The following is a 56878-nucleotide window of genomic DNA, read 5'->3' as shown; positions in this document are numbered from 1 at the left end:
CATATTGCAAGAAATATTTAAGGTAGAACATGATAATTGAGAAGAAGCTGGAAAACGGTTATTCATTCATGTTTAGAGTATGATAGAATAACCGTTTTTATTTCTTTAAATCAATTCGGAATAGGTTAATTTAATACAAATACATCGTTATGACCAGCAAAAATTAGGAGGAAATTGTACGGATAAGAATTCGAAATATAATGTAAGTTTGGAAGAAACATATAAGCAATTTTAAAAAGCATTTCCTATTTCGGGAAATGCTTTTTCTATGTTATAGTATAATAGTGTTTCGGAATGATGTTATTTTAATATACTTCAAATTTTGTTGTGTATTATTTTTATATTAAATTAGTTGTGCAAGTATTTTTTTATATAAGGAGTAACAATTAGAGAAATGAAAAATATAGACTTTATACTAGAAAGTGATGAGGCATTAAAACCGTCGGAACGATTAGTACTATTATTATTAGAGAAGCATAGAATGTTATATACGAACGATCTATTAGCGTTATCTAATTTATCATATAAAACATTAACAGATTCATTAACAGCGCTTGTTTTAAAATCATATGTGTTAAAGGAAACAGGTAAGGGAAGAAGACAGAATTGTTATAGATTAGTATGATAAGACTGCTTATTTTAGAGAATTTATATTGATATTTTTCGAATGTAAGGAGAAATAGAATTTTAATTTTCAAATGAAAAACGAACCGCAATACGTACTTGAATATTTGAATTTCATTTTTGTTAATGATAATTTTATAATTATCGAAAATAGAAAAATAAAATAAACTGCATAAAAAAGAAATAAAAAAACAATCCGTTTTTAAAATGGATTGTTTTTTATTGGAATAATATTATTTGATGAATGGAAAACAGGAATGATTATTCTACTTCACTTGTGTACTTTTCAGGTAATAATTCCATTACGTTACATTTTACAAGTTCACCATTATAAGAAAGTATAACGTTCGTATTTTTTCCGTAATCACTTATTAATTCTCGACACATACCACATGGAGCAACAACCCAACATTTTTCTATATCTTCATGAGGGTGTGGGTGAGCAACTGCGACAATGGTATCAAATTCATGATCATCTTCTGAAGTAGATTTTCCGATCGCCATAGCTTCACCGCATACTGTTATTCTTCCAACATTCGCTTCAACATGCACTGCTGCATAAATATTACCTGCTTTAGTTCTTACAGCTGAACCGATATGATGACGACCATATTTATAGTTTTTTTTTGATTACTTTTTCAGCAGCTGTAATTAAATCATAGTCTTCATTATTTAAAGGCATTACTTGTAACATAATCTCTCCTCCATATTAAACATGATTAGTGTTATTTTAACGGAAAAATTTGATATTTAAAATAACAGATAATTATCGGAGAGATAATATTATTATGTAAACTGTAGTTTTAACAGGAAAATATCATAATCAATAGAACATATAGAAGAAGGGGAAACTTAAATATTTTGAAAGATGGGAGAACAGCATATTATATTGCATTAGAAAAAGGACATGATCACCTTTTACATCATTTAAAACAGGAAGTGAACGTATGATAAATAAATGGAGTGTGGGCATATTTTTATTTAACGAGGTAGAAGTGTTAGACTTTGCTGGGCCATTTGAAGTTTTTTCTGTAACCGAAGCGGATGAAGAAAAACCATTTACTGTGTATACAGTTAGCCAAAATGGAGAAATGATTACAGCAAGAAACGGATTAAAGGTAAAACCGGATTATAGTATTGAAGATTTCCCACCAGTTGATATTTTAATCATTCCCGGTGGTAAAGGCGTTCGGGAAAATGAAGTGCAAAATGATATTATAATAAATTGGGTTCGTCAGCAAATGAAAGAAGTAAAGCTAATGACTTCAGTTTGTACGGGTGCACTATTACTTGCGAAAGCCGGTTTACTGGAAGGCTTAAAAGCAACAACGCATTGGGCTAGTATTCAAACCTTCAAAAAAGATTTTCCGAATGTAGAAGTAATGGAGAATGTGAAATTTGTAGATGAAGGACACATTATTACATCTGCAGGTATTTCAGCTGGTATTAACATGTCATTTCATATTGTAAAAAATTTGTTAGGTGTGGAGATTGCTGAGGAAACAGCAAGAAGCATGGAATATGATATTGACTTACAAAATTAAAAAGCCCAGGCCGGGCTTTTTTATATTGATTGAATATAGCTAATCTCCTCATCACTCAAAATAGGGCGAACAGACGCATTTGCATTTTCTTGTGCTTGTTTTTCTGTTTTTGCACCTGGGATTACAACACTCACTGCTGGATGAGTGAGTATATAGCGAAGTGCAAGTTGCCCTAAGGTCTGATTTTTATTTGAGAGCAACCGAAGTTTCTCTACCTTTTGTAAGTCTTCTTGAAACCAATTTTCATTTGGCCAATCTTTGCGTAAATCTCCATTTGGAAAAGTTGTTTTATTTGTGAATTTTCCAGTTAAAATACCCATTTTTAACGGCCCACGAATAACAGCACCTAGATTTTTTTCTTGTAAGAATGGCAAAATATCATTTTCTGGTTTTCGATTCAATATATTGTAATCAAGTTGTACGATGTCAATTTCATTGTTTTTATTGAAATGACGAATGTATTGTAAATCATGTGTCGAAACACCGACTGCTCTTACTTTTCCATCACGTTTTAATACTTCAAATGCACGTAAAAATGCTTCTGTTTCTCTACGGTTATGCCACCAAATATGACAAAAATAAAGATCAATGTAATCTGTTTGAAGACGTTGTAAACTTGTTTCAAATACGGCGATGATTTTTTCGGGAGTATCATATACAGGTTCTCCATTCGGATCGTAGTGATGTCCGATTAAACCGCCTTTCGTTGATAGGATAATATCATTACGATATCCTTTAATTGCGGTAGACACTAACTTTTCACTATGTCCTAAACCATACACATCTGCAGTATCAATAAAATTCACACCACACTCAATTGCTTTTTTTATAGCGGTTATAGATTGTTTATCGTTAACAGGTCCCCATTCATCACCACCGATTGCCCATGCCCCAAAACCTATTTCAGAGACAGTTATTCCAGTTTTACCTAATGTACGGTAATGCATATTTTTCCTCCTTGTAAGCATGTTATAACATCGATATGTAGGGAAGGTATTTTGTGTGTAAAAAAACTCTTCTACAATAGTAGAAAAAGAATAACAGAAACTACTATTTTATGGCAGCATACATAAAAAAATGCAATGTAAATATGGAAATGTCGTCGAATGCTATCTTTAATTGGTTGATTTGTAAGATATTTTTGTGAAGGAGCTTATTTTATAAGAATAGAATTATAGTTAGTAAGGGATTATGCCGAGGGTAGTGAAAATATATGTGTTAGGGGGATTTCATAATGAGGAAACTCAAGCGAATAAATGTTCCTAATATAGAAGAGCAACTATCACAGCCTAATGAGAAGCGAGCAATTAATAAGAAAAAACTAAGACGATTTATATTCATGTTTATATTTATTGCGGCGGCTACTTTGTACCTTCAATTTATTTTAACGAAACAACAAGAAATAATCGTAGAAAAAAAAGATATAATAACGAATCAAAAAAAACAATTGGTCTCTTTAAAGAAAGACCAGAATTCTTTAAAGACTAACATAGAAAATTTAACAGACGATGAGGAAGAAATTTTGAAGTTTGCGAGAAAAGAATATCAATTTTCTAAGTCAAATGAAACTATATTTGTGTTGCCGAAGTAGTGTAATAGAACAGTTAGCGATTGCTAGCTGTTTTTTTATGTATGAATGGCATGGTACAAGTAACAATCACATATTGTAAAAATGAAGAGTTTGAGCTGTTTTTATACTTATGGAATATACACTGAAATAAATGTTGTTAAAATTCTGTCAATTGTATTATAATACAAGGTAAGCGGATACATTTCTTAATCAACGTTGAGTTTATCACTCATACGACTATTAAGAAAACCGTTATCCCGTATTAGAAAGGAAGATAGCTGTGTACGCTTCAAATACAATTTATATCGTAGGGGATGCGAAAGCACCTCAAAATAATCCTATTACCGAAAAGTTCAAAAGTTATTTTGTAGCGTTTGTACTTGTTAAGGAGACAGGGGAAATTGTAGATGCAGATTGCTCAGCGACAATTGCATTAACATCACAATTCGTTAAATATTTGTTTCTACATAAAAATATTAATGATCCACTATTGGTAACAGAAATAAAAAATAGATACTTTGGTTCGTCTCAAAAAGCACTACTTGTAGCATTAAAAGATGCACAGAAAAAATATAATCAAATCGCTGCTTTGTCTACCTATTCCTAGACAAAATCCAGCCATAAGAATCTTCTTATGGCTGGATTTTTTTATTTTACATTAACCTCCTATATGAAAAGCAAGCGAAAGAGGAGATTAATTGTCCGTAAAAAACTAATCTATTTTGTGGATTAAGGTTCCACTTTGTCAGACAACGAAAGGATGAACAATATGAAAATTACCGATGTAAAAGTAAATCGTAGACGTGTAAATCTTCATACACCGTTTAAAACGGCGCTTCGTACCGTAACTGAAATAGAAAGTATAGATGTATATATTTATACAGATGCAGGAATTGTTGGGAAGGGTGCTGCAACCGCAACACCAGTTATTACGGGGGATTTCGCTAACGGAATTGAAGAAGCAATTTTAGGACCGATGCGTTCCTGTTTAATTGGTCAAGATATTATTCAATTTCAGCAGTTACTGCAGCACATTCAAATGAGTTGTATTGGAAATTCAAGTGCGAAGGCGGCGGTAGATATCGCTTTATATGATGTGTATTGTCAACATCAAAACGTTCCACTTTACGCATTATTAGGCGGGAAGAAAGACATTCATACAGATATTACGGTGAGTGTAGATGAGCCTTTTATTATGGCGAAAGAGGCAAAGCAACATGTAGAAAAAGGATTTCAAACTTTAAAAATTAAAGTGGGGAAATCTGCTCCTTTAGATTTAGAACGTATTGAAGCGATTCGAAATAGCGTACCCAAAAATACGACGTTACGATTAGATGCAAATCAAGGGTGGGATCCAAAAGAAGCGGTTACGATCATTAAAGAGATGGAAAATCGCAATTTAAATATTGAATTTATTGAACAACCTGTTTATGCGAAAGACTGGGATGGATTAAAGTACGTCAAAGATCATGTGCAAACGCCTATTATGGCTGATGAAAGCATATTTTCAGCGAGTGATGCATTGAAAATCGTTCAAGGAGGATATGCAGACTTAATTAATATTAAATTAATGAAATGTGGTGGTATACGTGAAGCGTGGCGTATTGCCGATATTGCTGAAACAGCTGGTGTAAAATGCATGGTCGGAAGTATGATGGAATCCTCACTTTCTGTTAGCGCTGTAGCCCATTTAGCTGCTGCACATCCTAATATTCATTACTTCGATTTGGATGCACCGCTTTGGTTAATGGAAGAACCGGAAGGAATGACTTATTCTGGATCAAAGGTAAACCTTCAAACGACAGTGAATAGTAAATCTTAGGAAAAGAGACTAGTAAACTATCTTTTAAGGGGGATATTTATGAAAAAAGTAGGAACTGCATTTTTAACAACTTTATTTATATTTTCATCGTTTACATCAGCAAATGCTGAAGAGAAGAAAGATAGTAAAGTGTTTATCGATGTATCTGCCGCAACACTTTGGACTGCGCCTGATTCATTACGGCCAATTGATGCACCGAGCGCTACAAACCCAGTTGATTTGTGGAAGTGGACGAAATCAATGACGCTTGATGAGAAACTTTGGTTAACAAATGCAAATAAATTAGAAACGCAAGCGTTATTAGGTCAAGAAGTAACGGTTGTTGATAAAAAAGGGGACTGGGTTAAAGTGTTAGTCCATGGTCAGCCAACACCTCGAAATGAAGAGGGCTATCCAGGGTGGATGCCCGAAAAACAGTTAACATATAATCAAGAATTTGCTGATAAAACAAATGAACCTTTCGTATTAGTAACAAAACCGACAGCCATTTTATATATAAATCCTTCTGAACAACATAAATCACTTGAAGTGAGCTATAATACGCGACTGCCACTACTTAGTGAAGATACGATTTCGTACCGCGTGTTGTTACCAAACGGACAGAAAGCTTGGCTACGAAAAAATGATGGGACAGTTTACCGTTCGCAAAATGATATTCCAACTCCGACAGCTGATGATTTAATAAACACTGGAAAAATGTTTTTAGGATTACCGTATATATGGGCAGGTACAAGTGGCTTTGGATTTGATTGCTCTGGATTTACACATACGATTTATAAATCACACGGTATTACAATTCCGCGGGATTCAGGTCCGCAATCGAGAAATGGAGTTGCAGTTGATAAAGAAAATTTACAAAAAGGAGATTTAATCTTCTTTGCACATGATCAAGGAAAAGGTAGTGTTCACCATGTTGCTATGTATATTGGTGACGGAAATATGATTCACTCACCAAGAGCTGAAAGATCAGTAGAGATTATACCGCTAAATACACCAGGATATATAGAAGAATACGCTGGTGCTCGTCGTTACTTACCTTAAAAAATAGAGGGGGTTTTCAAATGAAAAAAGTTGTTCGTTACTCATTAGTTAGTACTCTATTAGTTTCTTCATTTTTAGTAGGATGCGCAAAAGAAAAAACAACGACAAAGCCGAAAGATGAGAAGAAAGTATTGCAGTTACTAGAAACGGGTGAAATTCCGTCATTAAATTCAGGGAAAGTAACAGATGCAGTATCGTTTAACGTTTTAAATAACGTAATGGAAGGATTATTCCGTTTATCGAAAAATGATGAAGTGATTGAGGCTGGAGCACAAAAATATGAAGTAAGTAAAGATGGAAAAACATATACATTCCACTTGCGTGAAGCGAAATGGTCTAACGGAGATCCAGTAACAGCACAAGATTACGTATACGCTTGGAAGCAGCTGATTAATCCGGATACTGCTTCTCAATATGCATACATTGCTTACGATGTGAAAAATGCGGAGAAAATAAATAAGAAACAATTAGGTTTAGATGAATTAGGAGTAAAAGCGACGGATGATAAAACATTCGTTGTAGAGCTAGAACATCCAGTGCCGTATTTTACGAAATTACTTATTTTACCGTCCTTCTATCCAATTAACGAAAAATATGCGAAAGAGCAGGGCGATAAGTACGGATTAGAAGCAAATAAAGCGGTGTATAACGGGCCATTTACATTATCAGAGTGGAAGCATGAAGCGAGTTTTACACTGAAAAAAAACGATAAGTATTGGGATAAGAAAGAAGTGAAGCTAGATGAAGTAAACTATCAAATTGTTAAAGAAATTTCAACTGCGGTAAATTTATATGAAACAGATAAAGTTGATAGAGCTGTCATTTCTACAGAATTCGTCGATAAATATAAAAGTAATAAAGAGCTAAAACAATATACAGATCCGGTTATGTACTTCTTCCGATTCAATGAAAATGTACCGATTCTTAAAAATAAAAACGCAAGGCTTGCGCTAAGTACAGTGTTTGATAAGAAAGGACTTGCGACTTCATTTTTAAATGATGGTTCGGTTGCTGCTAACTATTACGTACCAAAAGGATTTTTAAAAGGTCCAGATAAAAAAGATTTTAGAAGTACAGCAGGTGAGTTTAATAAAACTGATGTAAAACAGGCGAAAGAATATTGGGAAAAGGCGAAGCAAGAGACCGGTACAAATGAAGTGACGCTTGAATTATTAAACTATGACTTAGAAAACTTCAAAAAAGTAGGAGAATACATTAAAGAAGAGCTAGAGAAAAACTTACCAGGCTTAAAGGTAAATGTAAAATTACAACCACACACGCAAAAACTAGCGTTAGAGAAGAAGAAAGAATATGAAATGTCATTATCACGCTGGTTACCGGATTATCCAGATCCAATGACTTATTTAGAAGTATTCCTTTCTGGAAGCAGTGTGAACAATACAGAATATGCAAATCCGGAATATGACGCGTTAATTAAGAAGATTAAAACAGAATTAGGTAATGATGAAAAAGCTCGTTGGAAAGCAATGCAAGATGCTGAGAAAATGTTACTGGATGATGCAGTAATTGCACCGGTATTCCAGCGCGGATTATCATACTTACAAAAGCCGCATGTGAAAGATTTATATGTACATCAATTCGGTCCAGCTACAAGTTTAAAATGGGCAGATGTGCAGAAATAAAATTATGAAGAAACAGACTTCACGTATGTGATAGTCTGTTTTTTTGTACAGTTTCAAATGTATAGACATTTTATATATTTTTTCATGTCTTAAAAATAAAATTATTAGTAAAATTCCAGTGTGAAATTTATGTAGAATCTTGTATAATTAACGTGTTTCTATGGAAACATTTTCTTGCGCTATTTGTATAGAACTTAATAGAACAAGGAAAGAAATACATACATGTATATAATAGATAAATAGAATGGAACATGTATAGAGAAAAAGGAGAGAAATGATGGCGTGTCAAAAACAAGGGTTACAATTTAATAGTGATAGAAAGAGGAAGAGACGATGAAAATGAAGCATGCTTTTGGTCCCATAATTTTAGCGTGTGTGCTTTTTTTCATTATCATATTAATCCCATCGAAAAGTTTAGTATCACTTATTAGTGATAAGAAGGTAGAAGATGCGGCAACTTCCTTACAAAAAGAAAAACTACAAAGTGTTTTCTTACAGCAAAAAATGCTAGATAATTCACATTATTTACCGATGTATGGTTCATCTGAATTTTTACGAATGGATGCATATCACCCGTCTAATTACTTTAAAGTAAATCCGGCTGGTTTTATGCCATATTTAATGGGGATTGGCGGTACGCAAAGTTTAGCTCATATATTAAATATGACGTCTACAATGGATGAACTAGAAGGTAAAAAGGTGGTCTTTGTTTTATCACCACAATGGTTTACAAAGACTGGGGTATCACAAGGGGATTTCACTAACAATTTCTCTAAGCAACAAGCATATTATTTTATTTTTAATGATAAAATAAATGTTGAAATGAAGAAGCAAATTGCGAAACGACTATTAGATTATAAAGTTGTTCAAGAAGATGATATATTAAAAAATTCATTAGAAGGTATTGTGTATAATGATACGAAACATAACATAAAAGCAGGTTTAGTTAAACCACTTGCTTATATGCATCGAAATATTTTAGATCATAGAGATTTATTTAACTCTTTATTTAAAATCGAACCGATGAAAGAGAAAACAAATATCGGACTTCGTTCAATTTCTTGGGTAGATGCACGTAAACATGCGGAGGAAGAAGGAAAAGCGGAATCTACTACAAACACATTCGGAATTGAAAATCCGTATTACTATAAACATAATTTAAAGAAAAAATTAAAAGGATTAAAAAACTTTAGAGCAAATGAATCGTATGAAGAATCACCAGAATATGATGACTTACAAATTGTTTTAAATATTTTTAAAGAGAAAAATGTCAAACCACTCTTTATTTCTGTACCTGTAAACGGACCGTGGTATGATTACGCTGGTTTCCCTAAAGAACGCCGTGAAGTGTATTATAAAAAAGTTCGGGAACAAGTTGAAAAAGCAGGATACCCAGTAGTTGATTTCTCTGGCCATGAATATGATAAGTATTTCTTAAAGGATACTATTCATTTAGGTTGGAAAGGCTGGATTTACTTTGATGAAGCAGTGCAAAACTTTTATACTGAGAAATAAGTCTGGAGAAAAAGGAACGGCTATAAGCTGTTCCTTTTTTAGTATAAAGGATTTTGATATGGGCAATTCGGAAAGGCATGTATATCTTGAATTTGTCTATAATCATAATGTTTCATTGCGAACTGCGCTTGATAAAGGTATTCATATACATATAATTGGCCATCATGTGCTGAACATAATACACCAGAAGTTCCTTGCCCATTAATGAAGGAAATGCCGATAGGGCGTCCGATTAAGTATTGTATTTTTTGTTGCCAATGCATAGGGGAATCACTCCTTTTTGAGATAATATACGAAATGAATGAGGGAAAGGTTGCTTATCCCCATAATCATGGAGGCTTTTTATACAATTTCTAGAAGATATTAATAAGAATGAATTACAAGTGCGAGGAAGGAATGAATAATGAAGAAAGAGAATGTTTTGGAAGAAAAGTTAAATTGTATAGAATGGTGTCAAACATTGAAGCGAGTACCTGGTGATATATGGTTTCAGGCATTAAAAAAGGTTCATGGGCAATTGCGGATGTGTTTTTAATAAAGGATAGAATTCCATACTTTATAAGTGGACAATCTGTACCAAATGTTCCAATAGATGTTGAGGAAATGAATAAGGGAGCAATTAAATATGCGAGATCTGGTATTTCAAAAGAAGAACTATTAAATCAATTTAGTGTTACTCGTAAACAGTTAGTGGATGAAATTGAGCGAATTCCCACCAAATATTTTTATAATGTCTACCAATTTGGTACTAAAAAAGTGAAATTAAATCATTACTTTTCATCACTAATTCAACATGACTTAAAGCACAAAGAAGAAATAATGCAATTTCTAATATATAATCAAGCCTATAATAAAAACCGCTAACATTCGTAATGAATGTATAGCGGTTTTTTTTTATATTTTTACGCAAGATTTTTACGCTTTTTTGTCCATTTTTTAATGATGAAGTATAAAAGAATAAGAATGACGCCGCCAATTGCGAATGATTTCACATATGGTCCAGCAACTTCGTTAATATTCTCCCAATTCTCACCTAGTTTTTCACCTAAATAAATGAAAATAATAGACCAAGGGATGATTGCAAGTGCTGTTAATGTAGTGAAACGTAGGAAAGGCATTTTCGTAATCCCGGCAGGAATTGAAATTGCATGGCGTACTACTGGAATAAAGCGCGCTGTGAAAATGACGCCAGTCCCGTAACGGTTAAACCAATCTTCAGCTGCATCTATATGTTTTTTATGAATGAAAATATATTTTCCGTATCGTTCTAATATAGGTCGTCCACCGTATCGTCCAAGCCAATAAATAAAGATTTGAGCAATAACGCCGCCAATTGTACCGAATATAACTGCACCTACAAATGAGATACTACCATTGAATACTAAGTACCCCGCATAAGCAAGGACGATTTCACTTGGGATAATTTCAATCATAAGTCCAAGCATAATTCCCCAATAACCTAGCCCTTCAAAAAATGTTAATACTGAGTGAATAAAACTACTTACCATTGTTGCACCTTCTAATTTATGAATTTTTGAATTTTTGAATAGGTGAACCTTATACTTAATAATATAAAAGATTCACTATGTGTAGATTATACCTTATTTTTATAGAGGATTGCTATTTCAATTCTTTTATGTCTCTCATAAGTAGTATAGTACAGGATATGAGCTTAGTTTTCATGAAGAGAAAATGAAAAGATTATTAAAAATTTCTCATATATTAATGAAAATAAACTGAAAATTAAGTATAATTATATAGGTTTTTAATTTATAAAAACAGGAGGAAAATACATGCAATTTAATGATCCAATTTATGGAACAATTACTATTTGTGATAGACATATCCTTCGATTGATAGATACAAAAGCATTTCAAAGGTTGGCTTATATTAAACAGCAGGGACATACATATTTTTTACACGAAAACGCAATACATACGAGGAAAGAACATTCAATAGGTGTATATGTACTTGTAAATAAAGTGATAGAACATCTTACGAATATTGGTGATATTCATTTATCAGAATATGAGAGGGAATTATTTTCTGTTGTAGCACTCCTACACGATGTCGGCCATGGCCCATATTCGCATTGTTTTCAACAAATATCAGGTGAAGATCATGGTGAGTGGACTATACGAATCATTCAAGAGGATGAAGAAATACGAACGATTTTAAATCAGACCGCCGGATTATTAGTTGATGTAACGAAAGCTTTAACAGAAGATGGTGTTTTTCCAATTATAGATGAGCTCTTGTTTAATTCATTAGGAATGGATCAATTAGATTTTTGGAATAGGGATTTATATTATTCATCGCTTGAGATAGGTGGATTACAGATAGAAGAACTGATAGCTAGTATGCGTTTTATAAACGGTAAACTTGTCATTGAAGAATCGGGAATCCCTTTGATCGAACAACTAATGAAAATGAAAGAAGGACTTTATAATAATGGCTTTGGTCATCCGTTTGTAATAGGAAAAGATTTATTGTTGCAATCCATTTTTCAAAAGATAACTGAGAAAAACCTTAAGTTCTATACTCCTGAATTACAAAATTTCTTTCATAAAGAAGAGGATTTATTAGTAGAGGACTTTCTTCCATTACAAGATGAAATGATTTCACATGAAATTCAGTGCTTTGCAAAATCAGAGGACAAACAATTAGTGGCGTTAATTCAGCTTTATTTTTCAGTTGCTAAAAGTTTATCATTTCAAAAAGGGCTGGAGGGTGATTTTAAGAGGGAGAATAATAATTTAGCAATAATAACTGAGAAAAAGGCGTACAGTTCATATGTAGGTGGTATTTACGTCTATAGTGAGGGGCAGCTAGAGGATATTGTAGAAAAATCCCCTTTTATTCGAGAGATAGTAAGGTTACCTAAAAAAGAATATGCATATTCAATTTAATTGGTTTGAAAACATAAAATGGACGAGGTGGAAATGTGGATTGGAAAGAACGCCTTTTAGAAATGGATGATTTACCAGTTATATTAGAATGGTATAACGATGAAGAATTACATAACATAGCGGATATAAAACCATTTAAGCGATATACAATCGAAGAGCTTCGTCAGTACTGGGCCGAAAAATTGTCGCGGTCTCATGCAAGTTATCATGTAATAGTAGTGAAGGATGAAGTAATAGGTAGAGTTGGATTAAAAAAGACGAAATATGATGATATATATGTGATGGAATACTCTATTCTCATTGGCGTTTCGAATTTATATTCAAAAGGGCTTGGAACGGAGATTACAAAGTATTTTATTAGTAAATCATTTTTAGACCCTGATATAGAAGCAGTTCTATTGCAAGTTAAGGAAGATAACAAGAGGGCGATTCGTTGTTATGAGAAAGCTGGATTTGAAAAAGTAAAATCGTATGTAGAGAATCAAGTGAAAGCGTACGAAATGCTTAGAGTTAAGAAAGAGGAAACAGTTTAGAAAGAAAAAAGCATGTGTATTTAATTCTGAATATAGCGTGAATTAGGGAGAGTGAATAAAATACATGAAACATAAAATTGCATTACTGGCAGATGTACATGGAAATGCAACTGCTTTAAAAGCAGTTATCGAAGATTCTATGAAAGAAGATGTGATTGATTATTGGTTTTTAGGAGATTTAATTATGCCTGGTCCTGGATCGAATGATTTATTTGAAATGTTAGAAAGTATTAACGTTGATACTTATGTACAAGGAAACTGGGAAGATAGCTTTCTTGACGTTCTTAATAAAAACATTGATATTGATAACGCAACTGATATTTATGTTTCTAGATTAGTTCAGTATCAATGTGAAAACTTGGATGAAAACTATATTAAGCATATTAAAAATTTACCATTACAGATAATAAAACAGGTTAATGATTTATCAATCAGTATTAGTCATAATCTACAAAATAAAAATTACGGAGGAGATTTGTGGCCCACTAATAATCAGAAACAGTTTGATCGGTTATTTGATGGTGAATATGATATTGCGATTTACGCTCATACCCACCATCAATTGTTGCGCTATAGTAGTAATGATCAATTAATTATTAACCCAGGAACAGTTGGACAACCTTTTTACAAGTGGAATAAACTAAACTCTGACTTACGTGCTCAGTATGCAATTCTTGAGATTGATGAGGCAGGGATTGCGGAGGTGAGATTTAAAAAAGTTTCTTATGATGTAGAAAAGGAATTAAAAAACGCTATTAGTAAAAATCTTCCTTATATTGATTTATATCGCGAATTGCTCGAGACGGGAAAAACTCATACTCACGATATTGAATTATTGCGAGAAATTAATGATAAATACAATTACAACGATGATGTAATTAAGTTTATCGAGAAAATCTAATAGGAATTTAATAGCACGAAATGAAAATTGTTGAATGAATTATAGATTAGTAATGATAATTACATAATCAAGAGCAATTGTAAAATGAAACTTATATGTAAACGATTTTTGCATCTTATATTGATATAAAAAACAAGCATCTCCCAGTTCTACATATAAGATAGGGGGATGCTTGTTTTTTTACGGTTTCACTTCTAAATTTTGTAAAAATAAAGTTGCTGTTACGTAACGTTTCGCTAACATTTGTACATAAGCGGTATGTACAGAAAGTGTGGCGATAATAATAGCGTTACGAATTGCTTCACGTTGTTCGTTGTTAACTTGATCGAACTTGCTTGCGATTTTATCAGCTTTTTCTTTTACGATGTTTTCAATTGTATGAACTGTATCTGTTGCATTTAGTTGTAAGCAATTCCCTTGATTGAGTTCTTCAAATAGGGAAGAGTATGCTCCATATAAATGAACAGGATTGATTAAGTCATCACTTCGATCGGCTGGGTCATTTACGATAAGGCGTAATAGCTTACGAATGGATTCAAAATCAAGTGCTGTTTTTAAATCTTCAACAATGAATAGTAAGGCTGCTTGTTCAATTGAATATTTTTTCCCTTTTTGAGGGGAGCCAATCATTTCTTTAATATCTCGTTTTACCCAGTTTTGCATGGCCGTTACTGAGAAACTTGTATTTTCAATCTGATTTCCAAGCGCAACTATTTCATTTAATGAAAAACCGACGTCTGTATCATCAATTTTAATCAGTTTTTCAAAAATAGGTGAAAGTGCGGTAGTAATAAAAGCAGTTACGCTTTGTCCGCTTTCAATATCTTTTTTATGTGACTTTGCCCACGCTTCTTGTAAAATACCGAGAGGCTTTTTCGTATTCCATCCTCTTAAAGATAGAAGAAGGGTAGCCATTTCGTTTCGTGTGAGATGAAATGTTTCCATCTTTTCACCTCCAAAAATATTAAAAAGTTCTTATGAACCTATAATATGTTTTGTTTCATTTAAAGTCAATTCTGTTTTGCTTAATTTTTCCTTTGTCACCAAACTGTTATAAGTAAATAATGCTTGCATATTTCGACAAAAGTTCATATAATAAGTTCATAAGAACCTTTAAAATGTTTTTAAAAACAAATCTATCATTCTTAATTTACTAGAAAGGTAGATTTCACATATATCTATATAAAAGGAGAATGGATATAATATGTTGAAAAAACTTGTAGCAGTCATGACAGCATTCATGGTTATCTTTGGAGCTAGTAGCTTCATGTTTGTAGATCACGCAGCAGCGAAGAGTTACAAATCTGGTAAGAAATCATACACACCAAGTTCTGGTCAAAAGTCAAAAGTTGATTTGAACAAAAAAGATAGTAACGTGAATTCACAAAAAACAACAACAGATTCAAAAAACAAAGCAACAAACACAGCACCAAAAAGTAATAAAGGAAGCTTTATGAAAGGTTTATTACTAGGTGGTCTTGGTGGTTTACTAATGGGTAGCTTATTTGCAAATATGGGAGCTCTTGGTTCTGTATTAGCGTTTATGGTAAATATGTTAGTAATGGCTGGTATCGTAATGTTAGCAGTTCGTGCATTTAAATACTTCAAAGATCAACGTAAGAAAAAGGCAGATGAAGTAGCATGGAAACAATAAAAATTTCTGAACAAGAATTAATAAATTCACTTTGCGTATATATCGCTGAAAAAAGACAAGTTGGTCCAGAAGAAGTTTTAGTTGAATTAATGTATGACGATGATTACGGTTTTTCTGCTGAAGTAGAAGTAAATGGTCGCAAACAAATTTTAATTCAAGCGAACTTAATCGAAGCATTGCGCTTATTACTTGACAGAGAATATAATGTCAATTCATTCGCAGCAAGATTACAACTTGAATTAGATGATGAAGAAGGCATTTACGCATTAGCAAAGTTTAATAACTCAAATGAATAGAAAAAAGAGCTGTTGAGAGTAATCTCAGCAGCTCTTTTTAGTATGAGCAAATGCTAGGGAATAATCACGCCATATTTCATTCATTTTCCGTCTACCGACATCAATCATCGGGTTAAATTGAATGGCAGCTTGTTGTCGTACGGTATGTACATGTTGGATCGCCTGTTGCAAGTGTTGTTCAACCGAATGGGATTTTGTATTTGCTTGTTTTACGATTGAATATCCAGCAACAGTTCCTTGTGCCATCGCGATTTTTCCGCTTTCAATCCCAGTGATATTTCCAGCTACAAATAAACGGGGAAGAGGGGTTTCCATTGTTTCGGAATGCAGTGGAACATGGCCGCCTAATTCCGGAATGTAACGGAAAGGACAGCCAGCTACAGCAGCAAGCTCAGCAAGAGGGTATAAGCCACCGGCAATACAAACGAAGTCTGCCTCATATATTTGTTCCGATCCAGTTATGATGTTTCCTTTCGTATCAATAGTAGCAACCCGTACACCTTCAACTTGATCTGTACCGATAATTTCAAGAGCTGCTTTTCGAAGGTGAAGTGGTGTGCCATTTATTTTCATACCGTTATTTGGATAGAAGTTTAATCCAGCTTGTTTCACCCAATTATATTTCATCAATCGACTACCTATACGTAATAAAGGTGATGGAGCAAGGTGTGCAGCATGTAAGAGAGAGTTTAAAACTTCTTCTGGTTCACCAGCCTTTTGACTTAATTCACTTTTTTCAGGAAGTACAATATGTTCCACTTTAATTCCCGCTAATTGTAATTCATTCAAAATAGCGAATGACAAAATGTTAGCGCCAATAATTACTCCTTTTCGCCCAACTTGAACGCGATGTACATTTGTCATTACTTGGGCTGCACCAATCGACATTACTCCTGGAAGTGTCCAACCAGGAAGGGGGATGGAGTACTCAGCAGCGCCAGTAGCAAGTAAAACGAACGGCGCTTCTAACGTACCGATATTCGTATGTACGAACCAAGAACTTTCATCTTTATCTAAATTATAGACGGAAATGCCGCATCGAATATCAACTGAAAGTGATTTTGCTTCTTCGTGAAGGCGTTTTGATTCTTCTATTCCGTTCCACCATTCTCCAGTAGGTTCTTGATGTAATTGTCCGAGCAACCTTCCGCCAGGCTTCATAAATTCATCAATAACAAGTACATTTAGTCCAAAACGAGCACAAGAGATGGAGGCTGACAAACCTGCTGGTCCAGCTCCGATAATAATGACATCATTCATCGCTTTTTCACCATCTCTCTCACGATATTTGGATGCTGTTTGCCGCTATTAACTACCATGTCTTTTTCAACAACAGTTAAGCATGCTCGTACGTTCGTTTGATTGTTTACTGTCACGCGGCATTCAGAACAATGCCCGATATTACAGTAAATACCTCGCGGCGTCCCGCTATCTTCATGCACTCTTAAAGTTCTTATTCCGTTTGCAAGTAAAGCGGCCGCAATCGTTTCATGTTCATATGCTTCATATTGTTGCCCGTTAAATTGGAAAGTGATGCGATTACTACTATTTAAACTCCCTAAAACAGGATGATAGGTAATTCTATTCATTTATTTTCACCTACCGCTCCAAAGGTAACTGCGCGCACTGGTGGTTGATATTTTAATGGAATTTCATTAGTAGTTACTTCAGGATTTGCACTTTCAATCATTCGATCTATCATCATTCTACATGTGCGGCCACCGCAAAATCCCATGCAAGCACGTGTTCTTAGTTTTAATTCTCTCGCCGAGCAATTATATTCAGCAATTGTCGATTGAAGTTGACCGTATGTAACTTCTTCACATCGACAAACAATTACATGATCTTTATTCGTCATATGTATTCCTCCTCTAGTTCGGTTTGCACAAATTATATAATGCAAAAACTATGCCAATATAGAGGAGGGAAACGGTTATTGTAAACCAAGTTTTTTTAAACGGTTATATAAAGTGGCTCTCGTAACACCGAGTTGTTTCGCGCACTCTAATTTATTCCCATTTAAAATGCGTAAAGCCCTCTCAATAACTTTCTTCTCATGTTCATCCATTTCTTCTTGTAAAGAAAGGATTGTATGATTGTTGCTGAGTAATAGGGAATGAGCCGTATGATTGTCTAACGTTTCAGTTGTATGAAATGGTAAATATTCTTGTTTTATAATACCGTCAGTCGCAAATACGACAAGTCTTTCAACAACGTTACGAAGTTCGCGAATATTACCTGGCCAATTGTAATGAAGCAGTTCATGCATAATGCTAGAAGGTAAGTCACGAATTGGTCTGTTATAGTTGATTGAAAAATCGTTTAAAAAAGAATAGGTTAATTCAATAATATCCTCGCGTCTTTCGCGCAGCGGTGGAATATGCAAGCTAACTACATTTAGGCGATAGTATAAATCTTCTCGGAACGTTCCTTTTCTCATTTCCTCTTGTAAATCACGATTTGTAGCAGCGATAATGCGGAAATTAATATGAATCTCTTTTTCTCCACCAACTCGGTAATATTTTCGTTCTTGTAGTACACGTAAAAGCTTTACTTGCATATCGAGTGGCATTTCTCCTATTTCATCTAGGAATAATGTACCGCCTTGCGCGAGCTCTATTTTACCCTTTTTCCCTTTACTATTTGCACCAGAAAACGCCCCGCGCTCATACCCGAATAATTCACTTTCAAATAACGCTTCTGGAATGGCGCCGCAGTTAATTGAAATGAAAGGTGCTTTAGCTGCTTCACTTGCTTCATGGATTGCTTTCGCAAATACTTCTTTTCCAACACCACTTTCTCCGAGTATTAAAACTGTTGATTTCACCGAACACACCTTTCTAGCTAATTGTATCGTTCTTTGTATAACAGGACTCTTTCCATTCATCGCAAGGAAAGGATCGGATTCATCTTTGTACTTTGCGACCTCTTGTTCTAATCGGTGCATTTCATGTGACATATTAAATAGTTTTTCATTTAAAGCAACTTGATTCGTAACATCAGTTTCTGAAACGACTGCTCCAATAATTTCATCGTTACAATACACTGGGTTTGAATTAATTAATACAAATAAATCTGGACGAGGCTGATGGAACTGTGCAATTATGCTTTTTCCGTCATGTAATGATTGCAAAATTTCCAAATCTTTATAGTCAAAAAAGCGAGTGATAGGTTGTCCAATAATTTCAGTATGGTTGACTGAAAAAATCTTTTCGGCGCCATCTGTCCAAGTACGAACACATTCTTTATCATCGATAACTGTAACAGAAGAATCAGTTGTTTGTATTACGGTGTTATAGAAAGATTGTAGTTCATTGTAAGACTTAACAAGAAACGGAATGATTTGCTGAGCCGTTATACAGCATATAGGCTCTTTATTTTCGTTTATTACGATAACAATCATTTCATGAGAAAATGCGTCAATTAAAGTGTTGAATGAATCATCTTCATCTATAACTGCACAGTTGTATTTTTCTGTAGTAGAAGGGCTGTAATAAAACTTTTCGTTAACTTGCTCAATATGTTGCAAATTGTTTGTGTGATCAATTAATAAAGTTTTTAGAAATTCTTGTATTGTGGGAAATGAGAATGCCATATTGTCCTCCTATTATGTATAAAAATTTTGACAGTGATAAAAAAATAATACACCTATTTATGATAAATTCAAAATATTTTTACAAAATAAAAATATTATTTGTAAAAAGTGTATATATGTAGAGTTGGCACGTCAATTGCATAAAAGAAAGTGAGGGAGTAAAAAGAAGGGAGGGGTGCTACGTGAGGCACTGTGACGTTTTAATAATAGGCGGTGGTATTATAGGATGTTCTATCGCTTATTACACATCAAAATATGGAAGAGACGTAACAATCATTGAAAAAGGAGAATTTGTCAGTGGGACGTCTTCACGGTGTGACGGAAATATTTTGGCTATTGATAAAGACCCAGGGTTTGATAGTCAAATGTCATTAGTAAGTCAAAGATTAGTAACTGATTTAAGTGAAGAGTTAGAGCACTCATTTGAATATAGGGCGCCAGGAAGTATTCTCGTATGTGAGTCGGACGAAGAGATGGAAGCAGCGCTGCAATGGGTAAATCGTCAAAAAGAAGCTGGATTACCATTTCGAATGCTTGATAGAAAAGATATAAGAGCAGAATCACCATTTTTCGCGGACGATTTATTAGGCGGGTTAGAATGCGCAACGGATTCGACTGTAAATCCATATCTTCTCGCTTTTTCACTTCTTGCAGAATCGAAGAAGTTTGGTACGAAAGTTTTTAATCATACAGAAGTAAAAGAAATGAAAAGAGATATAGACGGTTCCTTTATTGTAGAAACGACAAATGGGACGTTTACTGCGAAGCAAGTAGTAAACGCAGCTGGTGTATGGGCTCCAAAGATCGGAGAAATGTTGGATGTAAATATCCCAATTGAACCGAGAAAAGGACATATTATTGTAGCTTCAAGGCAACAACACGTTGGTTGCCGTAAAGTAATGGAATTTGGTTATTTAATTTCTAAATTTGGCGGAAAACGAAAAGTGGATGCTTTAACTGAAAAATATGGGGTAGCTCTTGTGTTTGAGCCGACAGAAAGCCAAAATTTTTTAATTGGTAGTAGTAGAGAGTTTGTAGGATTTCATACGAGGATAAATAACGAGGTAATTAAATGTATTGCGAACAGAGCAATACGCTTTTATCCGAAAATGGCGGATATGATGGTGATTCGTTCATACGCTGGATTACGTCCGTGGACAGAAGACCATTTGCCAATCATTTCACGTGTGGAACATATCCCGAATTACTTTATAGCAGCAGGGCATGAGGGGGACGGCATTAGCCTTGCCGCAGTTACTGGGAAAGTGATTGAAGAGTTATTAAATGAAAAAGAAACAATCATTCCTATTGAACCACTTCGTTTGAGTCGTTTTACAGAAAGGGTGTTAAACGGATGAGGTCACAAAGAGTCTTTACGACAATTGATACACATACAGGCGGGAATCCAACGAGAACATTGATTAGCGGACTGCCAAAGTTAATTGGAGAGACGATGGCAGAGAAGATGTTACATATGAAAAAGGAGTATGACTGGATTCGCAAATTGTTAATGAATGAACCGCGTGGTCATGATGTCATGTCAGGAGCATTATTAACAGATCCATGTCATCCTGAAGCAGATATTGGTGTTATTTACATAGAAACAGGTGGATATTTACCGATGTGTGGTCACGATACAATTGGTGTATGTACAGCTTTAATTGAATCAGGTTTAATTCCGGTAGTTGAACCGATTACTTCGTTAAAGTTAGACACGCCAGCCGGCTTAGTTGAAGTTGATATCTTTGTTCAAGATGGAAAAGCGAAAGAAGTCTCTTTCTGTAACATACCAGCTTTTTTACTGAAACATATCACCGTACAAGTCGAAGGAATTGGAACTGTTAAAGCAGATATTGCGTATGGAGGAAATTTCTATGCCATTATTGATGCGAAGTCAGTAGGTTTAGAGTTAGTACCGGAAAATGCATCTACAATTATCGATAAGGCAATTCATATTAGAAATATCATAAATGAGAAATTTGAAATCATTCATCCGCAGTATTCGTTTATTAGAGGGTTAACCCATATTGAATTTTATACAGATCCTACTCATGAAAGTGCTCATGTGAAAAATACAGTTGTCGTTCCGCCAGGAGGAATTGATCGTTCTCCATGTGGTACAGGAACATCAGCGAAGCTAGCTGTATTATACGCAAATCAAAAAATTGAAGTGGATGAAGAGTTTATTCATGAGAGTATCGTTGGCTCTTTATTTAAAGGGTGCGTCATAAATACAACATCTGTAGAAAATATTGAAGCTGTCGTAACGAAAATTACAGGTTCAGCCTGGCTTATGGGTATGCATAGATTTTTTTACAATGAAAAGGATCCGCTGAAAGAAGGCTTTTTGCTAATTCCGCCGATGGAACATGAAACGGAGGATGTAAAATGAACATTCAAAAAATGTATACAGCAGTAGACGTACACGTAAATGGCGAGGCATTTCGTGTAATAAAAGATGTACCATGTAAGTACTACTACAATTTAGAACAATTAAGCGAACAATTCTCAGGTGAATTAGCAGATGAAATGCAGCTTTTATTAAATGAACCGCGTGGTTTTATCGGTTTAAATGGATGTATCGTCGTTCCTTCTATTCATTCGGAAGTCGATGCAGCTGTATTATTTTTTAATCATGAAGGATCAATTCCTCTCCACTACGGAGGTATTGTCGCAGTCATAACGATGTTACTAGAAAGCGGGTATTTAAAAAAGAGAGAGACGAATCAATACAAAATCGAAACGTTATCTGGCATATTCTCAGTCTATGCGTATGTAGAGAATGATGAAGTAGTCTCTGTTTCGTTTGAAAGCAAACTATGTTATATGATTGAGAAAAATTTACAAGTCGGTAATTTAAGTTACTCTCTCATACAGGCAGATAAAGTATATGCTGTTGTAGAAAAAGGTGCGTATTCGCCAGAAATTCGTATTGAAAACATTTCTGAATTGAAAAAATGGGGAGAAGCTACACTACAAGCTATACAAAAACAATCACTTATAAAAAGACTTATTTTAGTAGATTCTTCGCAGAAAGAAAAGAACCATATAAAGTCGATTACATTTCATGAAGATAATTTCATCGTACGTTCGCCAGGATTTGTCTCTACTATTGTGTCTTTTGTTCATACATTATTTAAAAATGATTATATAGCGGATAAACCTTTTATAAATGAAAGTATATTTAATAGCTTTATAACTGTTGAAAAAGTGAAGAAGGAAGAAACGGGTTACATTTTCCGTTTCGAAAGTAGAGGTTTTATTACAGGGATGCAGACGTTTCTATTAGACCATACAGATCCGTTTCCGACAGGATTTTTACTAAAATAAAATGGTAAAGGGAGAGATAAATATGAAAAAAATTAAAGGGGCATTTCCAGTATTAATCACACCGATGGATGAGTTGCAAGAAATTAATTGGAACGGTGTAAAACAAAACGTAAACTATTTTATTGAGCAAAAAGTAGCTGGCATTATTATTAATGGAAGTACAGGGGAGTTTGTTAGTTTATCAAAAGAAGAACGATTTAAAATGGTAGAAACAGTATTAAAAGAAGTTGATGGCCGTATTCCAGTTATTGTAGGAACTGCAGCAGAAACGACGAAAGAAACGATTGAATATACGAAACATGCAGAAGCACACGGAGCGGATTGCGCATTAATTATTAACTCGTACTATTGTAAGCCGAAAGAAGAGGAAATTTATTTTCATTTTAAAGAAATCTCAAACGCTGTAAATATACCAATTATGTTATACAATAATCCGTTTACTTCTGGTGTTGATATGATTACAGAGCTCATGCTACGTATTGGAAAAGAATGTGAAAATGTTACACATATTAAAGAATCTAGCGGAGATATTCGTAAAGCAAGAGATTTAGTACGACAAGGCGAAGGTGCTTTTCAAGTATTCTGTGGATCTGAAGATTTAGTTATGGAATCTTATTTAGTAGGTGCAACGGGATGGGTTTCAGTAGCAGGAAATATCGTGCCGGGACTTGTTACGAAAATGTATGAGCATTTCCAAAATGGTGAATTAGAAAAAGCTTGGGAAATAAACGATGCTATTTTACCTCTTTGCGAGTTTCTTGAAGGATCAGGAAAATATGTACAAATTGTTAAACGCTCAATGGAATTACACGGGCAAGCAGGGGGACCTTCTCGTTATCCGAGACTCGGATTAACTGAAGAAGAAGATCAAAAACTTCAAACGATTATTTCAAAAATTGCAGCTCATGCAGCTGTTTAAATAAGGAGGAGAGCATATATGTTAACGACAAACATTGAGCTGAGACCAAAAGTGAAAGCGTTTTTAAATGAAGAAATTAAAATGTTTATTAATGGTGAATTTGTACCTTCCATTAGCGGGAAGACATTTGAGACATACAATCCAGCAACAGAAGATGTTTTAGCTGTCGTATGCGAAGCGCGAGAAGAGGATATTGATGTAGCGGTAAAAGCTGCAAGATCTGCATTTGAATCAGGACCTTGGGTAGAAATGACTACCGCTGAAAGAGCGCACCTTATTTATAAATTAGCAGACTTAATTGAAGAGCATGGAGAAGAATTAGCGCAGTTAGAAGCTTTAGATAATGGAAAACCATATCAAGTAGCACTGGATGATGATATTGCAGCGACTGTAGAAAATTATCGTTATTATGCGGGATGGGCTACGAAAATTATCGGGCAAACGATTCCGATTTCAAAAGATTACTTAAATTACACACGCCATGAACCTGTTGGCGTTGTAGGTCAAATTATTCCTTGGAATTTTCCACTCGTTATGTCTTCTTGGAAAATGGGAGCTGCACTAGCAACAGGTTGTACAATCGTATTAAAACCAGCAGAGCAAACGCCTTTATCGTTATTATATACAGCGAAGCTCTTTAAAGAAGCAGGTTTTCCAAACGGTGTTGTAAACTTTGTTCCAGGTTTTGGCCCTGAAGCAGGAGCTGCAATCGTAAACCATCATGATATTGATAAAGTAGCCTTCACAGGTTCAACAGTTACAGGGAAATATATTATGCGTCAATCTGCAGAAACAATTAAACATGTAACGTTAGAACTTGGTGGTAAATCACCAAATATCATTTTAGAAGATGCTGATTTAGAAGAAGCGATTAACGGTGCATTCCAAGGCATTATGTATAATCACGGCCAAAATTGTAGTGCTGGATCTCGCGTGTTCGTTCACCGAAAACATTACGAAACAGTCGTAAATGAACTAGTGAAAATGGCGAATAACGTGAAACTTGGAGCAGGTATGGAGAAGGAAACGGAAATGGGGCCACTCGTATCTAAAAAGCAACAAGAACGTGTGCTACATTACATTGAACAAGGAAAAGCAGAAGGCGCTACTGTTGCTGCTGGTGGTGAACGGGCATTTGAAAAAGGATATTTTGTACAGCCAACAGTTTTCACAAATGTTACTGATGATATGACAATTGTGAAAGAAGAAATTTTTGGACCAGTTGTCGTTGTACTTCCATTTGATTCAACAGAAGAGGTTATCGAAAGAGCAAATCGCTCTTCATACGGACTCGCTGCGGGCGTATGGACACAAAATATTAAAACAGGACATCAAGTTGCCAATAAATTAAAGGCAGGAACAGTATGGATTAATGATTATAACTTAGAAAATGCAGCTGCACCATTTGGTGGGTTTAAACAATCTGGAATCGGTCGTGAGTTAGGTTCATATGCGCTTGATAACTATACAGAAGTGAAAAGCGTTTGGGTAAATATAAAGTAATAGAGAATCTAACTGTTAATAAATAGAGGGATGAAATAATGAGAGATACGGACAACTGTAAGGTTTAATAATAGTTGTCCGTTTTCTTATATATAAAATAGTTTTCAAAAGAATGTTAAGGGGGATTTGGATGGAGCAATTAGTAGAGTGGTTAGTAGGGCAAGTATGGAGTATTGGGTTAGTTGTTTTTGCATTAGGGGCAGGTGTGTATTTTACAATTGCCACTCGTTTTTTGCAAATTCGTTATTTTAAAGAGATGATTAAACTATTATTTGAAGGGAAGAGCTCGGAGACGGGAATTTCATCCTTTCAAGCATTTTGTTTAGCGTTATCTGGTAGGGTTGGAATAGGTAATATCGCAGGGGTCGCGACAGCAATCGCTTTTGGCGGACCAGGAGCTGTGTTTTGGATGTGGGTAATGGCTCTTTTAGGAGCAGCGAGTGCATTTGTTGAATCAACATTATCTCAAGTGTATAAAAGTAAAGTTGGGAATGAATACCGAGGTGGTACACCATATTTCATTGAAAAAGGCCTGGAAATGAAATGGTTTGCAGTTATTGTAGCGGTCGTTGTAACACTTTCATATGGCGTTTTATTACCAGGTATTCAATCTAGTAGTATCGCAGTTGGTTTTGAAAACTCTAACGGTATTAGTAAATATATAACTGGTATATTGTTAGTCGTATTATTAGCAGCGATCATTTTTGGTGGTGTAAAGAGAATAGCTGGCGTTTCGCAAATGCTCGTTCCATTTATGGCAATAGGTTATGTAATTGTTACATGTATCGTATTAATTGCGAATGTAACAGAAATTCCAAGTATGTTCGCTTTAATTTTCTCTAGTGCTTTTGGTGTAAATGAAATGTTTGGCGGAATCGTTGGTGCAGCAATCGCTTGGGGCGTAAAGCGTGCTGTATTTTCAAATGTTGCTGGTGTTGGAGAAGCGACGTATAGCTCCGCTGCTGCTGAAGTATCCCATCCTGCAAAACAAGGGTTAGTTCAAGCGTTTTCTGTATATATCGATACAATTGTTGTATGTACAGCGACAGCTCTTATGATTTTAATAACAGGTATGTATAATGTTATACCGGAAGGGAAAAGCGCTATTGTAAAAAATATAGGGAATGTTGATGCAGGTCCAATTTATACACAACAAGCAGTTGAAACTGTTATGACAGGGTTTGGTCCATTATTCATTTCAATCGCAATCTTCTTCTTCGCATTTACAACTTTACTCGCATACTACTATATCGCTGAAACGACACTTACTTATTTAGATCGTGAGCTTAAACATAGCTGGTTAAAACCAGTTTTAAAAATTGGATTTTTAATTATGGTTTACATCGGTAGCGTAGAATCAGCGTCGCTTTTATGGAATCTTGGAGATTTAGGAATCGGTAGCATGGCATGGTTAAACTTAATTGCGATTCTACTATTAAGTAAAATCGCATTAAAAGTGTTAAAAGATTATGAAGCACAGAAAAAGGAAGGGAAAGATCCCGTGTTTGATCCTAAAAAAGTTGGGATTGAAGGATTAGTTTTTTGGGAGGAGAGAAGTAAAGAGATTGAAAGGAAAAACTATAAAGAACAAACGGTAGAGGATGATAATCTGAAATTATAGTTAAAATAAACTGAATATTCATTCTTTTTAGTGTTGTATATTGCCTTCTTTTCATCACATACTACAATAGGTACACATAATTGGAATGGAGGTAATAATAAAATGGAACACGAACAACATAGTTCAGTAAATGACGTTCTACATCATTATAAAGAAGGAATCGGTAGTTTTACAAACCAAATTCCTGAAATTGCTGAAACATATAATGCATTCACGCAAGCTTGTTTTCAAGAGGGTTCTTTAACAAAAAGGGAAAAACAACTTATCGCATTAGGAATTAGTCTAGCAACGCAAGATGAATATTGTACCGTTTATCATACAAAAGGTTGTCTTGATCAAGGGTGTTCAGATAAAGAAATTTTGGAAGCGTGTGGTGTATCAGCGGCATTTGCTGGCGGAGCTGCAATGAGTCAAGCGGTAACATTAGTACAAGAGTGTTTAAGTGAACTGAAAAATCAGAAGCATTGAATGTAAAAGAACGTTTTAAACTTTATGTTTAAAACGTTCTTTTACGTGAGATTAAATTTGAGTATAAAAAGTATCTGGTATGTGATGTATTAAAGTAAGAATTTTAAATTTAGTCGGAATGAGAAATAACTACTATTTATTTAGTATTAAGATTTTCTAAAAAGTTTCAATTGTTTCATATAATCAATAGCTTTTGTTTTGTTCTTTTGTTTACATACATATTCGAATTCATTCTTATCTCGATAATAACAATTCATTATTTCTTCTGTAAGAAATCCATCGGAAATAGCTTTTTTAATTGCGCAATGTGGTTCATTTGTATGAGTGCAGTTAGAGAATTTACAGCTCATAGATATCTCTTCGATATCTTCATAGCCAAGATTAAAGTTGTCCTCATGTTTTATTAAGTCAAAACCTGTGTTACTAATGGTTAATCCCTCCACTTTTCAATGAGTTTTTTAGAAGTACGCATACAAAAATTCTACCGTCTTTAAGTTGTATGCAATTTAACATTCCATATTTTTATAAATCGATTTCTCCACGTCAGGAAGAACTCTGTATATGCTCTTACCGATTAAAGATTCTAATTCATTCTTAATTGTATAGAAACCTTTCCAATGTAAAGAAGAATGAGAGGTTGTTCCATGTCGTAAACCAACTGAAATTAATCTTTTTTCAAGAGTAGTAAAGCCGTCTGCATCAGCAAGTGCGTCACAAAGGGTAATGACCTTATTGTATAAGTCGTAGTCACTATTTTTATTTAAAATTTCAATTAATCGGCTTTTCATATAATCAGGAACAAGGGACCACTCCGCTGCTATATCTAAATGTTCATTTTTGCACGGGAATGAATGTGTCACGCAAATAATCGCGTTTCCTATATAGCCTAAATCATTCATATACATATAACCATCATAGGAATGAATAACAGATTTAGTAAAACCTTTATACCGTCCTATATCATGCAGGAGAGCTGCATTATATGCTATGTCAGCATTTAGGTCATACCCATTATTAATAAGTTCTACAGCTATCTTTTCAGTTGCAAAAGCAACATTATATGAATGTTTGAACCACGGACCTGGGTTTTGTTCATATGCCCACTCGAGAAGTTCTCTTGCGTATGTCCTATCTAATATATACTTCATATAAGTATCCTTTCTCTAAAAATTGTACTTTAAATAATTTCATCTTAGTAACCCGTTTTTCCTTCCTTAAAACTTGGTACAATGAAACAAAAGGGGGATTAGTAATGCAAAATGTAGTAATTGAAGAGATTAAGCAAATAAAAGATGACGTGGAGGAGCTTTCGAATCTTTTGAAAACGGTTGTAGATGATGGGGCATCAATTGGTTTTTTACCTCCACTGGAACAAAAAGAATCGGTAAAGTATTGGGAAACAGTCTTAGCACCAGAAGTGATCTTGTATGTTGCTAAAATAAATAATGAAGTGGCAGGGAGTATTCAATTACATTTAGTTACAAAGCCTAATGGGATTCATAGAGCTGAAATTTGCAAGTTAATGACTCATCCGAACTTCAGACGTAATGGCATTGGACGTTTGCTTATGCAAAAAGCAGAGGAAAGAGCAAAGCGAGAAAATAGGTCTCTTATAGTGCTAGATACGAGAGAAGGAGACCCTTCTAATAGATTGTATAAATCATTAGACTATAAAGAAGTTGGAAAAATACCAGAATACGCAATATCTCCAAATGGTAATTTAGATGCAACGGTTATTTATTATAAAATGATTTAGTATTTTTATTTAAAAAGAGGGATATTTTCAAATGACAAATTTGTTATTAGGTTTGAGTATTGATTTGTAAAAAGATTGATAAACCCCTGTATAATAGGGGGGTTCTTTTCATTCATTAACTTCATATTGAATGTTCAATTTGAGGGCCAATTTGTATAAGGTTTTATCAGTTGTATAAGAGGTATTACTTAAATAGGAATTTTGAAGTCTTTTGGTGAATATTAAATGTTAATCTAAAAGATGGAGGTTGCTGTGATGTTGAAACTGTTTCAATATAACTGGCAAGTTCGTGATGATTGGTTTACGTGGTGCGAAGACATGTCGGCCGAAGAACTGGTAAAGAAACGGGTCGGTGGGTTTGGCAGTATACTACATACTCTATTTCACATTGTAGATGTGGAATATATGTGGATCTTAGGGTTGCGTGGTGAATCAGTGCCTGAGGAGCCATTGTTTGAAGAGTATGCCAGCTTACAAAAAGCGAAAAATCTTTCAGCTCAATACCACGGGAAAGTGAAGCCATTTGTGACCTCTTGGACAAATGAAATGGATTCTCGGAAACTTTCAAAAGCTGACTTCAATGAAGAGCCGATTAGCTCAAGAGACGCACCAATTAGGCGCCGAGTCATTGAATGTACACACGGAGAGTTAATAAGTCATGTCATTGTCCACGAAATCCACCATATCGGCCAGTTATCTATATGGGCACGTGAAATCGGAAAGGAGCCAGTTTCCGCAAATCTGAGAGGGAGAGGGCTATTTGATAACTAGACTAACTTTGCCAATTTCGTAATTTATTTATAAACGAATAGTTTAATTTAGTATATTTAACACCGTCTATATTTCTCTAGCGGTGTTATTTGAATGTATCAATAAAATTTATTTAATGTACTAAATGAATTTGAGAAAGTTTTTAGAGGGTTCTTTTAGGTATGTTCTTCGACTTATAATTGATGTAGAGAAGATGACTAGCCGACTATAGTTATTTTCGCTTTATTATGGGAAAGGGGATGATGGGATGAGAACGAAAGGTTTACAGAAGGTGAAGAAAGTTATATTAAGTGGTGGTATATTACTTACGGGATTGTTAACTTTCGGTTTTTCAGAAAAAGCTTCAGCTCATGGATATGTTGAATCACCAGCGAGCCGTTCTTATTTATGTAAGCAAGGGGTAAATGTAAATTGCGGACCAATTCAATACGAGCCACAAAGTGTAGAAGGAATAGGTGGATTCCCGCAATTAGGACCTTCTGATGGACAAATCGCAGGAGCAGGCCATTTTCCTGCTTTAGACGTTCAATCAGTTGATAGGTGGAAGAAAGTTACGTTAAACGGCGGGACGAATACATTCAAGTGGAAACTAACCGCACCTCATAGTACGAAAGAATGGAAATACTATATTACGAAAAAAGATTGGAATCCAAATAAGCCGTTAACAAGGTCTGATTTAGATTTAGTGCCATTCTATGTGAAAAATGATGGGGGAACAAGACCAGGAACTTCAGTAACTCATGAAGCGAATGTACCTACTGATAGAAACGGATATCACCTTATTTTAGCTGTTTGGGAAATTGCAGATACTGGGAATGCATTTTATCAAGTTATAGATGTTAACCTTGTAAATAACGGTTTAGCATCAAATTTTCCGCTAAATCATGTAGTGCAAGCTCCTAGCTTATTTTAAATAAAATATACATTTTGATCATCTAATTCATTTTAGATGATCTTTTTTTACGAAAAACGATGAAAAATATAGAAGAAAGTGCAATTATTTATAAAAAATTATGCTTTAAATATTGTCATATTTGCTTCTTTAAGATATCCTTTTCATGAAGAGGTGGAAAACATGGAAAAAGTACTAGTTTTCGGGCATAAAAACCCAGATACAGATGCAATTTGTTCTGCAATTGCTTATGCAGAATTGAAAAAAGAATTAGGAATGAATGCTGAGCCTGTACGTTTAGGCGAAATCAGCGGTGAAACTCAATTTGCGTTAGACCATTTTAAAGTAGAAGGACCGCGTTTTGTTGAGACAGTTGCAAGCGAAGTGGACAACGTTATTTTAGTTGATCATAACGAGCGTCAACAAAGTGCTAACGATATCGAATCTGTTCGTGTGTTAGAAGTTATTGACCATCACCGTATTGCTAACTTTGAAACAAGCGATCCTATTTACTATCGTTGTGAGCCAGTTGGTTGTACAGCTACAATCTTAAACAAAATGTACAAAGAAAATGGCGTTACAATTCGTAAAGAAGTTGCAGGTTTAATGTTATCTGCAATCATTTCAGATTCTTTACTATTCAAATCTCCAACTTGCACAGAGCAAGACGTAGCAGCAGCTCGTGAATTAGCGGAAATCGCTGGTGTAGATGCTGATAACTACGGGTTAGAAATGTTAAAAGCTGGTGCTGACTTAAGCGGAAAAACAATGGAGCAATTAATCTCTCTTGACGCTAAAGAATTCCAAATGGGTAATGCAAAAGTTGAAATCGCACAAGTAAACGCTGTTGATACAAACGACGTTCTTGTACACCAAGCGGAACTTGAAAAAGTTATCTCTGCAGTAGTAGAAGAAAAAGGTTTAGACCTATTCTTATTCGTTGTAACTGATATCTTAACTAACGATTCTGTCGGTCTTGCGATCGGTAAAGCAGCAAACGTTGTTGAGAAAGCATACAACGTATCTCTAGAAAACAACACTGCTACTTTAAAAGGTGTTGTATCTCGTAAAAAACAAATCGTACCAGTATTAACAGAAGCATTCCAAGCTTAATTTTATTGAGTACAGATACACAGCAAGGACAAGTAGTCGGATTGGCTACTTGTCCTTTTCTATCTCTAAAAAACAGAAAATTAAAATTTTAAAACAGGAGGATTGTGTATGCTTAATGATTTGGAGAGTAAATTACAGTCACTTTTAGAGCGAAATATGACTTCTGTTTCAGAATTAGAGAGTTGGCTTTTGGATGAACTGCGTGTAACCGCTGAAATAGAAGAGGAGATAACAAGTAGTTTAATTGCCACGTATAGAGATACAAATGACAGAAATAAACGTAATTTACATATGTATAATCAAAATACAATTCAACCACTTTTAAAAAGATACAATGCGAAATTTGACCAGAAATTTAGAGAGTCTCCGTTTTCCGACTTATTAAATGAGCAGAAATACGGTTTTATGAAAAAAGCAAGATTGGTAAAAAGTAAAATGTTTAATGACAAGAACGTTGCTCTTTCCATTAAAGAGCAAAAGCTTATTACGAAATATAGAGAAATAATGTCTAACATATCTATTAATTGGGAAGGAGAGCAAAAGACGTATGCATATGTAAAAGCAAAGCTAGATAACCCCAATAGAGCTATTCGCGAAAAAGCTTGGTACGCTTTATGTGAAGCAAGAAGTATAGTGAAAATAGAAATAGATTGTATTATGAATGAACTCATACAATTGCGGAATGAGATCGCTTTAAATGCAGGATTTAATAATTATAGTGAGTATGCTTTTAAACAAAAAAATAGAGATTATAGTATTAAAGAGTGTTATAAGCTTCATGAATCTATAGAAAAGTATGTTGTACCAATATGGGAACAGTTGGGGATTCTTTCTAAAAACAATCTCGGTGTAAAAAAATATCGCCCTTGGGACCTTACTCCATGTAAATTACCAAAAGCTCCATTCCAAAATGCAATTGATTTATTGAATGGGGTGGAAGAAATATTTCGGAAGACAGATTTATATTTTTATGAGAAATTTATTCATATACGAAGAACGGGATTAATTGACGTAGAAGAACGTGAAAATAAAGCACCGGGAGCTGCTTGTTTTACCTTTCCTCATAGTAAAGAGGTTTTTGTGTATTCTAATTTTAGTCCATCTTTTTATGCAATTAACGCGCTAATACATGAAGTGGGGCATGCATTTCATTTTTATAAACAATTTAACAATGATAGTAGCATGCAAGAAAGATATCTTCGTGAAGAGGTAGCTGAGCTTTATTCCCTAGGTCTTGAGTTGCTAGTAATGGATAAGCTCAATATCTTTTATAAGCAAGAGGATGAATATAAAGAAGTGCAGCGCATACAATTATATCGTGCTTTGTCTTTATTAATGTCGTCCATTGCAGGAGATGTATTCCAGCACTGGCTCTATACAAATCCAAACCATACACCAGAAGAACGTGATAAGAAATACGCTAAAGTATGTAAAAGGTATCAATATTCACCAGTCAATATTGTAGGATTAGAAGATGAAATCGGTGCAAGCTGGTTAGAGTCATTTCATTATGTTCAGTTACCTTTCTATAAAATTGAATACGCAATTGCGCAAATAGGAGCAATGCAATTGTTTCAAATTTATCGAGAGGATCCAAAAAAAGCGATTGCTTTCTTTAAAGAGGGAGCGAATGCAGATTGGAATTTACCTATACAAGAAATATATGAAAAAACAGGTGTTACGTTTGACTTTTCGGAAGAAAGGATAGAAAGTACTGCAAGTGTAATTTTTGATCAAATAAATGAATTAAAATAAGGATAGCATTTGCTATCCTTATAACTGTTTATTCGTAGATTTTTTCTTGTTTATATAAAATGTAATAATTGCAGTAATGAGGAAAATAGGTATAGCATATGCTTGCCCAACAAACAATTTCCAGCCAATATGATTATAGCCTTGAGATGTTGGAGCAATCATAGCGATTACGCAAACGATAATATAGAGTACTAGTGCAGGGATTATATTTTTCATTTGTTCACCCCCATTTCATAAAATCATCACATGTATATTTATATAATACTTTATAAATTGAGATAAGATATAGGTTTATCTAATATTTATGTAAATAAAAGGGTTGTTTTTAAGTGGAATAGAATAGGTGTATGTAGAATGATATAGGGGTGTTATATATAATGAACAATATATTAAATCGAATAAAGAAAGATATAAATATAAAATTATTGAATGGGCTATGGCCTGGTTTTAAGAGGGCTGCATTTGCATTATATGATGATGAGCATGTGTATGTATTTCATCATCCATTATTTTTGAAAGATGATGGTGAGTATGCCATTTTAAAGTGGGATGACCAAATTAAAGGTGATACACTTATTCTATTCAAAGATTATCCGACTGCCATTGTGAATATGAATAGGTATAAAGATTATGAAAGTTTATTTGCGGTTGTTGTGCATGAACTTTTTCATTGCTTTCAATATTTGAATAAAGAAAGTAGATTTCCAAATGAATCTCTAGGATTTCTATATCCTATTTTAGAAGAAAATATACAATTGCGAAATAATGAACGAATGTGTTTATATGATGCTGTGCATTGTAAGTCACAAGCTGAGAAATATAATTATATTAAGCAATTTATTGAACTAAGAGAGCAAAGAACTAGTTTTATGAAAGAAGAGTTTATAACATATGAGTGTATGGTTGAAAGTATAGAGGGCCCTGCTTGGTATGTTGAAATGAACGCCCACATTGCAGTATGCGAAAAGGATGAAAGTGAAACAATACGAAAATATAGCGGACTTATTTTAGATGCATATGAAGCTAATTATAACATTAGGAAGAGCTGCTATAGCTCAGGAATGCTTTTATGTTTATTATTAGATGAAATCCATCCTGAATGGAGAACGAACTTCTTTAATAGTGATAAATCGTTATATTCTTTTTTAAAACAAAATATAAATGTGGATTTGAGTTTTAATAATGAAATTGCAATAAGTAAGGAAACGAAACAAATCCTTCATTTTGTTCAAAACGAAAGAGACAAGGATTTTAAACAATTCTATAAAGAAAAAGGGTATCATCTGTATATTGTAGGGGATATAAAATTAAATTCGTTTAATCCGATGAATGTAAAATTAAACAAAAATAAAGCGTTACATAAAACCTTTTTAAGTGTAAGTATACATAATAAAACATATATGATAAATCAACCTGTTTTAGCATCTTTTGAAGAAGATTTTAAAAATATGAAACAAGTTCATATTATAATGAATGAAAAGCCAATAGAAACAAATAATGGATGGAACGTAGTAGGGATTGGAGATATAGAAGGTGAGTATGAAGAAGTAGGGAATTCTATATTTTTATATTTAAAAAGTTAGAAGTGAGGTAAGAAATAACGATGAAAAGGTTATGCATAATTCCATGCGGAAAAAAGAAGATTTGGGATAAGTATCCAGATTACGGACCGATGGAGGCAAAAGATGTATATATTAGTCCATTCGGAAAAGCATGTCAGGCGTATGCAACTATGTTTTTCGAGAATTGGGTTATCTTATCGGCGAAACATGGATTTTTAAGACCAAATGATATTGTATTAGAAAACTATGATCTTGCCTTCGATTCAAAGAGTGATGAAATTATTAGCATGGAACAATTAAAACAACAGATGATTGAAAAAGACTTGTTTCAGTTTGATGAAATTGTTTTACTTGCAGGCAAGAAGCATAAGAAAGTAGTGACACAATTATATGCAGAAGAAATTATTACGTACCCATTAGCAGGGTGTAAAGGGATTGGGTATATGTTGCAGAGGTTGAAAGGGGCTGTGGGGGTAGGGAAGGAACTATAGAGAATAGCTGTTGAATGTGATAGTTGGTCACAAGATTGGTCACATTTTTATTATCTTTTCAAGTTCATCAGGTATTGACTTATCCATACTCGGTAAAACATGCGAATAAATATCTAACGTAGTCTTAATCGATACATGTCCCAAGCGTGAAGAGATTAATTTCACATTTACGTTTTGTTCAATTAACATCGTCGCATGTGTATGTCTTAAGTCATGAACTCTAATTTGCGGTAAACCAACACGTTTAGTTGTTTCTTTGAAGAAATGACGAAAGTTACGCGGGATGATAGGTTTACCTTGTTGAGTACATACAACTAAGTCAAAGTTATTATATTCAGCTTCAAGCTGTTTCTTCTCACTTTCAATTCTATCCCTATGAGAAAGTAATTCATCAACGAGTATCGAAGGGATATGGATGGACCTTATACTAGAATCGTTTTTTGCCCCAGTTTTTATTTTAACATCTTGTGTAACAGTTTGTTTAATGTGAATTATGCCATTTGTAAAGTCTATATCACTCCATCTAAGGCCGAGAGCTTAACCCGATAACGCAATGATTACATAGCCTATACGACACCGTGTAACGCTCTTTAACGTGCGTGATTTACTAATAAATTCAGATACCTGTTCTGTGGTCCAAATATTCATTTCTCTCTTCTTAATCTTAGGCAACCTTGTTCCTTCAGCTGGATTATCTTTAATTAGTTTCATTGTCTTTGCTCTTTTTAGAGATCCATTAATAATTTGAAAAATTAAACGGATTGTCCTAGGAGCATAATGATTGTCAAGCACTATTAATATTCAAAAATATGAGTCTCGTACATGGCGTTCAGCATTCGTTCACTATGCAGTTGATTGGAATGAAACTATTCAAATTGCTGATACAAAATACATTGCTTATGGTGCAGGACCAGGCGCAAATAAAAGATTTGTACATGTAGAACTTTGTGAAAGGACTAATTATGAAAAGTTTAAACGTTCCTATGAAAAGTATGTTAGATTACTAGCTAAAATTTTAAAAGATAATGGTTTATCTGTAGAAAAAAGTTTATGGACTCACTATGATGTAACGAAGTATCTTGGCGGTACAGACCATGAAGATCCACTAGATTATTTGCGTAGTCATGGCGTTTCTGAATCTCAATTTAGAGCGGACGTGCGACGCGCGTATAATAATGGTGATGTATCAGTTCCAAATAAACCTTCTAATCCAGGTAAGCCGACTTCAAATGTGGAAGGAATTGCGTATGTTTTAGGATACAATGTGAATCTTCGCAAGGGGCCAGGAACAGATTATTCGGTTATTCGTCAATTAAACAAACCTGAAGCATACCAAGTATGGGGAGAGAAAGATGGATGGTTAAATCTTGGTGGAGACCAGTGGGTATATAATAACTCGTTTTATATCAAGTTTGAGAAGAAAGAGTCAGTTAATACGATTGCAGGGAAACGTGTTGTGTCTAAAGCGGACAATCTACGTTTCTATGATTCTCCTTCTTGGCAGGATAAAGATGTTGCTGGTACATTAGATGCAGGCTTAGGATTTGCAATTGATAAAAAAGTAATGGTGAATCGTTTTCCACAATATCGTGTACATAATTCTAAAGGGAAGACATTTTATATTACTGCTAGTGAGAAGTATGTGAGTGTGAAGTAATAGTAAAAGCCGACTCAAATTGATATGAGTCGGCTTTGTTAATTACAACTTTATTCTTTACTGTTTATAGATTCTTTTAGTGTTTCAAGTGTCTACTTTAACCATTCTATAGGTGTTAAATTTAAACAGTGTATTTAATATATGTTTTCATTTAAATGTTCAATTTATTTAATAACTTTTCTATTCTCTTTAATTCATTATTACTCTGTTCTGCAAGGTATTCATCAGGACATTCTTTTAATATTTCAAAAAAGTTTTCTGCTCCTTTTAATAAAGTTAATAATAATTCATCTTTATTAAAACGTGTTTTTTCTCCTGCAATAGATAATAAAATTTGCTCTTGCGAAATAACCTGCATTTTTACCTCTAAAGGTTGGTCTGGAAAATAAAAACTTACATCGTTTTTATTTTCAAACAATTCTTCAATTGCATTTATGAAATATGACCATAACTGATCAATCATATCCCATTCTTTAAATCCTAAAATAGTATTTCCATAATAGTTTATTATTATTGCACCTTCCATATAATCAAAATCAATAACCAGTTCTAAACATTTCGTATTATCAAAATCTATGAAATATTCAAGAAAGTTACTTTCGATATTATCTAATGAAGTTATTATTTTATCATTTTTTATATATGATTTTACACTAATCATATTAACGTCTCCTCGGATTTCTATTTAGGATATAATTGTCCTATTCTGCCATTTTTAAATCCAACAATATATGTTATTCCATCTACTTTCCCCTCAATTTGATACATACCTTTTGTTCCTTTAGAAATAATCGTATCTCTATTCTTACTGATAACTTCTCCTGCTATATTTTGTATATCAGATATCGACAAATCTTTGTTTAAAAATGATTGTTCTTTTTTTACTGAACCATCCCAATAATCTGGATGATGTCTTTCTAAAACATGTTTCATGCCTTTTTTATCAAACATTATGTTGTTTCCATCAATATTCCATTTTTTTGATGTGTAATTATCTAAATCATTAATAATTTTTTCTGGTTTGGCAGCTTTACTTGCCCCTTTACCAACACCAGAAGACGAAGAAGACTCGAATTTTTGAAGACTATCCTTGGCATTTTGAATCGATTTATCCCAAACCAATCCACCATGTACAACAGCACCAACACCAGCAGCTGTAGCAGCTGCATCTAATGGAAGAACAATTGGTGATGCTAACCCACCACTTCCTACTTCTGCGGCGAATGTTAAGAAATTAGCCCCACCTATGACCGAAATACCTTCAAAAATTTCTACAATAGATCCTGCCGTTGATATAACATGTCCAGTAAATCTTCCAGCTTGATAAGTTGCTTCGCTTTCTAATTTATCATTATCAGGTGGTGTTAGTCCAATATAGTCTTCAGCTACTGCACTACCAGCGCCTTGTATAAAGTCCCAGGCACCTTCATAAATATCTTCGACACCATGTTTAAACTTATCTAGTAAAGATTTATCTTTTTTCTCACTATTTAATGGACCACACATTGCTCCTTCTTCAATTGAACTACTATTTAAAAGATCGTCGGCCTGACGCTTCCTATCTTCTTCAATCGCCTGAATGGAAGTCGTCCACTCCATATTCAATTCTTGTGTACTAAACGTGCCACTTGCAGGACTAAAGCCTTTTCCACTTTGGACTTCGGCAAGACCAGTAGCAATACTAACTGCTAGTTGAAGAGCCGTACTATAGTTATTACTGGATGTATATTCAAATTCATGTAAATGCTCTAGTTTTTCTTCAAGTTTTTTTCTCATCGCAACTAAGACTGCAACAATTGCGTCTATTCCAGGCATTGGCATAGCTACATCTACCGCTTCTATACTTGCAATCGATTGATTGATTTCCTGTATTTGTTCTCTTATCTCTTGTTCGATAACATCAGTTGAAGCTACCTGTGATTGAAATTGACTTGGAAAAGCATCATTCTGACGGATTAATTCTTCACATAAATAAATGATTCCTTGCGCTAAAGGACGAAAGGTTTGAACAAAAAATGCTTTTGCACTGCTATATGTTTGCCCTTGTAACACAGTATCAGTTGCAAAAGCATCAATCGACTGAATGGCTTGTTCCATACCTTGAATGGTAGCCGTACATACAGCATTCATGCTTTGAGTTTGGCTTTGTACTTCGCCCAAATACATATTTAAACTCATGCATTGACCTCCCTTGCTAATTGTTGTTGCTGGTAGGATAGGTCGTCTTCTAAATCACTAAGGTCTCGTCTTTCTTTAAGCAATGTTTCTTTTTGATTTTCCAATTCGAATGTAAGTTTTCGTTCGATGTGTTGTGCTTCTTGACGCATATTCATAAAAAAATGAGATAACTCTCTATCGCCGTGCCAAGTTTCTAGAATTCGGTTAAATAAACGATTACTTCGATTTCTCCATTCGTGAAAATCTGCTTCCGCGTGTTCTTGAGTTTGAATTGCAGATTGATTCCGATCCTGTGCTTTGAATACACTTTGTAATTTTTGATTCAATTGATTGATTTGTTTTTCAATATCTTGACTCATCTTTTTCCTCCTACCGTTTTACTTTTACGAAGGTGGTCACATTAGCGAAAAGTGTTGTGAAGTTCGTGATCCATTCTCTCGAACTCTTTAGCTACCAAATGAATGTTATCGACCGCTTGTTGAAAGGCGGCGGAAAATTGTTTCGTCAAATCTAAAAGTTGTTGGTTCGCTTCTTGTGCTTTTGAATTAACAGAAAGTGTAGTACGCGTCGCCTTTTTTATAGAGCGATTTGTTGCACTTTGGATGGTATCCGACGCTGCTCTCATCTGCGTAGCAATTTGTTGTGCCGATTGAAAATTACTTTGAAATTGTCCCATCGTATAAACCCTTTCTATATTTCTATGAACGTATTAAAGAAGGGGAGTGCCTAGTATGTATGTCCATTATCCTATTGTTCTTTATAGGAACTCTCCTGGGAAAATATTGCAGATATAATTATAACAATAAATGGTTAAAATTTCCTCAAAAAATGTGTTTTACAACATATGTGTTTGTTATAGTTCTCAATAGGTAATGTAGTATAACGTAGAGGTAAAACACTAAGGGGAGAGTAATAAATTGATGTTAATATTTTAAATTATAATGATATTTTTCAATGGTAAAAATCGATAATTTAGGTACTTAGTTGAGACTATCCCAATCCTGTTTCATAGTGTGACTAAACAAGTTATAATTAAATTATAGATGAACAGAAGGGGATGGCTCAATGGAGAAAAATAGTGAGTTGTATAAGCATTTAAGCTCAACCGGATATTCAAAAAGAATAATGAAATATCAACTAGAAACCTATTTAAAGGGCATTTGGGAAGATGGATATTTAAGATTAAATATGGGGATTGTGCGTAAGATACAAAAGAAATATGGGCATAACGATCAAGTAATGATAGCGATAATAGATTACGTATTGTATATTTCTAAAGGAATTCTTTATCTTCGATATATAGAGTATCTTTCTGCTATGATTATTGGCGAAAGAATTGATTCAATGAAAAATTTATTAAAGTACTTATATAACGTGAAACCGTTACAGCAAGAAATAGAATGCAGGTTGGATGTCAAATAAAACTAATATCTGTTTCTAGGCAATGTTACAGTAAATGATGGAACTATATCATTATGGAGGAATAAATAGATGATAAAAGAAATATCCTTATTTGATTTGAATGAAATAATTGATAATAGAAAAGCTGCCTTCCTTTGTGGTAATGGATTTAGTATGAATTTCGATAGTGATTTCGGAAATATATTTAACAGGTTATATGATGCTCATAAAGAAATTATAAAAGGTAATGCAGAATATAAAATTAAAGCGAATTCACTATTTGAAAACAAATGTAAAGGTAATTATGAAAATGTTAAAATGCTGTTAGAGGATGCTTCTAGTGAGAGAATAGTAAAAATATTCAGCGATGCATTGATTTTTGCAGAAAGCATACAACAAAACAATAGATTAATTGATGAGTTATGGAATAGAAATTTAATTAAAAAACTTGTTTTTGGATTAAGTGAACAAGATATTTTAAATCAAATTTGTAAAATAGGACAAGAACTAGGTATAGAACGTATTAATATTGAACACTGGACAATCCTTATTTATTTTTATTTTGCTATCCAGCAAGTAAAGCCATCTTATTATGAATTTCCAGAAAATAATTTATTTTTAAAGGCGATAGATATTGGCGATGAAAATTCGAATGAAGCAAAGGATGATATAACTTCAAGAGTAATCACTAATGGCTTTAGTACATATTATCGTATGCTGTTTTCCATTGTTATTTTTGCAAATGGAAAGAGTGTGGACCATAAATTATTAAATAAAATCAACGAGATTTCGATTTCTGGAATAAACGATTTTCTGCAGAAATTTGAATGCCTGTGCTCTTTGAATTATGATCACATATTAGAGAACATAACGAAACGTAACGTAGAGCACTTTCATGGAGAATTTATTAAAGATGAGAAAGAATATGTGTTTAGTCAAAGTTATGGATTGAGTTATACTGATGGGTATATTAGTTTTTCTGATATTTTGATAGGCGACTATTTTATATTTAAATCGTTATTACCAATAATATCAAACTTTGCCATTAAGAGTAATCCTTATAATAAAAAGACAAAACCATTTTCTAATAGGATGAATGATGTTATTCTAACAAATGCAATTGATACATTTTTTATATTTGGCATGAATATTGAAAATGATCAACATGTAATTAGAAACATTATGGTATGTCTTCATAGTGCAGGTATTCGAAAACCGAAAATAGTGTATTCTTATTTCAACGAAAAAGAAAGAAATGCATTTGTAGAACAATTTGAAGCTGTAATTACTTTTGGGGAAGAACTTAGCAGTTATGCAAAAAATATAGAAGTGAATTATATTAAGACACAAGATATATTAAATGCGTATTTTTATAAAAATGAAATAGTTGAAGAATTATTAAATTAATGTGGTACTCACCAATGATTCTTTATCTCCATTAAAATAGAAAAAAGGCTTAGGATTTGTTCTCCTAAGCCTTTTTTTATGGAAATAATCATGTCAAATAGCAAATTATTATTTAAATAGCGATCACATTTTGGTCACAAAACTGGTCGCAAATCTTAAAAATTCAACCCTTTCGTTAAATTAAACACCTCCACAAACCCTGTAATAAAGCCATTTCTCATTACGTACCCATTAGCAGGGTGTAAAGGGATTGGGTATATGTTGCAGAGGTTGAAAGGGGCTGTTGGGGAAGGGAAGGAACTATAGTAGAAAACTATTCGATGTTGAATCTTTAGAGTTTGTATATTTAGAGCATGCTCCATCTAATATAACAGCTCGACAAAGAACAGATAATAGAATTTTCTTCAAAATTTATCCTCCTACATGTATAAAATATATTTTCGGTTTATAGTATAACAGATTACAAATAATCATTTTACAAAAACTTTTAAAAAGATTTGTTTTCAGTAAGATTAGCTATACTAAAGAGTCAAAACTAGACTAGTAAACAATCCTTTTTATACTTTCAAACATAGAATATGATGAATACTATTGAAGGGAGAGTCATATTCATGGGAAACAATTGTCGTTGTAGACAGTTCCGGGATTGTAATAGATTTTGGGATGATCTAATGTTTGGAAGATGTAGACGTAGAGATTGTGATGATTGTGGTTGTAAACGAAAACGTCATTGTGATTGTGATGATTGCCGTTGCAATCATAAACGTGACGATGATGACGATAAATGCCGAAAGTGGTAATTTTTTTGAAAGAGTACTTATAAGTAAGTACTCTTTTTGTATATCAACCTTTTACATTCCATCCTGAACTAATTTCCTTTCAATTTCCCATGAATCTCGCTTTTTAATTGTAATAGCGATATTAGTTCCAGTATACTCCTTATAAAAAATATATCCATTGTTTGCGTTCACATATGTCAATGGTTCACCTATGCAATCTCGCGAACAAGATGTATTAATTAGCTCGATTAATGATAGTTCGCTCGGATCGGTTTTACTTACATCTATAATAGTATCAACGTCTATTTTACGGTAACCTTGTAAATTCACATGGAAACTTTGTTCAATTTCACCTGTAATGCTAGTATTCATTACTTCAACAGAATTTTTCTTTTCTTGAAGAAATCCGTTTTCATAAAGTAATTTTGTATATCCAAGCCATCCAATTAAAACTAGCATAATAAATATACTAGATATTTTAAGTGTTCGAAGCCGTTTACTAACAATCGTTTCTGAGTATTTCATTTAGTTTAATCCTCCAATGTTTTTAATTAAAAGTATGCCTAGATACATACTTTTAGAAGAAGGATAGAAGTTAATGAGTTCTGGATTCAAAAAAGAAAGCATCCGAAGTTAGATGCTTTCTTTTTTTAGTATTTTTCGCTATCTGTTCGTTACTTGTTTCATAAGTGGCCTAATTTCTTTAACGGGTGGTTTTTTATCATAGGCATCAACGTAAGAGAAATAGTAATTTAAGTTTCTGAGAAGACCTTTTCCTATTTTAGCGCTCAAGAACGGAAATACTTGTCCAGTATAATCATCGAGAGATTTACAGTAATATTTTTCATCTAGATAAATACTGTATTTACATGTTAGTTCTACTAGTGAGTTCCCTTCATCATCAATTACTTCTTTAGAATCAATAATGTCTATTAATGCGAATTTTTCATTCAGATAAACTTTCTTCTTTTTCTCGTGTTTATTTGTGAGGATAAATACGAGACCAATGGCGTTAATCAAAAGATTTCCTCCTATAAAAAACGGATATTAATAAAATATATCGATATACGTTAAATGTAAAGAGGAGAGGTGAAATTTCATTGATAGAAAGTTTTATAAACCGATTTGTTTTTTTAAATCGGCTTATTATTATTGAAACACTTGTGGGAATTGTTTTACGATTGCATTTGTTAGCATATCAGCCATTTCTAATGCTTCTTTTTCAATTTTATCGTATAGTTTTACGCTTGCTTCAAAATCTTTATTTAGGAAGGCAAGCGCTTCTGCTTTCGTAAGTGCTAAATGTTCATAAAACATTTTTCTGAATTCTTCTTTTTCTATATATGGGTTGATGCTAGTAAGAAACGCCACAATTTCATCACCATTAGCGTACCATTTTTTCTCTATAGCGGCAGCTGCATTTTGATCACCTGCTTTTGCGGCTTTAACTAGATCCGCTGCAATGACTAAGTGATCTTTAATTAGTGCACTATATTTTTTTACAGCATCTTCACCATAGAATGGTTCAAGTGACAGTCCCATATGTGTTGCATTTTGAAGAAGTCGCCCAACTGTAACGTTTACGTCTGGTAAATTAAAGACAATGCTAATAATAGCTAATCTCGTCCAAGCGACATGTTGTTCCCATAAAGAACGCATATAACCTTTTAAAAAGTTCTCGTTTTTACTAATTCGGTAATTACGTACGGATGTATCAAAGTGTACATAAGGGTTATGATAGGGGGAGTAATACGATTGCCAATAAGAATACATAAACGGTAACACTCCTTTGAACATGTATAACTCAAAGTATGATGGGAATTTATTTTTAGTTACGTGTCCTAAATTAATTTCAGAAATTGATATGGAAAAAGATGAAGAATTTTATTGCGATATATACAAATAAAATGAATATAAAAATAAACAAGGCTCTGCAAGGGAAGTTGCAGAGCCTCAAAAGGGTATTGCCGAGATGTCGGACTCGACTAAGTAATGTTATCATAAAATTCTATTTAAAAAACCTGGTAAATGTGTCCAAATGAAAGTGTATCTTTAATAAAGTCAAAGAGATCAGCTTCCCGCAGCAGATCCCGTTAACTAGATAATGTTGATGAGCAAAAACTCATCTGGAGTACTTTTATAGTAATAAGTGAAATTCGTTTTGTGTATGGAGAAAAAAAGAATTACTTCAATAAATGTTAAGAACTTATATTTTACATCTCGTTACTATTATCATTTGTTGTGAGTGGAGTATGGTTATAAAATAGAGAAAAGATATACAGGTGTATCTAAAAGTGTACTGAAATATATAATAATCAAAAAAGACCTGCTTTTATAAGCAGGTCAACTTAAGGGGTTTATCCAACAGAATATTTCATATGATAACATCTGTATTATAGTAAGTCTATAAGGTATATATTGAGAAAATTATTATGGATAATATATCACATACACATTAACGTTTAAAAAGTTGAGAAAGAAAATGGAAAAGCTTTCTATAAGAAAATAATGGCTGGCATTTATAATACGATTCATATTTCCACGCATCATGATTCGAAAATTGGAGTTGGTTCGGTACTGTTTTCTGCTTGATGGGACTAATATTCTGCTGCTTCATATAGTAACCTCCTGAATTCATATGTATAAGATTAGTAGTATTCAAGGAAGAGTAATAAAATGTACATTTATTTTGCAATTCATTTTATATGCGCTTTATTTTTGTTTTAAAATTTATAAACATAAATAGCCATTAAAACACCGTTGCTAAACAACCTTTAAAACGTAGAAAAGCATAAAAAATGAAAAAGCAAGCTGTTAGTCATGTATTCATCACTTTCATGACGCATAAGTGATGATATAATAGGAATAGATGAAAGATATAGAAAAGCAGGTGACTCTTTTTTGTTTACAAAAGCACAAGAACTTTTAGCGTCTTATTTCGGTTATTCGTCATTCCGAAGAGGACAAGATGAAACAATTAAAAATGTATTAGATGGGAAAGATACGGTTTGTATTATGCCTACGGGTGGTGGTAAGTCAATTTGTTATCAAATTCCCGCATTAGTATTCGAAGGAACGACATTAGTTATTTCACCTTTGATTTCACTTATGAAAGACCAAGTAGATACATTAGTACAAAACGGTATTTCAGCTACTTATATTAATAGTTCTATTTCAATTACAGAAGCGAATCAACGCATTCAATTAGCGAAACAAGGACATTATAAGTTACTTTATGTAGCGCCTGAGCGTCTTGATTCAATGGAGTTTGTTGACCAACTTATCGATATGAAAATCCCAATGATTGCAATTGATGAGGCGCACTGTATTTCGCAGTGGGGACATGATTTCCGTCCAAGTTATTTACATATACATCGTATATTAGATTATCTTCCAGAAAAGCCGCTTGTATTAGCTTTAACTGCGACGGCAACACCACAAGTTCGTGAAGATATTTGCAACACGCTTGGAATTAATCAAGAAAATACGATTATGACAACGTTTGAGCGCGAGAACTTATCATTTTCTGTTATTAAAGGACAAGATCGTAATGCATATTTAGCGGATTATATTCGTCAAAATCAAAAGGAATCTGGGATTATATATGCAGCTACTAGAAAAGTAGTTGATCAGTTGTATGAAGATTTAATGAAAGCGGGAGTTTCGGTATCAAAATACCATGCTGGTATGAGTGATACCGATCGAAATGAGCAGCAAGAACTCTTTTTACGTGATGAAGTGAGTGTAATGATAGCGACATCTGCATTCGGGATGGGGATTGATAAATCGAATATTCGTTACGTTATCCATTATCAACTGCCAAAAAACATGGAAAGTTATTACCAAGAAGCAGGACGTGCTGGACGTGACGGATTAGATAGTGCGTGTATATTGCTATATTCTTCTCAGGATGTGCAAGTACAGCGCTTTTTAATTGATCAATCGACAGGTGAATCTCGATTTTCAAATGAACTTGAAAAACTGCAAAATATGACTGATTATTGTCATACAGAACAATGTTTACAATCATTTATTTTGCAATACTTTGGAGAAGAACCGAAAGAAGATTGTGGCCGCTGCGGAAATTGTACGGACGACCGGGAAAGTATCGATGTGACGAGAGAATCACAAATGGTTCTATCTTGCATGATTAGAACGAACCAACGATTTGGAAAACAAATGATTGCACAAGTTTTAACTGGTTCGAAAAATAAGAAAGTTATTGAATTCAATTTTCATACTTTACCAACATACGGGTTACTATCAAATCGTAGCGTAAAAGAAGTTAGTGAATTTATTGAGTTTCTAATTTCAGATGAGTTAATTGCAGTAGAACATGGTACGTATCCAACATTAAAAGTTACGGAAAAAGGGAAAGAAGTATTATTAGGTAAAGAGAATGTTTTACGTAAAGAACGAGTAGAGACAAGACAAATTGTTCAAGATCATCCTTTATTTGAAGTACTGCGCGAAGTACGTAAAGAAATTGCGCAAGGAGAAGGTGTACCTCCATTCGTTATTTTCTCTGATCAAACGTTGAAGGATATGTGTGCAAAAATGCCACAAAGTGACTCTGAACTTTTAACTGTGAAAGGGATCGGCGAACATAAACTTGTGAAGTATGGTTCTCACTTCTTACAAGCAGTTCAGCACTTTATTAAGGACAATCCAAACTATGCTGAAACAGTTAAAACAGAAGTGGTGACAGAGCGGAAAAAGTCAGGGAAAGCTTCAGCAAATTCTCATTTAGAAACGTATGAAATGTATAAACAAGGCATTGATCTAGATGAAATTGCGAAAGAACGTGGCTTATCAAGACAAACAATTGAAAATCATTTAATTCGCTCTTTTGAAGATGGAATGGAAATAGACTGGAACAGTTTTGTTCCTGCAGAATATGAATCACTGATTGAAACTGCCGTGCAAAATGCAGAAGGTGGTCTGAAATCGATTAAGGAACAACTTCCAAATGAAGTGAGTTACTTTATGATTCGTGCATATTTACAATTTAGAAAGTAGAGATATATAAAGGGGATAGGGGAATGCATCACGTTTTCGTGTATGGCACATTAAGAAAAGAGCAAACGAATGCTCATTTTATGCAAGGTGCAATATGCATTGCAGACGGAGCATGGACGTATGGGAAATTATTTGATACAAACGAGGGGTATCCGGCAATGATTTGTTCAAATGAAGACAAAGTATACGGAGAAGTTTATGAAGTAAATGAGGTTATTCTGCAAAAATTAGATGAACTTGAAGAATATACAGGTAATGCAGAAAGTGATTTATATGACCGAATCACCGAAACGATTTATTTAGGAGATAGAATAATACGTGCATTTGTGTATGTCGCTCAAGATAAAGAGATGCTAAAGAAAGTTATCATTTCTGGTGATTGGGTAGAGTATCAACAAGAAAAATAATAGCAGCCATAGAGCAGATAGTGGGATCATTCATTATCTGCTTTTTATATTGTTACTTTAAAAATTCTTATTATTTTGATAAAATTGTAAATATAGAGAATAATAACCTTTTTTCATGGGTGTCAGAAATTTAGTTTCTCACCTGTAGAAGAAAAATCTATTGCAGGAGGAGAATAATAATGAATGAATTAGATGTGAGAGAATTTTACGAAAAACAATTCGAACTATCCAATTACGATATTAATACAGAAAACTGGTTAGAACAGGTTGCGAAAGAAGTTCAAGAACAAATTGGACATCCATTTCAGTCAATGTTAGAACTAGGAGCAGGAAATGGTGGATTTGCAAGGGCGATGTCTAAGTTACAAGTAAAAATGACTACTGTTGAGCTTGTACCAGAGTTAGTTATGTTTGCAAAAGAACATTCTACTAATGATATAGATATTCATTGCGCTGATTTTTATAAAATTAATTTTGAAGAAAAGTTTGATGTTGTTAGTTATTTAGACGGATTTGGTGTAGGATCAGATGATGAGCAATTGATTCTATTAAAACGGATTAAAAACTGGATGAAGGATGATGGATGTGCACTTATTGATATTTATCAACCACTTTATTGGAAAAAGGTAAGTGGACAAGAAATGACCTTAAGTGCAGCTATGCGAAAATACGAATATGATCGTATAAATGAAAGAATGTTAGATCATTGGTGGCATCCTAATAATCCAAATGATATAGTTACACAGTCTTTACGTTGTTATACGGTAGATGAGATTAGCAATCTATGTGCTGAAGCTGGATTAAGTATTGTAGGGTTCTTCCCAGGCGGAGCATATGATTTTGAAAAACGAAAATATAAAGAATTAGCAACTTTAAATGAATGTTTGGCGTACCGAATTAAAATAAAGAAGAGTAGAGATTAATCTCTACTCTTCTTTATTTTAGAAAATTCTTACTAAAACTATTGACTTTATAAATGGATTTTTAATACAATTGTATTTCGACTGAAAAATTAGAACGGACAGGAGGGAATCATCAAATGAACAATATTTTTGAAGAAGAGTTACAAAGGATGAAAGATACATTACGTACGATGGATGATCAATTAGAACAGCTCGAAAACATTCCGGTTTATTATGGAGATGATTTTAAAGAACAAATTCTAGAAAGTATGAGAGAATCTAATAGGCAAAATTTACGTATCGGTGTACAAGAACCATACTTTGGAAGATTAGATTTTCAAGAGGATGGCAAGGAAGGTGTTATGCCGATCTACATCGGTAAAGTAGGTGTTTCACATAAAGACACAATGAAACCAATTGTAATAGATTGGCGGGCACCTGTTGCAAGTATGTTTTATTCATTTACCGGCGGTGATGAATTAGCGTTTTATCAATCTCCAGACGGATTAGTAGAAGGTGATGTGTATTTAAAGCGAAACATCTCTATTCGAAAAAGAGAACTAGAACGTGTTGTTGATACATATGTAAAAGGAAATGAAGATGTCTCACATGCCGATGATTTTCTTCTATATCGATTAGGTGAGAATAAAGATAATAAACTAAAGGATATTGTTTCGACAATACAATCGGAGCAAAACGATATTATTCGTGCGGAAAGAAACTTACCATTATTAATTCAAGGGGTTGCAGGAAGCGGAAAAACAACGATCGCTTTACATCGCCTTGCTTTTTTAATTTATGAATATCGTGAACAATTAGAAGCTGAGAGAATGATTGTATTCGCTCCGAATAGTCTGTTTTTAGACTATATTTCGAGTGTGCTTCCTGAATTAGGGGTAGGGAATATTAGTCAAACAACATTTCCAGATTGGGCATTACGTACGTTAGATGATTCTGTGAAACTAAAGCAAACAGAAGAAAAGTTGAAAGAAGCCTTTTCTATTAATCGTGATGAAGAAAAGGTTATGCTCGGTAAATTGAAAGGCACGCTGGAATTTAAGTCCTTTATTGAAGAGAGAATGGTTCAATTTGAAAAAGAATTAATACCAACAAGTGATTTTGAGGCATGGGACAAAGCTATTATTCCAGTAGAAGACATAAAAAAATGGATGCAAGTTGAATATAAACATTATCCATTAAAGAAAAGAAGAGAAAGATTAGTCGGCCGAATGAAGCGCTGGATTGAAATTGAACTGAAAAAGTATGGAGAAACAAACGAGAAGAAATTATTAAAAAAAGAAGCGACAAAGAGATTGAACACATATATGAAGTTTTGGCCGAAAATGAGCCCACTTTCACTTTATAGTTCAATATTGAAAAGTAAAGAAATACTCGAAGTATTGCCTGAAGAACTTGTGAAAGAAACTGAAAAGAGTTGTCGTAAAAAAGAAGTGTATGTAGAAGATTTACCAGCTTTAATTTACTTACATCACCGCATAACAGGTATTGAAATCGGACAGAAATTCCATCACGTCGTTATTGATGAAGCGCAAGATTTCTCACCATTCCAAGTGTATGTATTAAAAGAAATTACACTAGGTAATTCTTTCACTATATTAGGTGATTTATCTCAAGCAATTTATGATTATCAAGGGATTGAAGATTGGGGTGCTTTTAAGGAAGTATTCCAAGAAACAGGTTATTATGAACTGACGAGAAGTTATCGTTCTACAAAAGAAATTATAGAATTTGCGAACGAAATAATTAAAAACGCAGAGATTCCAGTTGGGCTCGCAACACCAGTTTTTCGCAGTGGTGAAAATGTTAAGGTAATCCATGCAGAAGATCAATTTAATGAGATTATGAAGACGTTAAAACATCTACAAAACGAAGATGTGAAAACAATTGCGGTAATAGGGAGAACAGAAGATGAATGCCGCGATATATATGAGAAATTAACAAAAGCAGGATTGGCCGTAAACGTCATTGAAGCAGATCAAAGTAAATATGAAGGGGGTATTTCAGTAGTACCTGTATATTTGGCAAAAGGGCTAGAATTTGATGCTGTTCTATTAATCGATGTTGATGAAGAACATTATAAAAATACGAAACATGATGCGAAGTTACTATATGTCGGATGTACAAGGTCACTTCATGATTTATGGATTTTCCATAGCGGGGAAGCATCGCCTTTAATTAAAGGAATAAAATAAATATGAAAAACAAGAGGCGTTTCTAGTAACAAAAAGAAGAACCTCTTGTTTTTCTATATAAAGACATGGAGAGAAAATAACAATGATCACAAAAGTAATAACAAAAAGAAATTGGGAAATCGCAAAGATAAATGGAGAAATTAATGAAACTTCACTAAAAGAAGAAGGATTTATTCATTGTTCATTTTTAAAACAAGCTTTAGAAGTTGCTGAAAAATATTTTAGTCATGAAGAAGATGTTTTATTACTTACAATTGATCCATCATTAATAAAAGCAGAAATAAAATATGAACTTGCTTTTAACGGTCAAGAATATCCGCATGTATACGGAGTAATTCATATTGAATCAGTTGTAAATGTTACCCCATTTATTAAAGAAAAAGGAGAGTTTATATTACAAGAGGTACAAAATTAAAATTGTTATAAGCATTTAAATTAGCCAGAAAAGCACAAAATCTATAGTTTGTGCTTTTTTATTTTCTATTTTTTGTAAATACGTATTGTTTTTATCACATTAATACTGTACGATACATAGTATAAAACACATACTGTATGACATATAGTAATGAAAATGAGGTGAGTGAATGGATGCTTTATTAAATTCGTTAATTACTGAACTAAGAAGAGGTACATTAACATTAGCGGTTTTAAGCCAGTTAAGAACACCACAGTATGGGTATTCACTTGTTCAATTATTGGAGCAATCAGGGATTACAATCGATCAAAGTACGTTATATCCACTACTTCGCCGATTAGAAAAGCAGGAGCTAGTGACGAGTAGTTGGGATAAAACGGAGAGTAGACCGCGTAAGTATTATATTTTAAGTGAATACGGATTAGAGATATTTTTGCAGTTGAAAAAGGAATGGATAAAGGATTCGAAAGAACTTTATAAATTATTAAAGGAGGAGGACAAGAATGAATTTGATTGATATTTACGTCGAGGAAGTAGCGAAGAGATTACCTGAAAAAAATCGTGAAGATATTATTCTTGAACTACGGTCAACAATCGAGGATATGTTACCGACTGATTATAATGAAGATGATGAAAAAAGAGTTCTTGAAAAATTGGGGAGTCCAGTTTCATTGGCAAATGGGTACTTAGATAGGCCGATGTATTTAATTGGACCACGTTATTTTGATGTATATACGACGTTATTAAAAATGATCATACCGATTGCAGCTGTTATCGCACTCATTGCAATGGTTGCAGAAAATTTTGTAGGATATGACGGTGAGCAAGCGGTATTAAATGTTATTTTAAATCTGATAGGTAAAGGAATTGGGGAAATTATCGAAGTAGGCCTCCATGTATTTTTCTGGTTGACACTTGTATTTGCTATTTTAGAAAGAACGGATAAAGACAAAGGTACCGAGCCGTTGACAACAAGTTTAAAAAAGTGGACGCCAGATGATTTGAAAAATATTTCGTATATTCCGAAGAAAAAAGCAATCTCCAAGTTTGAAGTTTTTGGAGGGTTAATGTGGACGGCAATATGGGCTACACTTTACTTTTATGCGAATCATCTCGTTGGCGTATACAGTAGTACGGGAAGTGGATTGAAGTTTGTCGCGCCAACGTTTAATCAAGATGTGTTACTTCAGTATTGGCTAATCGTTGTGATGATAATTGTTTTTGAAATAGCTATATCTCTTTATAAGTTAGTACAGGGACAATGGACGAAAAGATTGGCAATCGGGAATACTATTCTCCAAATAGCTGGAACAATAGTATTCATTATAATTGTAGTAAATCCGGACATATTTACCGATGGATTTATTACGTTTGTGGCAAATGTGTTCACTATTTCTCTGGAAGAAATTAAAAAGTGGCTAATTGGTGGGGGGATTCTCATTTACGTTTTATCTGCTGCATTAAACATTTATGATGGCTTTCGAAAAGCTAGTGTTCGTGTAACAAATAGGTAGTTAAAAAGAGAACGTATATGAAAGGAAGAAAACGATGATAAGGGAAGCAACGGAAAAAGATGTAACATACATTTTAGATATTTATAATGATGCCATACTAAATACAACCGCTGTATATGCATATAAACCTGTAACCCTTGAAAATAGAATAGATTGGTATGAACAGAAAAAGTCTGAGGGTTATCCGATTTTAGTATATGAACTAGATAATAAAGTAGTAGGTTTTGCGACATTCGGTCCGTTTAGAGCTTGGCCTGCCTACAAATATTCAATTGAGCATTCTGTGTATGTTGATAAGGAATATAGAAAATGTGGGATTGGAACTTCTATGATGAGAGCATTGATCACAATTGCAAAAGAAAGAGAATATATGACTTTAATTGCTGGAATTGATGCGGAAAATGAGAAAAGTATTTCTTTACATGAAAACTATGGATTTGTTCATGCTGGTACAATCAAAAAGGCTGGTTATAAGTTTAATAAATGGCTAGATTTAGCTTTTTATCAATTGGAGCTTAGCGGTCCTAAAACGCCTACGGAAGAATAGATAATTGTATTTTTCCTAGTATTTATTTTAGAAAGGTAGCATGGAGAAATTTCATGCTATCTTTTTCTTATTGTAATAGCCGATTTAATCTGCTAAAAAGGGTTTTTACATTCTATATTGAATTATTGAAGGTGATAAAACGATATGAAATGAGGAATGAAAATGGAAACTGTCATTCGAAAAATGAAAGAGATACAATCTGATCATGTTGGGATAACTATTTATTCTACAAAAAGCAATCGTATAGTTGCTTCATATAATGGTGAATTAAATATTCCGTTAGCATCGGCAGCAAAAGTAGTAATCGGATTTGTAGTAGCGCAAATGGTGAAGGAAAATAAATGTCATTGGAATGATATACTTCAGCATGTTAAATTTAATCCGAAAGAAGATAGTGCGCAGTTATATCCACATTTACAAGGGAGAAGGACTTTAACACTTAGTAAAGCAGTAGAAGTAATGATAGCATGTCATGATAGTTACGTTGCACAGTCAGTTGTAATGTACTGTGGTGGATGGGATGTTGTGAAAATGTATGCCCAAACGTACTTTTCAAAAATTCATATACAAGAGGACGCTAGAGATGAGAAAAATGTTGGAGAATTAAATGAAGTTCTTTCACTGTTAGTACATATTTTTCAGGGGTATAAATCAGAAGCAGAATTATGGGAACCAATTATTAATGGCATGGTAAGGCAGCAAGGAGAATATGAAGGGATACCATATTATCATATAGCTCATATGACAGGTGGATTGCCTACAGCAATAATAAATATTGGTATAATAGGGGTGTTTAACGAATTCCCGGTTCTTTACGTTATTGGGGGGAAAGATTTACCTAATCGAAGTGAAAATAAAGAAATAGATGAAGTTTTTGCAGTATCGTTGAAATACATATATAAAGAATATAGTAAAAGCATGCTAGGGGTGTGCGATTGAAAAGAAACTTAAAAACTTCAACAATTATCATATTAATTTTAACAATTATCGCTATTGAAGTTGGAATCGCGATTTATGATCATAATCTGTCATTGGATACGATTTACTTTGCAGCAATCCTCATTTGTATAGTATTGCTTTTTGGCATACGTATTTCTAAAGAAAAAGAAAGTACATCGGAACAGAGAGGAAGCAAAACAGCTCTTATATTTTGGCCATCTATTTTATTATCTATCGCTAGTTTTGCAATTATAAGTTATTTAAGAATAGGCTATGTTTCAGTGCCAGGGATAATTGGTTTTTCATGCTTTGTTACTTATGGTGGATTCGTGTTTATTACTATTTTAAAGAGAAAAAGTAAAAATGAAAGATAGCTTACTAAGTTGAAATGGAGAAATATATGAAACACATAGAGAATGGTACTCGCACTGAAGGAGAGTACATAAAAAATAAAGTAATTCAATATAACATGTCGATTTTAAGGGATGAAGCAAAACAGCCGATGGAGCAAGTAAGTTTCGTAGTAAAAGATGAGGATGGAAAAATATTTGGTGGGGTAACAGGAACGATGTATTTTTATCATCTTCATATAGATTTTTTATGGGTTGATGAAACAGTTCGTCATAATGGTTATGGCAGTCAACTGTTACATAAAATCGAAGACATCGCGAAGGAAAAAGGGTGTAGATTAATATTATTAGATTCATTTAGTTTTCAAGCGCCAGATTTTTATAAAAAGCACGGTTACCGAGAGTATGGTATCGTTGAAGATCATCCGAAAGGTCATAGTCAGCACTTTTTTGAAAAGAGATTATAATAATATTATGTATACTGATTGATGGGAGAAAGCATATGTACACGTATAAATTGCAACAAGAACAACCAATCTGTGCAGAAAAAATAAAGAAGCTTTATGATTCTGTCGGTTGGTGGCCAGAAAGAAAAGAAGTCGATATTGAAAAAATGTTAAAGAATAGTATAGCCATTGGAGTATGGGAAGACAATGAATTAGTTGGATTTGCTAGAGTCGTTTCTGATGGTGTTTTTCGAGCATACATTGAAGATGTTGTCGTACATGAGAATGTAAGAAATAAAGGTATTGGAGAGAAAATGCTTACAATATTACTTCGAGAAATATCTCATATTAATATTGTTAGTCTATTTTGCGGAGAGAAGCTAATAAAGTTTTACGGTGAGCAGCAATTTCAAGCAACGAAGCAAATTGTGATGCATCGTAATCAAACAGGGAAAGAATAAGAGGTGCCAATTAAAATGAATGCAACAAGAGCGTACTGTTTATCGAAAAGAAAAGCGACAGAAGATTCTCCAGGTGGCTGGAGTGCAACATGTATGAGGCTTAATAATAAAATATTTGCGATAGTAAATCATGAAGAAGGCGAAAAAGCTGCGATTACATTGAAGTGTGATCCAGAAGTCGCATTAAGAATAAGAAAAGATTATCCAGAAACAATTATTCCAGGGTATCATATGAATAAAAAACATTGGAATACCGTTTATATTCATAAGGGTATAGAGCAGGAGCAAATTAATAAAATGATTGATTGGTCGTATGATTTAGTACTACAATCATTTTCAAAGAAAAAGCAGCAGGAGTTAATGGATTAATATGTATTAGGAGTGTGTGTAATGAAAGATTCGATTAAAGATACGT

General features: G+C 33.7%; 65 protein-coding genes and 5 pseudogenes (2 of these 70 running past the window's edge). 49 read left to right on the top strand and 21 right to left on the bottom strand.

From position 1 onward, the window contains the following. Both ABH961_RS09350 and ABH961_RS09345 read left to right on the top strand, forming a co-directional pair. On the top strand, positions 1-21 hold the end of the coding sequence (locus ABH961_RS09350) for a hypothetical protein (RefSeq protein ID WP_000432423.1). The gene continues 243 nt to the left of window position 1, outside the view; only the last 21 of its 264 coding nucleotides appear in the window; the start codon falls outside the window, past its left edge; it ends in the stop codon at positions 19-21. A 373-nt stretch (positions 22-394) separates the two neighbouring features. Further along, on the top strand, positions 395-625 hold the full coding sequence (locus ABH961_RS09345; protein WP_000789031.1) for a hypothetical protein: 231 nt from the start codon (positions 395-397) through the stop codon (positions 623-625). A gap of 260 nt (positions 626-885) precedes the next feature. Here the strand turns inward: ABH961_RS09345 and ABH961_RS09340 are convergent. After that, positions 886-1318: pseudogene (locus ABH961_RS09340) on the bottom strand (cytidine deaminase). Between the two features lie 173 nt (positions 1319-1491). Between ABH961_RS09340 and ABH961_RS09335 the strand changes: the two are divergent. Continuing rightward, positions 1492-1575, top strand: a pseudogene (locus ABH961_RS09335) (ankyrin repeat domain-containing protein); the annotation flags it as partial. Continuing rightward, positions 1572-2168 (top strand): DJ-1/PfpI family protein, encoded by a 597-nt coding sequence (locus tag ABH961_RS09330; protein WP_048547453.1) that lies wholly within the window; start codon positions 1572-1574, stop codon positions 2166-2168. The pseudogene ABH961_RS09335 and the gene ABH961_RS09330, both read left to right, overlap by 4 nt. A 20-nt stretch (positions 2169-2188) precedes the next feature. Here ABH961_RS09330 and ABH961_RS09325 read toward each other — a convergent pair whose 3' ends face one another. Then, positions 2189-3115 carry an aldo/keto reductase gene (locus ABH961_RS09325; RefSeq protein ID WP_048547451.1) on the bottom strand — a complete coding sequence of 309 codons (927 nt, stop codon included), beginning with the start codon at positions 3113-3115 and terminating at the stop codon, positions 2189-2191. Between the two features lie 287 nt (positions 3116-3402). Here ABH961_RS09325 and ABH961_RS09320 point away from each other — a divergent pair, with 287 nt between their 5' ends. The 6 genes from ABH961_RS09320 to dltD all read left to right on the top strand — a co-directional run bounded on the left by ABH961_RS09320 (position 3403) and on the right by dltD (position 9759). Then, a complete protein-coding gene (locus ABH961_RS09320) occupies positions 3403-3759 on the top strand; it encodes an FtsB family cell division protein (RefSeq protein ID WP_098132614.1) in 357 nt (118 codons plus the stop codon). Positions 3760-4018: 259 nt separating this feature from the next. Beyond that, positions 4019-4345, top strand: coding sequence for a DUF3870 domain-containing protein (locus tag ABH961_RS09315; protein ID WP_048547447.1), 327 nt, complete (start codon positions 4019-4021; stop codon positions 4343-4345). Positions 4346-4498: 153 nt separating this feature from the next. Continuing rightward, positions 4499-5560, top strand: a complete 1062-nt coding sequence (locus ABH961_RS09310) for a dipeptide epimerase (protein ID WP_404519328.1) — start codon at positions 4499-4501, stop codon at positions 5558-5560. Between the two features lie 39 nt (positions 5561-5599). After that, positions 5600-6601 (top strand): C40 family peptidase, encoded by a 1002-nt coding sequence (locus tag ABH961_RS09305; RefSeq protein WP_048547444.1) that lies wholly within the window; start codon positions 5600-5602, stop codon positions 6599-6601. A gap of 20 nt (positions 6602-6621) precedes the next feature. Continuing rightward, positions 6622-8244: a peptide ABC transporter substrate-binding protein gene (locus ABH961_RS09300; protein ID WP_048547442.1), complete on the top strand. Its 1623-nt coding sequence runs from the start codon at positions 6622-6624 to the stop codon at positions 8242-8244. Between the two features lie 333 nt (positions 8245-8577). Further along, positions 8578-9759, top strand: coding sequence for a D-alanyl-lipoteichoic acid biosynthesis protein DltD (dltD, locus tag ABH961_RS09295; RefSeq protein WP_098076171.1), 1182 nt, complete (start codon positions 8578-8580; stop codon positions 9757-9759). Between the two features lie 38 nt (positions 9760-9797). Here the strand turns inward: dltD and ABH961_RS09290 are convergent, their stop codons facing one another. Then, positions 9798-10022 (bottom strand): hypothetical protein, encoded by a 225-nt coding sequence (locus ABH961_RS09290; RefSeq protein WP_000558708.1) that lies wholly within the window; start codon positions 10020-10022, stop codon positions 9798-9800. 140 nt (positions 10023-10162) lie between these two features. On the opposite strand from ABH961_RS09290, the pseudogene ABH961_RS09285 reads away from it, so the two are divergent. Beyond that, a pseudogene (locus ABH961_RS09285) lies at positions 10163-10623 on the top strand (DinB family protein). A 38-nt stretch (positions 10624-10661) separates the two neighbouring features. Here ABH961_RS09285 and uptA read toward each other — a convergent pair. Further along, on the bottom strand, positions 10662-11267 hold the full coding sequence (gene uptA, locus ABH961_RS09280; RefSeq protein ID WP_000254824.1) for an undecaprenyl phosphate transporter UptA: 606 nt from the start codon (positions 11265-11267) through the stop codon (positions 10662-10664). A 285-nt stretch (positions 11268-11552) separates the two neighbouring features. On the opposite strand from uptA, the gene ABH961_RS09275 reads away from it, so the two are divergent. The 3 genes from ABH961_RS09275 to ABH961_RS09265 all read left to right on the top strand — a co-directional run bounded on the left by ABH961_RS09275 (position 11553) and on the right by ABH961_RS09265 (position 14102). Continuing rightward, positions 11553-12668 carry an HD domain-containing protein gene (locus ABH961_RS09275; protein ID WP_098076169.1) on the top strand — a complete coding sequence of 372 codons (1116 nt, stop codon included), beginning with the start codon at positions 11553-11555 and terminating at the stop codon, positions 12666-12668. Positions 12669-12703: 35 nt separating this feature from the next. Continuing rightward, a complete protein-coding gene (locus ABH961_RS09270) occupies positions 12704-13201 on the top strand; it encodes a GNAT family N-acetyltransferase (protein WP_000383821.1) in 498 nt (165 codons plus the stop codon). A 64-nt stretch (positions 13202-13265) separates the two neighbouring features. Continuing rightward, positions 13266-14102, top strand: coding sequence for a metallophosphoesterase family protein (locus tag ABH961_RS09265; protein WP_098076167.1), 837 nt, complete (start codon positions 13266-13268; stop codon positions 14100-14102). A gap of 180 nt (positions 14103-14282) precedes the next feature. Here the strand turns inward: ABH961_RS09265 and ABH961_RS09260 are convergent, their stop codons facing one another. Then, entirely contained in the window at positions 14283-15047 is a 765-nt protein-coding gene (locus ABH961_RS09260) for a DUF1836 domain-containing protein (RefSeq protein ID WP_000447228.1), read from the bottom strand. Between the two features lie 259 nt (positions 15048-15306). Between ABH961_RS09260 and ABH961_RS09255 the strand changes: the two genes are divergently transcribed. Both ABH961_RS09255 and ABH961_RS09250 read left to right on the top strand, forming a co-directional pair. Next, positions 15307-15756 (top strand): hypothetical protein, encoded by a 450-nt coding sequence (locus tag ABH961_RS09255; RefSeq protein ID WP_098047721.1) that lies wholly within the window; start codon positions 15307-15309, stop codon positions 15754-15756. Then, entirely contained in the window at positions 15744-16052 is a 309-nt protein-coding gene (locus ABH961_RS09250; protein ID WP_098642442.1) for a YxcD family protein, read from the top strand. Before ABH961_RS09255 ends, ABH961_RS09250 begins: the two co-directional genes overlap by 13 nt. Before the next feature lie 24 nt (positions 16053-16076). Here ABH961_RS09250 and ABH961_RS09245 read toward each other — a convergent pair whose 3' ends face one another. The 4 genes from ABH961_RS09245 to ABH961_RS09230 all read right to left on the bottom strand — a co-directional run bounded on the left by ABH961_RS09245 (position 16077) and on the right by ABH961_RS09230 (position 19647). Then, complete coding sequence (locus ABH961_RS09245; protein WP_048547435.1) at positions 16077-17312, bottom strand: NAD(P)/FAD-dependent oxidoreductase; 1236 nt, start codon at positions 17310-17312, stop codon at positions 16077-16079. Then, complete coding sequence (locus ABH961_RS09240; protein ID WP_048547433.1) at positions 17309-17641, bottom strand: (2Fe-2S)-binding protein; 333 nt, start codon at positions 17639-17641, stop codon at positions 17309-17311. The genes ABH961_RS09245 and ABH961_RS09240 overlap by 4 nt, the downstream gene beginning before the upstream one ends. Next, positions 17638-17910 (bottom strand): (2Fe-2S)-binding protein, encoded by a 273-nt coding sequence (locus tag ABH961_RS09235; protein WP_048547431.1) that lies wholly within the window; start codon positions 17908-17910, stop codon positions 17638-17640. Before ABH961_RS09235 ends, ABH961_RS09240 begins: the two co-directional genes overlap by 4 nt. Positions 17911-17985: 75 nt before the next feature. Beyond that, on the bottom strand, positions 17986-19647 hold the full coding sequence (locus ABH961_RS09230; protein WP_048547429.1) for a sigma-54 interaction domain-containing protein: 1662 nt from the start codon (positions 19645-19647) through the stop codon (positions 17986-17988). A 182-nt stretch (positions 19648-19829) separates the two neighbouring features. On the opposite strand from ABH961_RS09230, the gene ABH961_RS09225 reads away from it, so the two are divergent. The 7 genes from ABH961_RS09225 to ABH961_RS09195 all read left to right on the top strand — a co-directional run bounded on the left by ABH961_RS09225 (position 19830) and on the right by ABH961_RS09195 (position 27488). Further along, positions 19830-21005, top strand: coding sequence for an NAD(P)/FAD-dependent oxidoreductase (locus ABH961_RS09225; RefSeq protein WP_098123836.1), 1176 nt, complete (start codon positions 19830-19832; stop codon positions 21003-21005). Then, entirely contained in the window at positions 21002-22039 is a 1038-nt protein-coding gene (locus ABH961_RS09220; RefSeq protein WP_098047717.1) for a proline racemase family protein, read from the top strand. Before ABH961_RS09225 ends, ABH961_RS09220 begins: the two co-directional genes overlap by 4 nt. After that, complete coding sequence (locus tag ABH961_RS09215; RefSeq protein WP_098047716.1) at positions 22036-22977, top strand: proline racemase family protein; 942 nt, start codon at positions 22036-22038, stop codon at positions 22975-22977. The genes ABH961_RS09220 and ABH961_RS09215 overlap by 4 nt, the downstream gene beginning before the upstream one ends. 1 nt (position 22978) lies before the next feature. Continuing rightward, a complete protein-coding gene (gene dapA / locus ABH961_RS09210; protein WP_404519270.1) occupies positions 22979-23896 on the top strand; it encodes a 4-hydroxy-tetrahydrodipicolinate synthase in 918 nt (305 codons plus the stop codon). Positions 23897-23914: 18 nt separating this feature from the next. Beyond that, complete coding sequence (locus ABH961_RS09205; protein WP_048547420.1) at positions 23915-25399, top strand: aldehyde dehydrogenase family protein; 1485 nt, start codon at positions 23915-23917, stop codon at positions 25397-25399. A gap of 130 nt (positions 25400-25529) precedes the next feature. After that, a complete protein-coding gene (locus ABH961_RS09200; RefSeq protein ID WP_048547418.1) occupies positions 25530-27020 on the top strand; it encodes an alanine/glycine:cation symporter family protein in 1491 nt (496 codons plus the stop codon). A gap of 30 nt (positions 27021-27050) precedes the next feature. Beyond that, positions 27051-27488 (top strand): carboxymuconolactone decarboxylase family protein, encoded by a 438-nt coding sequence (locus ABH961_RS09195; RefSeq protein WP_165775556.1) that lies wholly within the window; start codon positions 27051-27053, stop codon positions 27486-27488. Between the two features lie 146 nt (positions 27489-27634). Here ABH961_RS09195 and ABH961_RS09190 read toward each other — a convergent pair whose 3' ends face one another. Continuing rightward, a complete protein-coding gene (locus tag ABH961_RS09190; RefSeq protein WP_048547416.1) occupies positions 27635-27931 on the bottom strand; it encodes a hypothetical protein in 297 nt (98 codons plus the stop codon). A gap of 63 nt (positions 27932-27994) precedes the next feature. Beyond that, complete coding sequence (locus ABH961_RS09185; RefSeq protein WP_404519267.1) at positions 27995-28636, bottom strand: HD domain-containing protein; 642 nt, start codon at positions 28634-28636, stop codon at positions 27995-27997. Positions 28637-28740: 104 nt separating this feature from the next. On the opposite strand from ABH961_RS09185, the gene ABH961_RS09180 reads away from it, so the two are divergent. From ABH961_RS09180 to ABH961_RS09160, 5 genes are all read left to right on the top strand, one after another. Next, positions 28741-29244 (top strand): GNAT family N-acetyltransferase, encoded by a 504-nt coding sequence (locus tag ABH961_RS09180; protein WP_048547413.1) that lies wholly within the window; start codon positions 28741-28743, stop codon positions 29242-29244. A 255-nt stretch (positions 29245-29499) separates the two neighbouring features. After that, positions 29500-30015, top strand: coding sequence for a DinB family protein (locus ABH961_RS09175; RefSeq protein WP_404519265.1), 516 nt, complete (start codon positions 29500-29502; stop codon positions 30013-30015). A 247-nt stretch (positions 30016-30262) separates the two neighbouring features. Further along, a complete protein-coding gene (locus ABH961_RS09170) occupies positions 30263-30928 on the top strand; it encodes a lytic polysaccharide monooxygenase (RefSeq protein ID WP_048547409.1) in 666 nt (221 codons plus the stop codon). A 162-nt stretch (positions 30929-31090) separates the two neighbouring features. Further along, positions 31091-32020: a manganese-dependent inorganic pyrophosphatase gene (gene ppaC / locus ABH961_RS09165; protein ID WP_000416840.1), complete on the top strand. Its 930-nt coding sequence runs from the start codon at positions 31091-31093 to the stop codon at positions 32018-32020. Between the two features lie 108 nt (positions 32021-32128). Continuing rightward, complete coding sequence (locus tag ABH961_RS09160; protein ID WP_098132619.1) at positions 32129-33775, top strand: M3 family oligoendopeptidase; 1647 nt, start codon at positions 32129-32131, stop codon at positions 33773-33775. An 18-nt stretch (positions 33776-33793) separates the two neighbouring features. Here the strand turns inward: ABH961_RS09160 and ABH961_RS09155 are convergent, their stop codons facing one another. Beyond that, entirely contained in the window at positions 33794-33991 is a 198-nt protein-coding gene (locus ABH961_RS09155) for a DUF4017 family protein (RefSeq protein ID WP_098047709.1), read from the bottom strand. A gap of 161 nt (positions 33992-34152) precedes the next feature. Between ABH961_RS09155 and ABH961_RS09150 the strand changes: the two genes are divergently transcribed. Together ABH961_RS09150 and ABH961_RS09145 are read left to right on the top strand one after the other, a co-directional pair. Further along, positions 34153-35358 carry a peptide ABC transporter permease gene (locus ABH961_RS09150; RefSeq protein WP_141497603.1) on the top strand — a complete coding sequence of 402 codons (1206 nt, stop codon included), beginning with the start codon at positions 34153-34155 and terminating at the stop codon, positions 35356-35358. Positions 35359-35378: 20 nt separating this feature from the next. Further along, entirely contained in the window at positions 35379-35828 is a 450-nt protein-coding gene (locus ABH961_RS09145) for a DUF6884 domain-containing protein (protein ID WP_098067966.1), read from the top strand. Positions 35829-35867: 39 nt separating this feature from the next. Here the strand turns inward: ABH961_RS09145 and ABH961_RS09140 are convergent. After that, a pseudogene (locus ABH961_RS09140) lies at positions 35868-36350 on the bottom strand (site-specific integrase); the annotation flags it as partial. A 259-nt stretch (positions 36351-36609) separates the two neighbouring features. Here ABH961_RS09140 and ABH961_RS09135 point away from each other — a divergent pair. After that, positions 36610-37485 carry an N-acetylmuramoyl-L-alanine amidase gene (locus ABH961_RS09135; RefSeq protein ID WP_404519262.1) on the top strand — a complete coding sequence of 292 codons (876 nt, stop codon included), beginning with the start codon at positions 36610-36612 and terminating at the stop codon, positions 37483-37485. A gap of 151 nt (positions 37486-37636) precedes the next feature. On the opposite strand, the gene ABH961_RS09130 is transcribed toward ABH961_RS09135, so the two are convergent. From ABH961_RS09130 to ABH961_RS09115, 4 genes are read right to left on the bottom strand one after another with little or no spacing between them, the layout of a single operon-like run. Continuing rightward, positions 37637-38146 carry a hypothetical protein gene (locus ABH961_RS09130; RefSeq protein WP_048547399.1) on the bottom strand — a complete coding sequence of 170 codons (510 nt, stop codon included), beginning with the start codon at positions 38144-38146 and terminating at the stop codon, positions 37637-37639. Positions 38147-38166: 20 nt separating this feature from the next. Next, entirely contained in the window at positions 38167-39663 is a 1497-nt protein-coding gene (locus ABH961_RS09125; RefSeq protein ID WP_404519261.1) for a T7SS effector LXG polymorphic toxin, read from the bottom strand. Further along, positions 39660-40022, bottom strand: a complete 363-nt coding sequence (locus ABH961_RS09120; protein WP_098047704.1) for a DUF3958 family protein — start codon at positions 40020-40022, stop codon at positions 39660-39662. The genes ABH961_RS09125 and ABH961_RS09120 overlap by 4 nt, the downstream gene beginning before the upstream one ends. 41 nt (positions 40023-40063) lie before the next feature. Further along, entirely contained in the window at positions 40064-40339 is a 276-nt protein-coding gene (locus ABH961_RS09115; protein ID WP_048547393.1) for a TIGR04197 family type VII secretion effector, read from the bottom strand. Positions 40340-40728: 389 nt separating this feature from the next. Between ABH961_RS09115 and ABH961_RS09110 the strand changes: the two genes are divergently transcribed. The 4 genes and pseudogenes from ABH961_RS09110 (at position 40729) to ABH961_RS09100 (ending at position 43271) form a co-directional block, all read left to right on the top strand. Further along, positions 40729-41085, top strand: a complete 357-nt coding sequence (locus ABH961_RS09110) for a hypothetical protein (RefSeq protein WP_048547391.1) — start codon at positions 40729-40731, stop codon at positions 41083-41085. Between the two features lie 69 nt (positions 41086-41154). Continuing rightward, the gene (locus ABH961_RS09105) at positions 41155-42471 is read left to right on the top strand and encodes a hypothetical protein (RefSeq protein WP_098047702.1); all 1317 of its coding nucleotides are present in this window, start codon (positions 41155-41157) and stop codon (positions 42469-42471) included. Positions 42472-42687: 216 nt separating this feature from the next. Beyond that, positions 42688-42777: pseudogene (locus ABH961_RS30070) on the top strand (DUF6884 domain-containing protein); the annotation flags it as partial. A 305-nt stretch (positions 42778-43082) separates the two neighbouring features. Then, entirely contained in the window at positions 43083-43271 is a 189-nt protein-coding gene (locus ABH961_RS09100) for a hypothetical protein (protein ID WP_088096646.1), read from the top strand. A 51-nt stretch (positions 43272-43322) separates the two neighbouring features. Here ABH961_RS09100 and ABH961_RS09095 read toward each other — a convergent pair whose 3' ends face one another. The 4 genes from ABH961_RS09095 to ABH961_RS09080 form a co-directional block, all read right to left on the bottom strand. Next, a complete protein-coding gene (locus ABH961_RS09095; RefSeq protein WP_048547387.1) occupies positions 43323-43775 on the bottom strand; it encodes a hypothetical protein in 453 nt (150 codons plus the stop codon). 138 nt (positions 43776-43913) lie between these two features. Continuing rightward, complete coding sequence (locus tag ABH961_RS09090; protein ID WP_000606238.1) at positions 43914-44270, bottom strand: hypothetical protein; 357 nt, start codon at positions 44268-44270, stop codon at positions 43914-43916. A 129-nt stretch (positions 44271-44399) separates the two neighbouring features. Then, entirely contained in the window at positions 44400-45023 is a 624-nt protein-coding gene (locus tag ABH961_RS09085; RefSeq protein WP_048547385.1) for a hypothetical protein, read from the bottom strand. Positions 45024-45705: 682 nt separating this feature from the next. Then, positions 45706-45867, bottom strand: a complete 162-nt coding sequence (locus ABH961_RS09080) for a hypothetical protein (RefSeq protein WP_048547384.1) — start codon at positions 45865-45867, stop codon at positions 45706-45708. Between the two features lie 284 nt (positions 45868-46151). Between ABH961_RS09080 and recQ the strand changes: the two genes are divergently transcribed. From recQ to ABH961_RS09010, 14 genes are all read left to right on the top strand, one after another. Then, positions 46152-48269: a DNA helicase RecQ gene (gene recQ, locus ABH961_RS09075; protein ID WP_048547382.1), complete on the top strand. Its 2118-nt coding sequence runs from the start codon at positions 46152-46154 to the stop codon at positions 48267-48269. Positions 48270-48292: 23 nt separating this feature from the next. Next, a complete protein-coding gene (locus ABH961_RS09070; RefSeq protein WP_048547381.1) occupies positions 48293-48676 on the top strand; it encodes a gamma-glutamylcyclotransferase family protein in 384 nt (127 codons plus the stop codon). Positions 48677-48855: 179 nt separating this feature from the next. After that, positions 48856-49599 carry a class I SAM-dependent methyltransferase gene (locus tag ABH961_RS09065; protein ID WP_048547379.1) on the top strand — a complete coding sequence of 248 codons (744 nt, stop codon included), beginning with the start codon at positions 48856-48858 and terminating at the stop codon, positions 49597-49599. 116 nt (positions 49600-49715) lie between these two features. After that, entirely contained in the window at positions 49716-51791 is a 2076-nt protein-coding gene (locus ABH961_RS09060; RefSeq protein ID WP_098047701.1) for a HelD family protein, read from the top strand. 82 nt (positions 51792-51873) lie between these two features. Continuing rightward, positions 51874-52206, top strand: coding sequence for a DUF952 domain-containing protein (locus ABH961_RS09055; protein ID WP_048547376.1), 333 nt, complete (start codon positions 51874-51876; stop codon positions 52204-52206). Between the two features lie 169 nt (positions 52207-52375). Continuing rightward, complete coding sequence (locus tag ABH961_RS09050; protein ID WP_048547374.1) at positions 52376-52723, top strand: PadR family transcriptional regulator; 348 nt, start codon at positions 52376-52378, stop codon at positions 52721-52723. Then, positions 52710-53720: an HAAS signaling domain-containing protein gene (locus tag ABH961_RS09045; protein ID WP_098076135.1), complete on the top strand. Its 1011-nt coding sequence runs from the start codon at positions 52710-52712 to the stop codon at positions 53718-53720. Before ABH961_RS09050 ends, ABH961_RS09045 begins: the two co-directional genes overlap by 14 nt. A gap of 34 nt (positions 53721-53754) precedes the next feature. Next, entirely contained in the window at positions 53755-54267 is a 513-nt protein-coding gene (locus tag ABH961_RS09040; protein ID WP_048547370.1) for a GNAT family N-acetyltransferase, read from the top strand. A gap of 162 nt (positions 54268-54429) precedes the next feature. Next, positions 54430-55206, top strand: coding sequence for a serine hydrolase (locus ABH961_RS09035; protein ID WP_048547368.1), 777 nt, complete (start codon positions 54430-54432; stop codon positions 55204-55206). Then, the gene (locus tag ABH961_RS09030; RefSeq protein WP_048547367.1) at positions 55203-55580 is read left to right on the top strand and encodes a hypothetical protein; all 378 of its coding nucleotides are present in this window, start codon (positions 55203-55205) and stop codon (positions 55578-55580) included. The genes ABH961_RS09035 and ABH961_RS09030 overlap by 4 nt, the downstream gene beginning before the upstream one ends. 26 nt (positions 55581-55606) lie before the next feature. Continuing rightward, a complete protein-coding gene (locus ABH961_RS09025) occupies positions 55607-56023 on the top strand; it encodes a GNAT family N-acetyltransferase (RefSeq protein WP_098123844.1) in 417 nt (138 codons plus the stop codon). 35 nt (positions 56024-56058) lie between these two features. Next, positions 56059-56463 carry a GNAT family N-acetyltransferase gene (locus ABH961_RS09020; protein WP_404519257.1) on the top strand — a complete coding sequence of 135 codons (405 nt, stop codon included), beginning with the start codon at positions 56059-56061 and terminating at the stop codon, positions 56461-56463. A gap of 15 nt (positions 56464-56478) precedes the next feature. Then, positions 56479-56832, top strand: a complete 354-nt coding sequence (locus ABH961_RS09015) for an MmcQ/YjbR family DNA-binding protein (protein ID WP_404519255.1) — start codon at positions 56479-56481, stop codon at positions 56830-56832. Positions 56833-56853: 21 nt separating this feature from the next. Next, positions 56854-56878, top strand: partial view of a class I SAM-dependent methyltransferase gene (locus tag ABH961_RS09010; RefSeq protein ID WP_070184076.1) — the 5' end (the start) only. It continues 683 nt past the right edge of the window; only the first 25 of its 708 coding nucleotides appear in the window; its start codon is at positions 56854-56856; the stop codon falls past the right edge of the window.

The sequence above is a fragment of the Bacillus sp. RC251 genome (assembly GCF_044908765.1).
GTDB classification, from domain to species: Bacteria; Bacillota; Bacilli; order Bacillales; family Bacillaceae_G; genus Bacillus_A; species Bacillus_A wiedmannii.
Note: the sequence above shows the minus strand (reverse complement) of the source record. Positions and strands in the feature narration are given on the sequence as shown.

Excerpts from the sequence above, each read along its gene's own strand:
- ABH961_RS09345 (WP_000789031.1), top strand. The coding sequence starts at position 395 with ATGAAAAATATAGACTTTATACTAGAAAGTGATGAGGCATTAAAACCG.
- ABH961_RS09330 (WP_048547453.1), top strand. The coding sequence starts at position 1,572 with ATGATAAATAAATGGAGTGTGGGCATATTTTTATTTAACGAGGTAGAA.
- ABH961_RS09325 (WP_048547451.1), bottom strand. The coding sequence starts at position 3,115 with ATGCATTACCGTACATTAGGTAAAACTGGAATAACTGTCTCTGAAATA.
- ABH961_RS09320 (WP_098132614.1), top strand. The coding sequence starts at position 3,403 with ATGAGGAAACTCAAGCGAATAAATGTTCCTAATATAGAAGAGCAACTA.
- ABH961_RS09310 (WP_404519328.1), top strand. The coding sequence starts at position 4,499 with ATGAACAATATGAAAATTACCGATGTAAAAGTAAATCGTAGACGTGTA.
- ABH961_RS09305 (WP_048547444.1), top strand. The coding sequence starts at position 5,600 with ATGAAAAAAGTAGGAACTGCATTTTTAACAACTTTATTTATATTTTCA.
- ABH961_RS09300 (WP_048547442.1), top strand. The coding sequence starts at position 6,622 with ATGAAAAAAGTTGTTCGTTACTCATTAGTTAGTACTCTATTAGTTTCT.
- dltD (WP_098076171.1), top strand. The coding sequence starts at position 8,578 with ATGAAAATGAAGCATGCTTTTGGTCCCATAATTTTAGCGTGTGTGCTT.
- ABH961_RS09290 (WP_000558708.1), bottom strand. The coding sequence starts at position 10,022 with ATGCATTGGCAACAAAAAATACAATACTTAATCGGACGCCCTATCGGC.
- uptA (WP_000254824.1), bottom strand. The coding sequence starts at position 11,267 with ATGGTAAGTAGTTTTATTCACTCAGTATTAACATTTTTTGAAGGGCTA.
- ABH961_RS09275 (WP_098076169.1), top strand. The coding sequence starts at position 11,553 with ATGCAATTTAATGATCCAATTTATGGAACAATTACTATTTGTGATAGA.
- ABH961_RS09265 (WP_098076167.1), top strand. The coding sequence starts at position 13,266 with ATGAAACATAAAATTGCATTACTGGCAGATGTACATGGAAATGCAACT.
- ABH961_RS09260 (WP_000447228.1), bottom strand. The coding sequence starts at position 15,047 with ATGGAAACATTTCATCTCACACGAAACGAAATGGCTACCCTTCTTCTA.
- ABH961_RS09255 (WP_098047721.1), top strand. The coding sequence starts at position 15,307 with ATGTTGAAAAAACTTGTAGCAGTCATGACAGCATTCATGGTTATCTTT.
- ABH961_RS09250 (WP_098642442.1), top strand. The coding sequence starts at position 15,744 with ATGGAAACAATAAAAATTTCTGAACAAGAATTAATAAATTCACTTTGC.
- ABH961_RS09245 (WP_048547435.1), bottom strand. The coding sequence starts at position 17,312 with ATGAATGATGTCATTATTATCGGAGCTGGACCAGCAGGTTTGTCAGCC.
- ABH961_RS09240 (WP_048547433.1), bottom strand. The coding sequence starts at position 17,641 with ATGAATAGAATTACCTATCATCCTGTTTTAGGGAGTTTAAATAGTAGT.
- ABH961_RS09235 (WP_048547431.1), bottom strand. The coding sequence starts at position 17,910 with ATGACGAATAAAGATCATGTAATTGTTTGTCGATGTGAAGAAGTTACA.
- ABH961_RS09230 (WP_048547429.1), bottom strand. The coding sequence starts at position 19,647 with ATGGCATTCTCATTTCCCACAATACAAGAATTTCTAAAAACTTTATTA.
- ABH961_RS09220 (WP_098047717.1), top strand. The coding sequence starts at position 21,002 with ATGAGGTCACAAAGAGTCTTTACGACAATTGATACACATACAGGCGGG.
- ABH961_RS09215 (WP_098047716.1), top strand. The coding sequence starts at position 22,036 with ATGAACATTCAAAAAATGTATACAGCAGTAGACGTACACGTAAATGGC.
- dapA (WP_404519270.1), top strand. The coding sequence starts at position 22,979 with ATGGTAAAGGGAGAGATAAATATGAAAAAAATTAAAGGGGCATTTCCA.
- ABH961_RS09205 (WP_048547420.1), top strand. The coding sequence starts at position 23,915 with ATGTTAACGACAAACATTGAGCTGAGACCAAAAGTGAAAGCGTTTTTA.
- ABH961_RS09200 (WP_048547418.1), top strand. The coding sequence starts at position 25,530 with ATGGAGCAATTAGTAGAGTGGTTAGTAGGGCAAGTATGGAGTATTGGG.
- ABH961_RS09185 (WP_404519267.1), bottom strand. The coding sequence starts at position 28,636 with ATGAAGTATATATTAGATAGGACATACGCAAGAGAACTTCTCGAGTGG.
- ABH961_RS09180 (WP_048547413.1), top strand. The coding sequence starts at position 28,741 with ATGCAAAATGTAGTAATTGAAGAGATTAAGCAAATAAAAGATGACGTG.
- ABH961_RS09175 (WP_404519265.1), top strand. The coding sequence starts at position 29,500 with ATGTTGAAACTGTTTCAATATAACTGGCAAGTTCGTGATGATTGGTTT.
- ABH961_RS09170 (WP_048547409.1), top strand. The coding sequence starts at position 30,263 with ATGAGAACGAAAGGTTTACAGAAGGTGAAGAAAGTTATATTAAGTGGT.
- ppaC (WP_000416840.1), top strand. The coding sequence starts at position 31,091 with ATGGAAAAAGTACTAGTTTTCGGGCATAAAAACCCAGATACAGATGCA.
- ABH961_RS09160 (WP_098132619.1), top strand. The coding sequence starts at position 32,129 with ATGCTTAATGATTTGGAGAGTAAATTACAGTCACTTTTAGAGCGAAAT.
- ABH961_RS09155 (WP_098047709.1), bottom strand. The coding sequence starts at position 33,991 with ATGAAAAATATAATCCCTGCACTAGTACTCTATATTATCGTTTGCGTA.
- ABH961_RS09150 (WP_141497603.1), top strand. The coding sequence starts at position 34,153 with ATGAACAATATATTAAATCGAATAAAGAAAGATATAAATATAAAATTA.
- ABH961_RS09145 (WP_098067966.1), top strand. The coding sequence starts at position 35,379 with ATGAAAAGGTTATGCATAATTCCATGCGGAAAAAAGAAGATTTGGGAT.
- ABH961_RS09130 (WP_048547399.1), bottom strand. The coding sequence starts at position 38,146 with ATGATTAGTGTAAAATCATATATAAAAAATGATAAAATAATAACTTCA.
- ABH961_RS09125 (WP_404519261.1), bottom strand. The coding sequence starts at position 39,663 with ATGAGTTTAAATATGTATTTGGGCGAAGTACAAAGCCAAACTCAAAGC.
- ABH961_RS09120 (WP_098047704.1), bottom strand. The coding sequence starts at position 40,022 with ATGAGTCAAGATATTGAAAAACAAATCAATCAATTGAATCAAAAATTA.
- ABH961_RS09115 (WP_048547393.1), bottom strand. The coding sequence starts at position 40,339 with ATGGGACAATTTCAAAGTAATTTTCAATCGGCACAACAAATTGCTACG.
- ABH961_RS09110 (WP_048547391.1), top strand. The coding sequence starts at position 40,729 with ATGGAGAAAAATAGTGAGTTGTATAAGCATTTAAGCTCAACCGGATAT.
- ABH961_RS09105 (WP_098047702.1), top strand. The coding sequence starts at position 41,155 with ATGATAAAAGAAATATCCTTATTTGATTTGAATGAAATAATTGATAAT.
- ABH961_RS09100 (WP_088096646.1), top strand. The coding sequence starts at position 43,083 with ATGGGAAACAATTGTCGTTGTAGACAGTTCCGGGATTGTAATAGATTT.
- ABH961_RS09095 (WP_048547387.1), bottom strand. The coding sequence starts at position 43,775 with ATGAAATACTCAGAAACGATTGTTAGTAAACGGCTTCGAACACTTAAA.
- ABH961_RS09085 (WP_048547385.1), bottom strand. The coding sequence starts at position 45,023 with ATGTATTCTTATTGGCAATCGTATTACTCCCCCTATCATAACCCTTAT.
- ABH961_RS09080 (WP_048547384.1), bottom strand. The coding sequence starts at position 45,867 with ATGAAGCAGCAGAATATTAGTCCCATCAAGCAGAAAACAGTACCGAAC.
- ABH961_RS09070 (WP_048547381.1), top strand. The coding sequence starts at position 48,293 with ATGCATCACGTTTTCGTGTATGGCACATTAAGAAAAGAGCAAACGAAT.
- ABH961_RS09065 (WP_048547379.1), top strand. The coding sequence starts at position 48,856 with ATGAATGAATTAGATGTGAGAGAATTTTACGAAAAACAATTCGAACTA.
- ABH961_RS09060 (WP_098047701.1), top strand. The coding sequence starts at position 49,716 with ATGAACAATATTTTTGAAGAAGAGTTACAAAGGATGAAAGATACATTA.
- ABH961_RS09055 (WP_048547376.1), top strand. The coding sequence starts at position 51,874 with ATGATCACAAAAGTAATAACAAAAAGAAATTGGGAAATCGCAAAGATA.
- ABH961_RS09050 (WP_048547374.1), top strand. The coding sequence starts at position 52,376 with ATGGATGCTTTATTAAATTCGTTAATTACTGAACTAAGAAGAGGTACA.
- ABH961_RS09045 (WP_098076135.1), top strand. The coding sequence starts at position 52,710 with ATGAATTTGATTGATATTTACGTCGAGGAAGTAGCGAAGAGATTACCT.
- ABH961_RS09040 (WP_048547370.1), top strand. The coding sequence starts at position 53,755 with ATGATAAGGGAAGCAACGGAAAAAGATGTAACATACATTTTAGATATT.
- ABH961_RS09035 (WP_048547368.1), top strand. The coding sequence starts at position 54,430 with ATGGAAACTGTCATTCGAAAAATGAAAGAGATACAATCTGATCATGTT.
- ABH961_RS09025 (WP_098123844.1), top strand. The coding sequence starts at position 55,607 with ATGAAACACATAGAGAATGGTACTCGCACTGAAGGAGAGTACATAAAA.
- ABH961_RS09020 (WP_404519257.1), top strand. The coding sequence starts at position 56,059 with ATGTACACGTATAAATTGCAACAAGAACAACCAATCTGTGCAGAAAAA.
- ABH961_RS09015 (WP_404519255.1), top strand. The coding sequence starts at position 56,479 with ATGAATGCAACAAGAGCGTACTGTTTATCGAAAAGAAAAGCGACAGAA.